Source organism: Moraxella sp. CTOTU47915 (assembly GCF_031986685.1).
Taxonomy (GTDB): Bacteria; Pseudomonadota; Gammaproteobacteria; order Pseudomonadales; family Moraxellaceae; genus Faucicola; species Faucicola tetraodonis.
Genome location: NZ_DAMAAE010000012.1, coordinates 1 through 57,671 on the forward strand (window position 1 = coordinate 1; position 57,671 = coordinate 57,671).

The following is a 57,671-nucleotide window of genomic DNA, read 5'->3' on the forward strand; positions in this document are numbered from 1 at the left end:
CTACAGTTTGTGGCTGTAGTCGCTGCCAGTGAGTGCGTATTATACGCTTTTCTTTCCCCCTGTCAATACCACTGCGAAAAGTTTTTTCATTTATTTTGCAGTTGTTGATAACTCCCTTTATTTTGTGGGTATTTAGTGCCATTTGATATATAATTGAATATATTGTTTAAGCAATTTTTCGTTAGGCGATGTTCGGTGGTTTTGCGGTTGTCGTCTTTCATTTTTTTTATATTCATGTCAGAAAATATGTGAGGGCAAACAATGTCTGTACAACCTCCTTCCCCTGCTGGTAATGATTTTAGACTCCCTGTCCACCAAGTAGATGCCACTAAAAAACGCGTACACCCCCGTTTTGTGACGGGTTTTTATCAAAACATCCGCGTTGTAAGTATGTATTTTTTATTGTTGTTGTTTTTGGTGTTGCCATGGATTCGCTATGGCGGACACCAAGCAATATGGTTTGATTTCTCGGGTTCTAAGATTGTGCTATTTGGGCTAACTTTTTTACCCCAAGACGTTTTTATTTTTGCGTTTTTCTTTATGGTTGCTGCCTTTTTATTGTTTATGGTGACCGTTTATGCCGGTCGTGTGTGGTGTGGCTATGCCTGCCCACAGACGATTTGGACGCATATGTACCAATACACTGAGAAGCTTGTCATCGGCGATCGTAATAAACAGTTTAAATTAGATAAAGCGCCTTGGAATGGCGAAAAAATCATGAAACGCGGCTTGGTGTATCTGATTTGGTTTATCATGGCGTTGGTGACTGCATTGACGTTTAGTAGTTATGCCGTTGGGACTGATTATCTTTATCATAGTTGGCAATGGTTTGGCGGTATTCCTGTACCAGATTGGACGCCATTAACTTGGGTTTCGGTACTTATTTTTACCTTTGCGACATTTGCCAATGCAGGCTATATGCGTGAGCACTTTTGTACCCATATTTGTCCCTATGGCCGCTTCCAAAGTGTGATGTTCGATAAAGATACGTTAATTGTAACCTATGACTATAAACGTGGTGAGCCACGTGGCGCGCGTAAAAGAGGCGGTGAAGATGAGAATTTAGGTGACTGTATCAACTGTCTGATGTGTGTGCAAGTGTGTCCGACGGGTATCGATATTCGTGATGGTTTGCAAGTTGAATGTATTCAGTGCGCGGCCTGTGTCGATGCGTGTAATGACATCATGGATAAAGTCAATAAACCACGCGGTTTGATTCGGTATAGTACCGAACGCCAATTGGTAGAGAATGAGCCAAGTAAAATTTTGCGTCCACGGTTTTTTGCTTATTTGGCGGTGATTACGTTGTTGATTGGTACGGGGGTTTATTTTTTAACCAGCCGTGTACCGCTGCAGATTGATATTCGCCGTGACCGTAATCAGTTGTCGTCAATCAATGCGCAAGGTTTGGTAGAAAATAACTACATTATCAAAATCACCAATAAAACTCAGCAAGACCATGATTATGCGGTGACATTGACACCACAACCTGGCTTAAAACTTGATAGCCGCTTTAAAACCATTCCATTAGAAGCAGGCGAAAGTTATGACTTCCCTGTCAGTGTACTGGGCGATCCAAAAGTGATTACCCAAAGCAATATCCCCATCCAAATGCAAGTGGTGAGCGTGGATGATGGCGGTAAATACAAAGCGGTAAAAGATAACGTGTTTACCACGGATAAATAAGTTTGATTACCTAAAAAAGCTGATTTTGATAATCGGCTTTTTTTGTGCCAAATTATTGGCGCACGTTATTGGGGCATGGGTTTTTCTGCTATACTAGCTTTTTGATTGTTATCTGCTGAGTGGTCTATGGCAACACCAACAAATTCTCCTGCTTCATCAACTTCTAATCAGTCGATATCCAAACTTTGGTATAAAAATTATATGGTTTGGATTTTTGTTATTGGTTTGCCGCTATTTGTGGTAGTCGCCTGTATCTGGTTCGTGTTTTACTCGGTGAGAATCCAAGACTCCACCGTGCGTGATGACTGGTACATGGATGGTAAGACCTTATATGCGGATGTGTCCAAAGACAAACTGGCGCATGATTTGGGGCTAACCGGTCAAATGCTGATTAGTCATCAGGCAGTCAATTTTAAACTTGAGGCGCCCGCCAGTGACAAGTTTAAAGCACCTGAGCAATTGGCAGTGGAGATTTCCCATGCCACCCAAAAGCAAAAAGACCGTGACATTATTGTCAAACGGTTAAGTGATGGCAGTTATGCGGGCAATGTGCAGCTAGATCCGTCTAAAGGCAAATACTATATTGTGGTGCATGACCCAGCCAATAGCTGGCGGCTGCGTGCGATTGAGGAATTGCCGATGGCGAAGTCGATTGCCTTTAAGCCACTAACTGCGTTTGATAAAAAATCTTAGTTTCAGTCAACTAATTAGAGGTACTGGGTTACAGGTACTAGGTTACAGCTACTTGGCTTCCTTGTACCTTTCATAAATATCCTCATCAGTAAAATGCTAAAAAATCTTGCTGGATATTTAGAAGCCCCTGCTTGTTAGTTAAAAAAATGGTAACTGAGGGTAAATTTTTAACAACTCTCCCAAATCCCCACTTGTCCTTCGTGCAATTTTGGCACACCGCCAAGCACGCGCCACGGCATGGTCGTGCCATGAAAATCACTACCGATAGACACCTTTAACTCATGCTCTTTAATCACTCTATCGACCATATGGCGGGTTGAAGTCGGCTCATTGCTGGCGGGCAATTCCACCGCATCGCCACCGCTACTGGCAAAATCTGCAATCAGTTTACGCACTTTGTTGGCGGTTAAATTATAACGGGTCGCATGAGCCAAAGAGGCTTTGCCACCACACTCATGAATCAAATTGATGCAATCTTTAAGCGATAAGCCATCGAGTGCCACATAGCAAGGTTTATGGTCAGCCAAATAGCCGGTAAAGGCTTTTTGTACATCACTCACCAAGCCTTGATCCGCCATCACTTTGGCGATATGGGTACGACCGACCGCTTGCGGATTACCTTTGGCTTGCACTAACACCGCCTGCCAAATCTCATCCATCGGGCGTTTAAAGGTATTTGCCACACGCTCGCACATCGCATAGCCGCGCGTTTCTCGATTGGCTTGGATGGCAGCCAGTTTGCTATGCATTGTTTCGATATCACTAAAGCCGTACCCCAATACATGAATCACCTTTTCATTTTGGGCAGGTTTTTTGGAGTAGCCGCCCATGACACGATGACGGCAGCTGATTTCAACACCGTGAATCAGCGTCATACCAAGGCTATCAGCGGTTTGGCGCGCCTCAAGGATACCAAGTACCGTATCATGGTCGCTTAAGGATAATACTTTCACCCCTTTATCATGCGCTTTTTGCACCACTTCGCTTGGGCTAAAAGTGCCATCTGAGCGGGTACTGTGGCAGTGCATATCAATCGGAAGTTGGGTATAAATAGGACTGCTAGACAAGATATCGAGATTTAAAGAATTCACAAATACGCCTTAATTACAAAAGCTGGTTGCCAACAATAGGACAAAAAGAGGTTAAGACAAAGAGGGGTTAACTCTGCGCTGGCTCGCTCACAAGGGCACGTGATTAATGAAGCAAGGAAAATCGCAAAGTTACTTTTCGATTTTAGCATATCCGTGTAAACTAGCGGCTAAGATTTTTGTTAGAGATGACTATGAGCGGTTTATTGGATTTGCTACCTTTACTGGCATTTTTTTACTTTTCCAAACAGCAAGGGGTATTGGCAGGTGCGGCGGCGTTATTGATTACCACACTGGTGGTATATGTCGTGCATTTTGCCCGGCAAAAAGGCAAGCTCAATAAACAGCAGTGGGTCACGCTGATTTTAACCGTGGGATTTTGTGGGTTAAGCTTAATTTTCCATGACGAAGCATTTTTAAAATGGAAATCAACCGTCATCAATAGCGTATTTGCGGTTGCCCTCATTATCAGTGTTGCGATAGGTAAACCGCTATTAGAACTGGCAATGAAAAATGTGTTTCGATTGACCCAATCGGGCTGGAATAGACTCACCCTTGCTTGGGCAGGGTATTTCTTGCTGATGGCAGGTTTGCAATATTATTTTGCGTTTTTTACCAACAACGATACCTGGATTAATTTTAAAAGCTGGGGATGGATACCGGTGATGCTCGTGTTTTTAATCGGGCAATTTGTGTTCTTAAAAAACCATCTAAATCCAGATATACAGCAACAAATCAATGATAAAGGAAAAAACTAAAGGAGAATATGGATGGCACTTTATATTATTATTGGTCATGACGTCCCTGATAGCCTTGAGCTACGCAAACAATTCCGTTCTGCTCATCTTGAGCGTCTTACGCAGTTAGATGAGCAGCGCCGTCTCATCATCGCAGGCCCTACGCCAATTGCGCATGGAGAGCCTGAAATGAGTGGCAGTGTATTGGTCGTGGATTTTGACAGCGATGAAGCAGTGCAAGCTTGGGCAAGTGAAGAGCCTTACTTATTAAATGGTGTGTATAGTCATGTGGATATCAAACCCTTTATCCAAGTTTTTCCTAAATCAGTGAGTTAATGTTGGGTTTAACAGTTGTTTGTAGTACAAAATTGGTAAAGTCTGGGTGGTGATAGGTGGTAAGCATGAAAAAATTAGTGGGCACGTTGGCAAGCGGCGCAGTGTTATTGACGGTATTACAGGTGACAAGCCTGACCCATGCAGCACCGCAAGTTGTCGTCACTGACCCAAAAACAGGACAACCACTCGCCAAACAGCCAGAGATTGCCTCAAGCGTTGCCAGTAGCACCTCACCCATGCAAAACCCCAAACAACCTACCCTTGCCCAGCTCAACCAGCCCACTGACAGCCAGTTGTCCAACGCCAACCAACAACTATTGGCAAAAAATGCTGAATTACAAAACCAAGTCGATAGTTTAAATACGCAGGTCAAAGTGCTTGTCAATGAGCGCAGTGGACAAATTTTTATCTACGGGGCGGTCACTGCACTGCTCAGTGGGATACTTGGTATCGCACTGGGCTGGATGGTCGCGGGACGTAAAGGTCGTTGGTAATCGACTTTATAAGACTGACATTGACTTGCTATGATGCCAAATAACCAAACCGACTTGCCAAAAAAGCCCACCGTCGCCATCATTGGCGCGGGTCCTGCTGGCCTGATGGCAGCAGATTATCTGCGCCAGTTTGATGTTACAATCCACGTATTTGAACAAAAACCTTCCCCTGCCCGCAAACTGTTGATGGCCGGTAAATCTGGACTCAATATCTCGCACGCTGAGCCCGTTGATACCTTTGTCACACGCTATCAGCCCAACGACTGGCTAACGCCGCATATTGAAGATTTTAATGCGGCGCATATCCGTGATTTTATGACCCGCTTAGGAGTTGAATCTTTTGTTGGCTCGACAGGTCGCATCTTTCCTACCATGATGAAAGCCTCGCCACTGCTGCGGGCGTGGTTGCAAGCGCTGCAGCAGGATGGTGTAACGTTTTTTTATCGGCATAGCTGTGACAACATTGAGGGCAAGCAAGCGACTTTTTCGGTAGTGCATGAAAGCGGTAACCTGACTGTTAGCAAAAGCTTTGATGCGATTGTGTTGGCAACGGGCGCGATGTCATGGTCGCGGCTCGGTAGTGATGGCAAATGGCAGGCATGGCTCAGCGATACAGAATTGACGCCGTTCTATGCCAGCAATGTCGGTATCTGTCGCCCACTGTCACAGCCTTGGTCAGCGCATTTGCACCGCGATTTTGGCAAAGCGTTAAAACGCGTGAAAGCTCAGGTGACGTTGCCCGATGGCAAAATTGAGCAGGGTTTTGGTGATATTATTCTCACCCATTATGGTATGGAAAGCGGGCTGATATATCGGCTCAATCGTGCCATGCGCGAGCAATTAAATCATACGGGCAAGGTATCACTACAACTTGATTTGCTGCCTGATGTGTCTGACGAAAAATTATTGAGTAGTTTAAAAACCCCCAAAAAACAATCGCTAGCTAACCTTTGGCGAAAGGCAGGACTTGATCCGGTCAAAATCGCCTTACTCAGAGAAATCGTCGCAAAAACGCACTGGCATGATGCCGATAAAATGACAAAGGCAATCAAACAGTTAACGGTAGAATTCGATAACTTTCGACCGATTGAAGAGGCGATTAGCTGTGGCGGCGGGGTAAAACGCACAGCATTAACCGAGGATTTTGCGCTAAAATCCAATCCTTATGTATTTTGCTGTGGCGAGATGCTTGATTGGGATGCGCCAACGGGTGGCTATCTGCTAACGGCTTGTTTTGCCACGGGTCGAGCCGCCGGACAAGGCGTGGCGCAGTTTTTAGCGTTATCCAAAAAATTGATGCAATGCACTTGATATAAAGCACTTGGCGTAATGTATTTATCGACTGTGTAGATAGCGACTGTAAAAGTAGGCAAGCAGGAGGACAAGCGCACAAATCGGTAAGCAGACAGGCAAAAACAGCGGATTTTGCATCCCTCCGAACACTACCATCAGCGAGCCCAATGCCGCCAAAATCGGCGATATCACACCCAATAACATACTTTTGATATGACCTTGTTGCCATAATCGAAACACCGCAAAGTAAAATACTAAATACAGCAAGTAACTCACCACAATCGCGATTTCTGAAATATCCATATCGCCAAGCAGCTGACTTTTCATTACCGCATAATGCACAGCTGCCCAAAACATAGATAAGACAAAACCTAGCAGCGCTGAACCAACCGATAGCTGATAGATAGGCGAGACCTGACGCAATTGCGCGCTAAACGGAATCAATGATTTGAGCGCTAAAGAATGCGGCAGACGAATCAGCCCTAATACCAAGCCATTCACCGTACCCATCACCGAAATCACCACAAATACCAAAAAGGCTTTGGCAGCGGTTTCGCCAAATAACTGGGTCGCCACCACATACACACTTTCATCACCCAATGCCATCACTTTTGCGGCACCTAGATACGCGGTGAGTCCAACAAAATACAGCAAATAGCCCAATAAAATCAACATAGGCGCGACAACTAAGGCAATCGGTAAATTACGTTTGGCATGTTTGATTTCCCCTGAAATGCTGGTAGAGACCACCCAGCCATCAAACGAAAACGCAATCGGACCAATGGCACCGAGCCATGCCAAAGACTGGGTCGCTTGACGCGCAGATTCACTTGGATGGGTTAACGCAGCCACAGGGTCGCCATATAAAAACGCCATCAACCCTAGCACAAATAACGGAATTAATTTAACGACAGTGGCAAAGACTTGAAAACGCCCTGCAAACACCGCTGCCATCACATTAAACAGATAACAAATGACAAACCACGTAAGCCCGATGCCCATTTGTAATTCAAGCGATGCCTCTTTTACCCCAAATAACAGGGCGGTGTAAATACCCACTACCCACGTCACCACCACGCCAAGCGTCGGGTAATACAAAAACAATTGAAACCAGCCAATCATGGTAGAAAAATGTGGACTGACAAATTCATCGGCATAGCCAATCAAGCCGCCGTGGGCATCGGTACGTTTTGCCAGCTCAGCAATCGATAGCGAACCAAAAATAATCGCCACCGCTGCCAATACAAAAACCACCACGCCCAATGCCACATTGCCATTGGTATATTTTAAAACATTGTCTGCCTTAAAAAATATCCCTGAGCCAATCACAATCCCCACAATCATTGCCAATGCGGTGATTAGGTTATAACGCCCGTTACTTGATTGATTCATGTTGTTACCACACCCAAAAAAAGCTGCATGCCATGTTGCAACGATAAAAAATCAGTTATGCTATACCCCCTAATCGCTGTTTTCAAGTCTTGTATTAGTAATATTTTACTTAGCACTAACTTTTAGTTATTTATTATGGATCACTGATGCCACAATCTAGCCAACCTCCTGTCTCAAGCACTACCCCAGCATCAACCATTCAAACCGCCAAACTGCACTGGCAGTTAGACGATAACGGCGTGACTGTCCCCCTCTCTAGCGAATTTGATGATGTTTATTTTTCCAAAACGGATGGCTTGGCAGAATCTCGCTATGTTTTTATTGATGGCAACGACTTAGCCACTCGCCTCGCTAATTTGCGGAACTTTGAACGATTTGTCATCGGTGAAATTGGTTTTGGTACAGGGCTTAATATCTTGGCTATTTGGCAACTGTGGCAACAAATCAGACCTGACAATCACAGCCATTTACATATCATTACCACCGAAAAATTCCCCTTAAGCAAAACTGACCTTGAACAAGCGCTGAGCGTCTGGACAGCGCTTGCTGGGTTATCACAACAGCTCATTGACAACTATCCACCGCCACTGGCTGGCTGCCATCGTTTGAACTGGTTTGATGAACGATTGACGATTGATTTATGGCTTGGCGATGCGACGAGTAGTTTGTCGCAAGTGACTGGGCAAGGTAAAGTCGATGCGTGGCTGCTTGATGGGTTTGCGCCGAGCTGTAACCAAGAGCTTTGGTCAAAGGATTTATTGGCTCAAATCGCAAGATTATCCAAACCTCACACGACTTTGGCGACATTTAGCGTGGCAAGCGCAGTCAAACAGGGGCTAAAACATCAGGGTTTTACCTTAGCCAAACGTAAAGGCTTTGGCAAAAAGCGAGAAATGCTCACCGCAAGCTTTCAACCTAAGTTAACATCCACCAATTTTTGCGAAATTTATTTTCGCTATAACAAAAAAATTAAACCATTCTTTGTCACCCTACCCTTTACTGACACGTTTGAATCCCGACGTCGTCAGCGTCGAAAAGCCAATAACGTTAAAGGCTTTAAACTACCCAATTTTTCTGCTATTACAAAACCGCTGTCTGTGGCGGTGATTGGCGCGGGTGTGGCGGGGTTAAGCAGTGCGTATGCCTTAGCCGCCCGTGGACACAAGGTCACCATTTTTGATAAAGCGCAACCATTGGCAGGGGCATCGGGCAACATCCGCGGTTTTCTTGCGCCAAAACTTACCAGCCTAAAACGCCTTGAAACCAATCTACATGCGATTGGTTATTTGGCAAGCTGTCGATTTTACCCTTATTTGACCGCACAAACCGGTATTAAAATCCTACAGACCACCGGCTGTTTGGATTTACTCTCACACAATCGCTTACATCTTGATGAAGTCAAAGATTTTCCCATTGAATTTGCCCGTTTATTGACCGCCGAACAAGCCAAAGCAAAGGTCGGTTATGAGATTGGGCAAGCAATATTTTTGCCCAATGCCGGATTAATCACTACCGCAAACTTTGCCAACGCTGTTTTATGCCACCCCAATATCAGCTTTCAAACCGAGGAATTAACCTATTTTCAGCAAGATTGCGACCAAGTGCTATTAACATTCACTGAGCATCAACAGTTTTTTGACCATGTGATTTTGTGCATGGCGTTAGACAGCTGCGATTTTTTACCCACCATCAAACGCTTTAATCACAGCCGTGGGCAAGTGACTTGGTTTGCTGTCGATGCGCATGATAAAGCACAGTTGCCAAAACTGCCGCTAAAGTATGGCAGTTATTACGCCAGTTTTAACGAAAACAGTAAGCTTCATGTCATGCTTGGGGCAAGTTTTGTCAGGGATACCTTGGATACCACGCCAGCCGTTGCTGACCATAAGATGAATGTGGCAGATTTGGCGGATGCGGTGCCCGATTTGGTCAATAACACCGATATATTTACCGTCGAAAAAAACATCCCCCATTGGCAGGGTCGCGCCAGCATCCGCAGCCAAACCGTGGATTATCTACCCCTAGTTGGGCAGGTGTGGCAAGCGGGTTATGAAAGCAAAAGCCGAGTCTGGAGCTTTTCGGCATTGGGGTCAAAGGGCTATGCTTATGCGCCGATTTGTAGTGAGCTGTTGGCGGGACTGATGTGTGGAGAAGTTTTGCCATTGTCTGAAAAGATGGTAAAAAACTTAAGTCCCAATCGCAAGGTCATTCGACGCTAAGTTATTTTCTCAGCAGTTTTTGATAAACCAAACTGCGTAAACTATTTGGCAATAATCGCACAGGCAAACGAATGGCGAGGTTTTTAAGCAGTTGCGCAATAGGCAAAAACCCTTGTTGATAAAAGCTTTGCTGAATTGCCCACTCGTATCGGGCATACGCCAAGCCCCCGCGCCGTTCATACATCGCATCGCCTGCCCGTGCATACACCAGCACCTCTGGCAAATTGGCAAACTGATAGCCAGCGACCAACAACCGTACCCACAAGTCATAATCTTCAAACAGCGGCGCATGGCGATAGCTACCGGCCGCTTGTACCGCTGATTTTTTGAAGGCAACCGTCATGTGGTTGATGGGATTGCGCGACTTGGCTGAGGCAAAAATCGCCTCGTGTGAGGTTGGCACCATGCGAGATTTTTTCCCCTGTGACAGCTGCTTTTCAAATTCAATGATTTGCCCGCCCAACACGTCAATGTCGGGATGGTTTTGGATAAAGTTAATTTGCTGCTCAAAGCGGTTAGCCACACAGATATCATCCGTATCCATGCGCATCACCCAGTCATGTTGACAAGCGTTTAGACCTGCATTCAAGGCTTGTCCAAGCCCGACATTTTTTGTTAAAGCGATAATCATTAACGGCAGTTGCGGCTTAAACTCTTGTACCACTTCTTGCAATGCCAAATTGATTGGACCATCAAACACCAACACAATCTCATCGGCTTGGCGTGTTTGACTGACCAAGCTGGCTAAACATTCGGTCAGAAATTCGGGGTTTTCTTTGTCATACAGCGACATCAGTACAGAAAATTTCATGTTAACTCACCCAGCCAAGTCAATGCCACATCCTTTTTTACTTTACGGGCAAACCAATAGCCATCAAATTTTGCCCGCTCCAGCTTTAATAAATCCAAATAAATCGGGCTATTGCCATTATTTACATTTTTGTCAAAAATAATCTGTCGGCGGTTATCATTACTTAGGCGAATTTGATTGGTTAATTTTTCAGTAATTAGGGTTTGAAAAAAATGCTCATCAGGCACCAGTTTTTGACGGAAAAAATCACTGTATTCATCGGTAAAAGGCACAATTTTTTCCCAGTCTGCACGCGTCACTGAAAACCATTGTGAGCCAAAATAAATGGGCGAGTAATAAGTTTTTATTTTTGCCACACCTTGTTGCAGTTTGGTGATGATTTTGCCTGTCAATTGCCGTTGCCAGTCGCTGTCGGCATGGGGACTGTCCATAATAAAACGATACGCATACTGTGGCGCCCTCTCGCAGGTCATCATCGCCTGAAAATCAAACCGCTGTTGCCACTGTTTTTCTATCACTTCAAATGGTTGTAACACCACATCTTCACCGCTTACCAGATGAAAATAAGCATTGTCCTCATTGGCAAACGCTGTTTCAAATAGTTTTAATGTTGCTTCAATTTGGCTAAACCCGCCCCAACGCACCGATACCCTGTCGCTGAGCAAAACGACATTGGCTAGCTGTGCAGTCTCAGCCTCAGGAAAATAATTAGATTTAGCATCCATATGCACATAAAAATTGACGTTTGGCTGACTTTTCGCCAGCTTAATAAAATAACTGATATCTTGGTGGGCTTGGATAAGTAAGGCGTGTTTTTTCATGCAGTTACCCTTTGAACCCATTTAGATTATTTGTGTCATCTAAATTAATGAGGGTAAAACCACGACTGGCAAGAAACTGATACGCATCAGGGAATTTATCCCACAGCGCTTGGGTATATACCATAAATACTTGGGTGCGGGGAAATTCTTTGAGCGAAAACACGGCAGTGCTGATAAAGGTATAAATTTCAAAGCGTTGGTGGGGGTTTTGTTGCAATGCCTCGCTTAGATAATCTTCAATGATTTTATCGCTATCAATCACCGGCAAAAGATGGCTAAAATCCAAGTTTTCTCGCGGGTGTGGACAAAATGCGTCAAGGTGAAATGCCTTGACCATTGTTTCTACAATATCAGCATAAGCTTTGTCACCGATAAAATTGTCGAGGGCTTGCCCCAATAACAGCCGTTTTACCGGCAAATTCTCATTAGGCTGATTGTCTACTTTATCAAACAAATAAACGGGATGGGTAGCGTCTATGATATTTTTTTCCTGAGGAAAAATGGTGAAATGTTTTTTGGAGATCGCCAAAATACTAGGGATACTGGGATAAGTAATGCCCACGACGCGTTTAAACAGTTGTAATGGTAATGATTTTGGTAACGGTTGAAAATAGCTAGAATTGGGGAAAATATTAGCGGTGCCGTCATCAAAGGTATACAGCTGTTGGAATTTTACTTTAGAAATAACATATTGCAAAAATAACACGTCAATACTGGCAAGATAGACGTTTTCGATAGGTTTTTGCCAAACATCAAGCGTGTTAAGCGTGGTCTTGATGTGGTTTAGGGTGGCAAAACGTTCGCCCCAGGTTTTATTGTTCAGTTCGATAAAGGCGGATTTTTGGCAGACCTGCTCAAGTTGGTCAAAATAATAGCGATGTTTGGGCTCGCTTTTTGAATGGACGCCATACGGCAAATACAGCCCAATAAAGGGGGTACTGTGCTGCTTAATAATTTGCTTGGCAATCAACACTTGCAAGGGGGTGATACAAATAATGAGATTCATGGCGTTTTTTTGACCTTTTCCACCTGCAGCGTATAATAATATAACAACGGCAAAATCACCACGCTACTAATAATAGTCGCATACGGCACCACCGCCAGTGATACGCCACTTAACACCCACAAGGCAAGCAAATACACCACCGTTGAGATAAGCGAACACAGCGAGATTTGCGCGCTTTTGGCATGATAAAACAAAAAATTCACCAACAATAAATACGGAATTATCAGCGAAAACGCCAGTACAAACATCACCACATAATACTGGCTTTGGGCAAAATCTGCCCCCAATAACCACGCCATCAATGACGACGGCATCGCCCAAGCCATGGCAGTCAACATAACAGGCACCATCAAACTCAGCCAAAACAGTCGATGCAATTGTATCACTGTCATGCGCTGCGATTTTAGCCGTTCATATAAGTGAGGCACCAGCGCAGAATTGACCGCCATAATCACAATGGTCAAGCTACTGGCGACTTGCACGCCTGCCGAGTATACGCCTAGCTCATGACTGCTAAACCGCTCGTGAATCAACACTCGGTCAAGTTGCCCTTTGATGGTATAGCTTAACCCGTGTAACAGCAGCGGCAAGCCTAGCGTTAAAATATAGCCAAGTCCCAGTTTGAGCCGTTTTGGGGTAAAGCGAAATTTGATAGCAAATTGGTATTTTGCCCACGCCAACGCTGCCACAAAAGTAACCCCATGCGCCAAGATAATCGCGATAAGACGCTGGGCAACTTTATCCGTGGTATCGCCAGCAAAAAACTGAAAAATCAGCACCGTCCATAGTAAATTTCCCAAGGCTAAGCCCAATTGGATGGTCAGATAGCTAAACGGGCGTTTTTGGCATTGCCGCAGTGCCAGTTGGTTTTGCACCAAGGTTTGCAAAAAGGCAGTAAAAAAGCAGTAAAATAACAATTCGCTATGTAACAGCCAACTAATCACCGTCCCAATCAGCAGCACGCCCACGCTATATAGCCCACCCGCCAGTAAAATATTGCCCAGCCCATGCCTGCCATACACATAAAAATAACGGGTCAAAGCGCCATTTTGCGACAGACTCATGGCGATTACAATAAATGCCGTGAGCGATAAATAATAAGACAAATCACCAAAGCCCGTGGTGCCTAAGACCCGTGTCAAATAGGGCAATAGCAAAAATGGCACAGCTTTGGCGGTCATCTCGCCCACCACATAAATCAGGCTGTCTTTGAGCAAGGCAGAGTGTGTTAAACGTTTGATTTTATTTAACATTACCTTTCAAGGACATCCCACGAGGTAGCGGTATTGGCGTGGATATCCGTTAGCACTTTTTTGCCCATTAATTCATCATAAAACTTCGGGGCAAGCCCAAAGCCAGGGCGAACGCTACGGATACAGCTTTCATCAATCACATCCCCTGCCGTCATGTCTTTGACAAAATACAGTGAACGGCGAAATTGCGCATTGCCGATTTCGCTTGATTTTCGCCCATAGTCCACTTGTCCGAGCGACTGCCAAGCGGTTTTGCTATCACGGCAGAGCGCGGTGAGTTCGTCTTTTTCCAGTGAAAAGCTGTCATCCGCCCCGCCGCCATTGCGATCTAGGGTGACGTGTTTTTCAATGATACACGCCCCCAATGCCACGCTTGTCACGGCGGTGGTGTTGTCAAGCGTATGGTCGGATAAGCCAATCGGCACGCCAAAACGGCGCTGCATATCGGTGATGGTACGCAGGTTATAGTCCTGTGCGGGAGCTGGGTAGCCACTCACGCAGTGCAATAACGCAAGCTGCTTGCAGCCGCCATCACGAGCGGCGGCAATCGCCTCGGCAATTTCGGTTTGGTCCGCCATCCCTGTGGAGATAATCATTGGCTTGCCGGTACTTGCTACATATTTGATAAGCGGTAAATCAATGGCTTCAAACGAAGCGATTTTGTACGCTGGCGCGTTCAAATCCTCGAGCAAATCCACCGCAGTAAAGTCAAACGGTGAGCTAAACATGGTGATACCGACTTTGTGGGCGTGCTCAAACAATGGTTTATGCCAGTCCCACGGCGTGTAAGCTTCTTGGTACAAGTCATATAAGGTACGCCCGTCCCACAGTCCCCCATGAATTTGGAAGTCAGCGGCGCTGCTGTTGAGGGTGATGGTATCTGCGGTGTAAGTTTGCATTTTGACCGCATCAGCACCGCACGCCTTTGCCATGTCAATGATACGGTAAGCGTTATTGATGTCGCCGTTGTGGTTGGCGGACATTTCAGCAATGATATATGGCGCATGGTCAATGCCGATTGGGCGATTGTTAATGCTGAAATTTTGATTCATATTTTGATTCATAGACACCCCGTTTTTTTCATATATACCCCACTCAGACCCACCCCTAAAATAAAAAATCTTGCGATTTTAATTCAAACTCAACCACATCATACACTTTGTCACCCATACCAAAATGCTGTTTTAACACCCCTGTTTCGCTAAATCCCAATTTACGATGCAACGCCAATGACGCGGTATTATATGCCAGCACTTGCGCGGTGATTTTGCCAATGCCTGTGGTGTTGAAAATCTGTGCCATCGCCAAAACCCCCAACGCAAAGCCAAGCCCCTGTCCTTTTGCGCTATTAGGGGATAAATAAAACCCCCAGCTGGCAGTTTTTTCATTCGGGCTTGATGAATTAGGGTTTGGCGTATGGGTGTTTGCCAACTGCAGCGTCTGGTATTTATCTACCGTCATTTGGGTAACATTGACTAGCCCCATTGGCTCACCAGCGACTTCAAAAATCAGCAAATGCACATTGGCATGGTCAAGCTGTTTGCCATACCACTTTTCATGGTCAGCAAGGGCAATTTCATCTTGCCCAAACATCCACCGGCGCACGTCGATGTGATTACGCCATTGCCAAATCATCTGGGTATCGGTTTGGGTCGCTTGCCTCACTTGACAATGTTGAAATTTTTGCGCAAATTCAATCCAGTGCGTAACCCGTTTTGCCCCTTGCCCATCGACCAACTTGGCAGATTGGCGGCTGAATTTTTTATAATTGTCGGCCAGTTCGCTCAACAAGCGGGGCAGTTGCTCATCCAATGTCGCCCTGTCAGTTACTACTTTGACCAGGTTTTTATCTGCCAACGCTTTGGCAATCACCTGCTGGTTATCGGCAAGCACGATCAGCACCATCGGCAAGCCCAAGCAACAGCGCTCCCAGGTGGTGCTGCCTGCAGCCCCAATCGCAAGGTCAGCATTTGCCATCAATTGCGCCATATTAGTCACATTGACAAGTACCGCACACGCAAAACTTGCGCGCTTGGCAAACCTTTGTACACTTTCGATATGCGGTGCGGTTTTGCCCATGACGACAGTCACGTTAAATGATTGCGTAGATTGTTGGAAAAAGGTATTGAGACTTTGCAAAATCTTGAGCGTGACATTATCATTATCGACACCGCCAAGATTGACCAATATATTGTTGGGCGGCTGCACGCTTTTACGTCTGCTTAGGCTCATCGTTCGCCAGTTGGCAAACTCATCACGTAATAGTGTATAGCGTGTACCTAGTAGTCGCTGGCAATCACTTGGCACAAGCGGTTGATAATCTTCGTTTTTTCGCCCAAAATTTTGGTCGAGCAAAATCTCACAGTCGTGCGTTCGGTCGGCTAAATCGTCAATGGCTAAAATTTTAAGGTTTGGCAAAAGTCGTTTAGCTTGTTGCTCCCATTTTTCGCCAATCGCATAATGGTCGATAATCAGCCAATCTGGCTTTAACGCTTGCAAGATGGGTTTACACTCAGCAAAATCATCGCTTTCACTGGCGCCTAGCCACTCGCTATGGGCATGCTGTTTGATAAAATCTGCAATCCCACTTTTGGCTAACAGATGCACAGCAAAACCTTTTTGCCCAATCAAATCCGCCAAATGCCCGTCATGCTTCCGACAAATAAACGAGATATCATGCCCTTGCTGTTTTAACCGGTCAGCGAGCGTGAGACAACGCATGATATGACCGCTACCCATCGTTAAACTTGCGTCTGCTCGGACCACGATCTTCATGCTAGCGCCTATCTTCATGCTAGCTCCAGTTGCGCTTGGTACAGGCGCTCAGCAAATCGCCAATCGTTATCATCATCAATATCGACCACGCTGTATTTTGGCAACACATAGCCTAGCGCATGATTATGGATTTTATCCTCACAGAGCCATGCCTCACGACTGCCCCAATAAAACTGACCTGCGTCAAAATACGCCTGCGGCAAATCTTGGGTTCTGGTGAGTTCATGTTGGCTAAACATGCTCGACACTTCACTGGTATCGCTTAACTTCAGTGAGCGTAACACATTGGATTCAAATTCTAAAACCGGAAAACAATACAAACTGTTGGATGACTGCCAACGCTCAAAACTGTCGGTTAAATACTGCGGTTTTAATAACGGCGTACAGGGGTATAGACAGCAGATATGGCTAGCTTTTGGCATGCTCTGCAGCGTATGCCGAATCACCGCAGCGGTCGTGGCGTAATCATCGGCAAGCTCGGCCGGTCTTTGGCTCACAGTAGCACCATGGTGTTGAGCGATATCGGCAATAGCGCCATCATCAGTGGAGACGATAATCTGCTCAAACAATTGGCTGTTTTTTGCCGTTTCAATGGCACGAGCCAGCATGGGTTTGCCACAAAAATCTTTGATGTTTTTGCGCGGAATGCGTTTACTACCGCCACGCGCAGGGATAATACAGACATTCATTATGCTAATGCCTGAGCCAACGCTATCTTTAAGGCATCCACCACTTGCGCTTGCGAGGCTTCGCTTAAGTCATAATACAATGGCAAACTAATGGCTTGTGCATAGTAGCGCTCGGCATGCGGAAAATCGCCTTGTCTAAAGCCCAACTTGGCATAATACGGCTGGGTATGCACTGGAATATAATGTACATTCACCCCGATATTTTGCGCCCGCAAACTGTCAAACACTTGCTTACGTGTTTTGCCACTGTCTGCTGTTAGTTGAATGGGATATAAATGAAACCCCGAATAATGAGCAGGATTGCGATAAGGCAACATAATCGGTAAGTCTTTGAGTAAGTCATCATAACGCTTGCCAAGCTGATGACGGCGAGTGACAAAGTCATCCAAATAGTTCATTTGACTCACCCCCAATGCCCCTTGCAATTCGGTCATGCGATAGTTAAAGCCCAAATCAATTTGCTGATAATACCAATCACCGTCAGGTTCGTGGGTCATTAGATTGGCATCACGGGTGATACCATGACTACGGAGTAACTGCATTTTTTCCGCCAACACTGGATCATTCGTTGTTGCCAGTCCACCTTCTGCGGTGGTAATGATTTTGACAGGGTGAAAGCTAAACACGGTAATGTCGCTAAACTCACAATTGCCGATTGGTTGATTGTGGTATTTGCCACCAATGGCATGGGAGGCGTCCTCAATAACCTTAAAGCCATATTGCTGTGATAGCGTATGAATGGCCGCCATATCACAGGGCTCACCGGTGAAATGTACGGGAATGACTATTTTTGGCAAGCGGTTTTCAGCATCGGCAAGCTGTAATTTTTCTTCCAAGGCGTTGATCGACATATTGAGCGTTAGCGGATCAATATCCACAAAATCAATGTTAGCACCACAGTACAATCCACAGTTGGCAGATGCGGTAAAGGTAATCGGCGTCGTCCACAGCCAGTCGTCTTTACCCTTTTCACCTTGACCAAGCCCCAATGCCAAACAGGCAATATGCAGTGCTGACGTGGCGCTATTCACCGCCACGCCAAACTTTGCCCCCGTATAGGTAGCGACGCGTTCTTCAAACGCTGGTACTTGACTACCTTGGGTCAAAAAATCAGACTGTAGCACAGCGACCACGGAATCAATATCAGTTTGGGTGATATGCTGACGACCATAAGGGATAAATTGATTTGCCATAATATTTGCCCAAGGGGTTCGTTATTAAGTGGGTTTGTTATCAAGGGTTAGCGTTTAAATTTTACCAATTTTTGCTTTGTTGGTTTCAATCCATTCTTGGAGCTGCCCAGTTGTCATCCACTCACTGTTATTATCACTGGCGTACACAAAGCCTTCTGGCACCTTAACACCATCTTTGATACGCTCAGGCGTTTCATCCCAGCCATTAATCGCAGGCAAGATTTTAAAATGCTCGGGATATTCGTAGGTGTGAAAAGAATCTTCGGCACTAATCATTTGCTCATGCAATTTCTCGCCAGGACGAATACCAATGATTTTTTGCTCAGCAGTGGCAGAAACGGCAGTTGCCACATCTGGCATGGTCATGGATGGAATTTTTTTGACATAAATTTCGCCGCCCACCATGTCTTCAAACGCATGCCAAACCAGCTCCACACCTTGTTCAAGTGAAATCATAAAACGGGTCATACGCGGGTCTGTGATGGTCAGTACGCCACTGTCTTTAATTGATAAAAAATACGGAATCACCGAGCCACGACTCCCCATGACATTGCCATAACGTACCACCGAAAAGCGTGTACCATGCTCCCCTGAATAGGCATTGCCTGCGACAAACAGTTTGTCCGACGCCAATTTGGTCGCGCCATACAGATTCACGGGGCTAGATGCTTTGTCAGTCGATAAGGCAACGACTTTTTTCACCCCTTTATCAATACAGGCATCAATTAGATTCATTGCGCCGTTGATATTGGTTTTGACACATTCAAATGGATTATATTCGGCAGTGGGCACGATTTTGGTTGCTGCGGCATGCACCACATAATCCACCCCATCAAGCGCTCGATATAGACGGTCTTTATCACGCACATCACCGATAAAAAAACGTACACGCGGGTCGCCTTGATACAGTTTTGCCATTTCCCACTGTTTCATCTCATCACGCGAGAGGATAATCAATTTTTTGGGATTGTATTTTTCAAGCGTCATCGGCACAAAGGTATGCCCAAATGAGCCTGTCCCGCCTGTCACTAAAATGGTTGAATTGGTTAACATAGTGCACTACCTATTATGGCTAAAGTTATTTGTCGCAGTTTATCTAGCCCCAAAACCTGTCAGCATGGTTTGAATGGTTTTGAGCACAATCAAGATATCTAATGCAAAAGAAATATGTTTAATATAATAAAAATCGTACTGTACCTTAAGCGCTGTCTCATCGGTATCACTGGCATAGCCTTGTGTGACCTGCGCCCATCCAGAAATACCGGGTTTGACGATATGTCGATAATTATAAAAAGGGATGGTTTTTTCAAAAGTTTTGACAAAACTTAGCTGTTCAGGTCTCGGTCCAATCAGGCTCATATCGCCTTTGAGCACATTCAAAAATTGCGGCAGTTCATCGATACGGGTTTTACGAATAAACTTACCGACTTTAGTCACTCGAGGGTCATTTTGTTGCGCCAGTTTTGCCCCGTTTTTTTCTGAGTCAAAGCGCATACTGCGAAATTTATAGATTTTAAACAATTTGCCGCCTTGCCCGACCCGCTCTTGGACAAATATGGCCCTGCCCGGACTTTCCAAGCGTATCGCAATGACAGTTATCAGCGCAATTAGCAATACAAAAGGCGAGACCAATAAAATCGCTATAATATCAAGCAGTTGTTTAAACCATAAATAGGTTTGAGAAGGCAACAGCGAGCCCAATTCGTTTTCATACAAATGATGAATCGGCAGACGCCCAGTCAAAGACTCATACACTTGGCGGTTATTATACACCGGTCTGCCCTGTAACGTTTGCTCGGTTAAAAATCGCTGCCAGTCTTCATCGAGTGCAGGCGATGACAGGTCTGCTACTATCGCTTGCACTTTTTTGGATTGTATGGCATCCAAATGCGGTTTCTCAAGGCGCAGCCAACGGATTTGAAAAATCGCTTCAAAGTTTTGACAATGCCCCAGTGGAATATACGCCATATAAGGTTGGTGGGCTTTTTGCTCAAGTAAAAATGATAAAAAGAAAAACACTGCCCCAATCGCACCCGATAAGCCAAAATAATATAGCGAATACGGCAACCGAAAAACGATAATCACCATGCCTAACAGCAGCATCACCAATAATAAGGTTGGCAACACAAAGCTGATGGAGCGTTGACCTGGAAACTGGGTGAGTTTGCGCAGACCCAGGGTGACTAGCAAGACACCCAACGTGGCTAACACAATACTATTAAACTCAGTAATGAGCCAGCGCCCCTGCAAAAAGCGCATTCGCCACATCAGCAAGGCGGGCAACACCACCACAACCAACCAGCCCACGATGAGGCGGAACGCGATATTTTGCCATACTAAAAAAATTACCCGCTGCATTATGGTTTAAGTCCTGTTTTTTCAGGATTGGCGTCACGCCATTGTTGAAACTCACGGTATAAAGCTGCAAATGTCGCAGGATCTTGTTTGGCAAGGTTACCCAAATCGGTCTCGACATTGTCACAATCGGATAAATCTTTGACCATCACACAAGCCGCTTCGATATGTTTTAATGCCGCTTGTTGGTCACCTTTATAGGCTAAGAACTGTGCATAAGCTAATATATTATACTGGGAAGAATCGGTATTTAGCACCTCTTCAAAGATTTCTTCTTTGACGCTTGCCTGATGGCGATTAATCGGCACTTGCATGGCAAGGATACGGTCATGATACGCGCTAAAGCCAAACACCTCATTTTGGTAGTCAATTGCTTTGTCTTGGTTTAGATGATTGGTATGCTTGATAAAGCGGTTATAATCCAAATAATTAAGATGAAAATATTGCCAAATATAGTAGCCTGATAGCATCGCCAAACCAATCATGACCACCGACATGGCTTTTGTTAGTTTGGGTTGCCACACAAGTTGCCAGTTGCGCTGTTCAATCAATGCCAAAAATAAGGCAAAAACCGCGAGATAACGAAAATACCATAACGGGTATTCGACACTGGCATACAAGATACTGGCGATGACAAACGCCAGTGCAATCGCGCTTTCGCTACTATGGCGCAGATGAATCGCCTGCACCAGTAGCCAAACAATCGGCACAAAGCACAGTGCGCCTAATACACCTAGCTCCGCCAAAATCATGGTGGCAAAATTGTGGGAATGGTCGGCAATCTCTGGCCATTTAAAATATTGGGCATAATCAACGCTTGCGCCCATGTAGTTATTCCAGCCGACCCCGGTGAGCACATGGTCATGAAATATCATCATGGCGCGTTCGCTCATCGCTGAGCGGTTCCCCTGCCCGCCCGCCATACGGCTCACCGCCCCAAGCTGATTAGCGCTGCTATAATTACTAAGCCAGCTTGCGCCAATATAGTACAGCACAAAAACAACTAACCCCAAAACGGTGGCGGAAAGTTTGCTTTTCCACGCTATCGGCTGGGTCAAAAAGAAAATAGGTATCACCGCCAGCATCATCACCAGACCCGCCCGACTTTGTGTCAAGGCAAGCCCAATGGTAAATATCACAAACAATACCATCAAGCCAAACCGCGCATATTGTCGGTATCGACCCATCAGCCACTGCGGCGCATTCAACTTTTCTTGAAACGACTGCTGCAGTTGATAAATCACCCCACACAGCGCCAACACAAACGCATAGCCTGCGTGATTGGCTTGCCCAAAGTTGCCGTCATAGCGCCCGCCATTGGCGTTACCACGGGCTATCACCCAGCCTTTATAATCAATCTGATAGCCTTGGGTTTGCATCATTTGAATCATAAAGGTGACGATTGCCATGAGATATACTGCAATAAACAAGCGGTTTAATAAATTCGCTTTATTTTCAATATTGGTGCCTATCAAAGCAGTCAAGGCAACCACCAGCAAGCTTATCACCGGAAAAATTAAGGCATCGGGGTAAGCGATATGGTTGAATAATGGCTGACATACAATCAATAGCGCTAGCAGCAACCAAGTGAGCACAGATTTGCTCAACTTTGTAATCGGGTTTTGCCAAAAAAAAGCCGCAATTGCCAAGCTCACAAACCCAAACGCGGTGGCATTGACGACAAAATCTCGACCCAAGGGCGAATGCCAAGGCATCAGATAGGTCAAAATGGCTAACCCCATGAATAGGGTAAATAGACGGATATCTTGGGTGAGCGTTTGGTTTGATGTCGATAGTAGCATGGTGTTTTTCGTGGGCTTTAAACGCAAAAATGCTAAACGGGGTAGTTTAGCATTTTTTGTATTGAATAATGACGTAAATTTTTATTTCCAAGGTCTTAAATCGACGATTTTGACAATCTTTCCGCCTGATTTCTTGTCAATTAATACAGTCATGTCAACTGCATTGGCTTTGAGTGGCAAAAAGCTATCGGCTTGCGGATATTTTAGCAATATATTTTCAATATCTGTTGCTAAATTATATTTATGAAGTTCCGATAATGGTTTTGCAACTTGTTGTATGGTTTTTTTTTGATTATCTAAAGGCTCATACAAATTTGGTCTCATACTTGGTGCTAGACCTGTCCTCATCTCCAAAAAAGTTCTGCTGTTTTTTTCATCATCATTATTCGCAATTTTTACAGTTACCCATCTTGGAGATAAAAAACTCAGTTTATTGTAAGGTGGATGTGCTTTCTCTCTATCTGCTTTTGGAATAGTATTGGCTTGGACAAGCTCAAAGCGGATCGCATCAAATGCAATATAAGTAGGTCTAGTAATGGCAATGTTATATAGTCCATAGCTAAGTGCTGCCAACTGCAACAATGCTATCACGGACAAGTCAAGTTTTAGTGCGCTTTTATCTTTTTTTGCCACTATCAACGTCAGTAATGGACCTAGCACTACATCAATTGCTAACATCATCAAAAATATATTAGTCACACCTACTGCTTTTGCCAAGGGAGCAGGATACCAAACAAAAAACACAACAGCGATGGAGATGCTAGCTATCAAGAGTGAAATGGCTAAGTGAGTTAAAAAAGCCTGTACTCTAAATGGCAGATTTGACATTATATTTATTCCGACTATCTCTTACTTATTCCTGACACGAACTAGGCAACCAACTACGGTTACCATCAGTTGAACACACCCATTTAATGACTTGTTCATTCATACCCAAATTTGAATTAATACTAGGCGTTATGATGAGCTTTTTACCTGCTATACTGCCTTTGTCATACTTAACGGTAATAACACCCGTATCAGCTGTAATATTAACACCTTTATTTTGGATATATTTTCCCTGTATAGCATCGGCTTGTTTGCCAATATAGCCAGTATCTGCGTCCACTGCCCTAGCATCTGGGAACTGCTTATAGTTGGCAATCCAAAGTGCAATCTCATTTCTTAAACCTTGTGTAGCAACTAGCCCCTCTGTCATTTGGGCTCTTGCCACATAGGTTTGATAAGCAGGTAATGCTATAGCAGCCAGTATGCCAATGATGGCAATCACTATCATCAATTCTATAAGTGTGAAGCCACTGTTTGGCAGACGCTTTGATATCATATTATTACTCGGTTTATAAATAATATAAAAATTACCTATTGGCATACTTAGTCTCATAAAAAAACCCCACGAGTGTAGGGTTCTTTGAAATAATAACACAGGACGAATAGATTATTGACAGCTAGTTGGTAAACGTTTTTTATCAATGCCATTTTGTGCTGCAGGAGCACAAGTCCATTTAGAAATTTGTCCGCCGGCCGCACTTAAAGTAGGTGTTAAAATCATTGCTTTACCATTATTTGCTCCTGAGTTAAAAGGAACGGTAATAACCCCCCCATTAGTCACAGTTACAGAATTTGCAGCAAAATATTTGCCTTCTAAGGCTGCCGCCTGAGTTACAAGAGTCTCTGCTTCTTTACCCGCTGCTAAGTCTGCAGTGGCTGGTAAGCGTCCTTTATCGGCAGCAAAAGTACCAATATCAGTCTGCAGACCTGCAGTCGCTTTAAAACCTTCAGTGGCTTGGGCACGTGCGGTATAATCTTGATAAGCTGGCAATGCAATCGCCGCTAAAATACCGATAATCGCGATAACAATCATTAATTCAATCAGGGTAAAACCTTTTTGAGCGTTCATAATGAACTCCTATTTTTGAGTGTATAAAATGGATAACCTAATATCATATAGTTAATTATATAGCCAGTCATCCAAGTAATTAAGTCAATCTGCAAAGTTTTGATGAGCGTAACTTTGCGTTTCTAATAGAATTACTGCAGTTTGTGTGCCAATTTCTTTTTTTAACCAAATTAACACTAATATATCTTCTATTTCGCTACTAATTTAAAAATTATTTAGGGTTTTAAGGATTATCTAAGCACAAAGTTTTTTTAAACATCACATCTTATTGTCAAAGATATGACAATATTTGTCACTATTTTATACCACCCAACCTAAGTATTGTCCATACTGCTAAAAATTGTTCAATGCTTAGTTTAATAAGCTAGTTATTCCATTCTTTACCTGTACCGCATAAGGAACCTCGGCATTTCAACCCTTGAGCGTTTAGCGTGAGGGTACCATCAGTTGCCATCTGCGATGAACTAACTGGGGTGGCTGTAATTGTCCAACGGTCAGTGAGGGGGGTGGGTGCTAGGGTGATAGTATATAATGCTGTACCACTTCTAGGAAAGCTCCCATTTAATCCCGTGCCTGCGTTAGTGTAACTGCCTTGTGCCAGTTTACGCGATTCAATTTGCGAGGCGATATTTTGCATTTCTGTCATCATATCGGTGCGTTTGGTCTTGATGACATAGCGTTGATAGCTGGGATAAGCAATCGCCGCCAATATACCAATGATAGCAACCACTATCATAAGCTCGATTAGGGTAAACCCTTGCTGGCTATATCGATTTTTCATTACCAAGTCTCCGAATAAGTACCACAGTTGGTTGATGCGATGGTAACGCTAGTGTCACTATTTTTAGTTTTGCATTGTGTTCCACTACTAGTGAGCAAAATCTTATGCGCATCGTTAAATTTTGTGGGATTAGGGGTGGCAAACATCACCCATGCTCTACCTGCCGTCAAGCTATTAGCGAGCGTCGAAGATGCCGTTGGCACCAGACTATTGGCAGTATTGTCGCCATCCACCAACAGTATCTTGTATTGATAATTATCTGCTGTGCTGTTAGCGGGCACATAAATCACCGTTTTTGCCACATCATCCCTTGCGCCAGTATCATAACTGTAACTAACCGTACCGTCATTGGCAATTTTTTTGGGTAAAAAGCCTTTATAAGTCAGTGCAGTCGCCCGCCAGCGATTGAGCTCAATCTCTAGCTGCTTCATTTTGGCTTGCGCTTGCGATTCGGCATTGCGGATAGCATGTTGCCGATATGATGGGATAGCAATACTGGCGAGTATCGCAACCATCGCTACCGTTACCATCAGTTCAATCAGCGTAAAGCCCTTGTGACGATTCATCATTGCCTCGGTTATTTATTGACTTCAAACCAAGTATTTGGCTTCAAGGTATATCGGTCATTATAGATATTCTCTATAGCTGAGCCATCACCCGTGGTTTTACTTAGACCAGATAATGGCTGGCTAGTTTTATCAAGTCCGATATTGTTAGACCCCGTATCACCTGCTTGCAGCTTACCGCTGTCATCACCAAAGCCCACTCGGTTGGAGGCTCTATCGGTGATAGTTTGCGTACCAATCAGTAAGCGTTGATTAGATAATGTAGAACTACGCGGTCCTAGCGTCAACTCTTGGATACCTTGTCCTGCCCGCGCAAACCCTGCCGTGCCATTTGTTGATGTCGCATACTCATCGATAGCCGCCCCTGCTGAATTTGTGGTTTCTTTTAAGCAGATGCCGTAAGGTAGACAGTACAATTGACGCTCTGAGCCGCCTGTGATTTTTGCGACACAGGGATTGACTGTACCATACGTCATATCGGGATTATAGACAGTGGTGTATAAGAAACTATCAATGACCTCAGACTTACCCACGCCTTTGGTATATTTGACCTTATCAAAGCCATCGAAGCGCGTTAATGGATAATACCAACCACGTTTGGCTTTTACAGAAGTGATAGCCGAGCGTTTGGTAGTTAAAGTATAATCTGCAGTGACCGTAGGTAACGCCAATAAGTCGCTAGACGCTGTGGTATTGGCGGTCAAGTCTACCACTTTTTGTACTTTAGGCGCATCTGTGGCGGTAGATTCTTTGCGGGTGGTAAAATCACTGGCATATAAGATACTATCTGCCAACGTGACATCAGTGTCCATGATGCCATACAGCCTATCGGCATAAGCATCGCTAGTACGTAGTTTTGATAACGGCGAACTGCGGTCACCTGAGATGACATTAACCACAGCAAATAACCGACCATTATTAAAGCTACTATCACCCCGATAAAAACTGACCACAGGCCGCTCATAAAAACGGTGATTATATTTGATATCTGTACCACTAAAGGCAGGTTGCAGCAGACGCACTACGCGCGTATTGGCAAAACTTGTGGTTAGGATAGGTTTTTTGTCCTTATCCATTTTGATACTGCCATCTGTGTTGTACTGCGTAGCACCTGCGTTGGTGAAATCAGCACGGAATACTTGCCCACCCATGTCAGCAAAGTATAACTGATCCATATAGCCATCATTGTTGCGGTCAAGGACAGTAATCCCGCCTACGATACTATTATTGAGGGTAGAGACTGTTGTATTGGTAGCACCTGATACCGTATTGGCTGCTTTGGTGGCTGACCAAATAAGCGCACCCGTTTTGGCATCCACCATATAGACAGCGTTGCCTAGAGATTCTGCAGCGGTTGTGCGGTTACACGCCTGTGATTTTTGATTGCTTAAGGTCGAAGTTGTGGTGCCAACTTGATAGTTTTCATCTTCATAGCAGGTATCATAACCGCCACCAAAGACTAAGACATCTTTATAAGCATTGACTTTTTTGGTTGTTGAATCTATGCCTGTGGCAATTTTTGCCTTGGTAGGTTTTGACCATATCTGTCCCATACGGTCGAAGCCTGTCGTAGCAGAATCGATTCTAAATAACATCTTAGGATTATCTTTATCCGTTAAATCCAAGCCATACATACCTTCTCCGCCCATCCGTAGTCCGCCATAAGCACGGACGTAGGTATTACGGCAGTCACGGGTATTATTTGGGTCGATAGTTTTATTTGCTGCACAAGGCGTTACAGTGACTCTGTTGTTATCAAGGTCATAAAAATAATTAGCACTCACTAGCCAAGGGGCGTCCACACCAAAGTAAGGTTTGCCAACATCTGTACCTGTACCATTGATAAGCGCCTGTGGTTGGCTGATGAGCATTTGTTTAGGGATAAAGGCAAGCTGCTCTCTTCCCCCATTGCTTGTAGCGGTGTAATCATCGGCATTTACCATGTGTAATGACCCATCGCTCGAACCAAATAACGCATAATCATCACGGGTACTGCTGACTTTACCATCGGTATCAAGATCGGCTGAGTAGGACACCATGCTTGGTGTTGAATGAATGGTGGCTCCAAGGACTTTGACAGGTGACGCTGGTGCAGTGAGTACCAAATCCGCTAAGGCTTGGGTTTTTTGCGCATCCGTCAATGTAAAACCTAAAAATTGTAGTAATAAATTGACATTGGTACGCGAATACGTGGTGGTATCCACAAAGGTATTTGAGGTACTGATGATACTTCCATCCAAGGTGACTTTACCTGAGGCATTGACGCCCAATTTTCGTAGGCGAGGACTTCTATCATTTGAGGAAGTGTTATCTTCAATGTACAAGGTTCTTACATTATTCACAGCGGCGTTCGGGGTAAGCAAGTTACTATAAAATCCGCCTGAGGTGACATTATTATTTTTGCCATTGATATCCGCTATTGCACTCCAAAGATCTTCGGTGGCAGGATTCAGATTGCCTGCGACATCCAAAAATAATGCACTATTATTTTTGCCATATAGCGTACCTTCATTTAGATTGTATTTTTTAAGGTTACCTGCCCAGATCGCTTGGTTTTTACCAACTTCGGCTTGTAAGATGGGATAGTAAGCCACCGCTAGTTGGCTATCGGCTCTGTAAGGGTCATCAGGGACAATGATAGTGCCTGATGGGGTAGCAGGTAATGTATTATTAAGGTTTTGAATAAAGCTTAATACACTATTAGCGATATCTTCAGAACTTTGAGCATAAAAGAATCCGCCTTCACCGTAGCCTGCACCCTGTTGACCCCATTTACAAGCGTTTTTTGCGTCGTTATTAGCCGTGGCAGTGTCACAATTATATAGCTTGGTATCACTATTATAATCTAAACCCGCAAAGGAGGAACCAAATCCTGCAACGGCGGTTTTGATTGAGATACCTGAAGGATTTTGAGAAGCATTACGAAGGCGTTTGGCATATTCCCCTATCCATTCCCAACCGCCTGTCTCACCAGAAAATAGCCCTGACTGTAGCGTTGGTGAGATCAGACCTGTAGGCTTGGTGGTAATGGTGTATCTGGTATCATCGTTGAGTGACTTGTTGAGAATAGTCTTCGCCATGTCATCTTTGGTTGAGTTAGGCGCACCGTCGGTCAAGAAATAGATGCCATTAGAATCACACTGTGCCGTGGTGCTAGTCACTGGGGTCGCCCCTCGGTAGTAGTTCGTACCATTGTTAGTATCGGCTGCTGAATAGGCAATACCGCCATACATATTTTCTATTGGCTCACCAATTCCATTTGTTGACGTAGTAGTATTTTTGATGGAAAAAGGACTATTACGATAAGACACGATACCAATAGTACCACCTGCATAGCCTGTCCACACCGTGCCGACAATTGGTTCAATATCCATCGGCTCATTGGCAACTTTCATCCAGCCCCCATACCGCCAACCAACAGGAAGCTTGGTAAAGGTTTCCCAGCCACTATCCATAGTCGTGACGCCGCTTTTGGTTTTAAAGTCATCAAGGCTAGTGATTTGTGTCCAGCCACCATTACCATTAGGCATATAGACACCCCTATTAATGGTTGCAGTTGTTATTATTTTATTACTACTATCGTATCCTGGCCAGTTATTGACACACTGTTTGACCTTGGCATTACCATTAAAAATACTCGTTTCACCACCACCTAAGCTAACACAAGTGAAATATACTTGTTCTTTGGTAGTTGGGTTTTGCATGGTCATTGAGCCATCATACACGATACTAACAGATGATGGAGGATTTGGGTCTTTACCCGTCGTGGTACCCATCATATACGCCCCTGCTTCTGCATACGCATGAGCGGCTGGCGTACCACTGGAAGCCTTGGTTACGTTTGGATAGTTGTTACTAGAGAATTTAAGTGCATCATTGGCACTGCCATCTTGGTTGGTTGTAGTATCTAATGATTGAATACCAGCAATTGCTTGAATAAGTTTTATCCGTTGATTTTGATCCAAGGCTGCTGCCTTTACCAATATTCTACCTGAGTGACCATCAACAATTTTGTTAGTAGCGCCACTGATATTAATCTCTGTCTTGGAAGAGAATTGGCCTAAGCCCATAACAATACTGTCTTTGATATCAGTACCTGCCAACAAAGTAATTAACGCATCTTTTAGCCGAGACAATCTATCAAAAGCCCCAAGTTGTCGACCTGTAGAATCTACGGGTTCAACAAGCTTACCAGCCGTATCAATGCTTGCTGTACCGCACCCTCTCAAATAATAGGGTATCGTAGTTCCATTGATAGTGACTGATTTCTTAAAAGAAGTTTTACCTTTAGTCTCGCCATCACGGGTATCTCTAGCATTATAAGCCCATTCAGCAAATGGATAAGTACTTGAACGATTATTGTTATACTCGTACACAATGACACGGTCACATAGACCTGTGTCGACATCCCCCGGGCTACCATAAGGATTGTTTTTAGGTAATACTAGCGAGCTGATCCCCATCGATCCTGACGTATCGAGCATCATCATCAGATTAATCTGACCATCAGTTGCTGCCTTATAGATCTCCAAATCACCGATTTTCTTTTGGCTCACATCCGCCTGTGAAGTACTCACCGCCACCATCATCGACATAGCAATAACTACATATTTGATTGAAGTCGTTATTTTACCTTGATACGATTGATTCATTGCTTTAGACCTCTTAACACCAAATTTGGGTTTCATCGTTATCACCACATTATCTTTATCTTAACAAACCTTATCTACCTGATGAGGTTAAAGTACATTTTGACGATAATGTCCCTGTGCCTTTGCCAAACGGAATACAGTTGGTTGAGCTTGACATATTCTCGACATCCGCTTGCTCGTAAAGCATCTTGCTTGGGGTGTTGGCTTTACGCATACACTCAATAAGAGAATATTTTCCTGAACTAACATTATCTTGGATCGCGGTTTGTTCAAAGCACTTATCAGAACCTACCTTAGGCTCTGCATACGCAGGTAAGGCTGCAGTGGCGCGAATGTCAAACTTGAACTTTTTACTGGTGCGGTTTTCTACTTCTTTCCCAATCACCATTTGTGAAAATGGTTCAGCATCGGTTTCAGGTGGGGTGACCGCAATATTCATCTGAGTCATTGAGGTTTGTCTATCACTATTATAGCTATCGGCACTGGTATAGTCACAGTAGCCACTGTTACGCCCACTCCAGTAGCCCCCGCCTTTTTTTAGGATGGTAGCGTTTTTGGCAAGGTATTTTTTTTCACGTGGATTATAGCAGTAGATGAATTCGTTGGTAGCATTGTCTGAATTGAGTAAAAAATGCCCGATAGCCCCTGACACGCTCGTGATATCTTTATATGCCTGTGAACTAGGATTGGCATTCACCATCGCCTCTAACTTTTGATTGCCACTATCGGCTGATTGTAGCAACAAGGTGTTGATTTGGTCAGCGGTGGCAGTTCTGAGATCCGTGGTACTTTGACGTACTGCTATCGCGCCTGCCAACAAGATCAGTACCAAAAACAACAATACTACAATGAGCGCTGCGCCGCGTTGATGAGATGGCAAGTTATAGCCGTTGTTTGTTGGACGACTAAGCGCGGATTGCGTGCTGATCAATAGGATTGGATTGCGCATTGGCTAACTCCCCGCAGTTAATGTCGTACTGGTGTCAATATTGATAACTCGCGCGTTTCTCAATAAGGTCGTAGATTCATAGGTAGTACGTACCAGCTTAGGCTGTCCTGATTTTAATGGCTGAGTTGCACCTAATAACTTAAAACTGGTCGCAACATCGCTACCGATGACAGGTGAACTGCCTCGGACAATTAGCCCAATTTTGACTGCAGTAATGGGCGGCTTGGTACCAGACAATGCTAAATACTCACTGGCGGTCAGGTAACGCATCAACCCAGCATCACTAGGTGCGTCAGTTTGGATACCCAACAAGATTTTGAATTGGTCTACCCCTAAGATTACCTCGCTGCCACCGCTTTGATAGTTCGCACTCAAACCAGTAATGCCTGCAGTTGTAATCCTACCCGCATCGCAAGCTAGCAACAGCCCTTGCCCTGTGGTACTTGAACTTCTAATAAAATACCGTTCAATTACAGTAGCTTTTGGATCAATATCAGCACTTTCACAATCCGCAATTTTTACACCCGTGGTATTTTTAAATTGAATCGTTAACTGGTCGCTATTGATCCCTGTGATATTAGAATCGCCGCCAGTGCGTGTAAAATAAAGATTTTTGGATGTGTCTGAGCTTGCCAAACCAATATTTTCAGGTGAAATGACGATGCCACCACCCACCGTTTTATCGGTAATAGAGGTTACTGAATTTCCCAAGTTTGCCAATCGCAAATGGCTCTCTAGCTGCTGCAAACCAAAAACGCTCGCGTCTTGTAGCTCACTGCCGCTTTTTTGGGTTGAGGCGGTTTTGGTATTCGTTAGGTATACTTGTATTACCGCAGCAGAAATCAGCAGCCCCAATACCAATGAAATCATGAGCTCTATTAACGTAAAGCCTGAAGTAGAACGATAACTTGATATCATCAGTATGCCTCCATAATGAAGCATTGTGCACCAAAATTATAGACCGCATCTTCATTAGCGCAGGGTTTGTCTTTAGTCGTATCGGACGCAACGGGGGTATCCAAAAAAATCGGGTCGGTATCGCCCCAAGCAGCAATCAGGCATTGGCGGTCTTGTCCAACCGTACTAATCGTTGTGGCAACACCACTAGCGCTAGTGGTTGTCGTGCGTTTGGTAGGGCAAGTTGCCATACCCACCTTCAAGCCATTGTCTGTGGCATATTGCTTGACGGTTAAGGCGTCTTTTACTGCCAGTTGCTTAATGGTACAGGACACAGGCGTACCCCCTGTCATACAACTATCTTTGGTTATAGGCACATTGCTAGTATCTGTATTGGTGAGTGTGGTAGCGGTGCCGTTAATCGCGGTTTTGAATGCGGGTATGCCATCTATATTTGCTCGCATCATCTCGGCAGCGCCTCGCATCACAGTTAAGGCTCGGGTACGCATCAAACTCTCATCGGTGGCTTTGACTGCGGTCATCTGCATGGCAGTGAATCCAAGCACTGCGATTGCTAACAACATCAATGCTACCAGCACTTCTATTAAGCCAATGCCTTTTTGTGAATTCATGAACACGTCCCATTTTTGCTAGTGACAATATTACTGCTTGCATCGACCGTAATGGTATATTTATCAGACCCAGCGCCATAACACACTGAAAAATTGGTCGAGCTATCTGTAAGAGTCCCTGTTCCCGTGTCCCCTTGGTAAGCTTTTTTGTAAGGGGTAAAACTAACTGCAGTTAAGGCACTCGGGCTAGCGGTAATCGTCAAATTTTTGTCTAGCGTATAGTCAGACAGCATTTCATCAGCATCTGTTGCCGACCTTTTTACATATAATACAGTGATTTTTTTGCTTGATGAGCTATTGGTTAGCACTACCCTAGTAGATCGCTGAGCAATCATTGCTTGGGTTCTTGCATCTTTTAGCGCAGCTTCAATGATGTTTGCCCCATCTTTGATTCTGGCTTGCTGAATCTGTCGTTGCATACTAGGTGCTGCCATCGCGGCAATGATAGCTATAATTGCAATGGTGATGACAAGCTCAATCAGCGTAAAACCTTGGTCTCGGTCACGATGATACTGTCTTTTCAAAACTTTCATCACGATACCCACCCATACCCCTTGATAAACGACCTATCATACCATGTTTACTAGCACAAACCATTCTAACATTAAAGCAAAAAACATACCTATTATCTCAGTATTTTTGTTAATTGTCATACCTAAAGCTTACTACCCATAGTTTACCTTAGCCACTTATCATTGCTAAGCGAATTAGGACGAAAGGGCGCTCACGTATTATCAAATCATTTTTAGCTTAGTATTTTAAAGAATCCTTCCAATAACCCACTGGTAGCCCGCCTTTATCTGCGAGCTTTAACGGTATGGCGTTGCAACTTTGGTCGCAAAACAGTCACAAGCAGGACCTAATGCAAAACCTTACCATGCAAGACTGAATACGCATGAATATGGGAAGATGGGTGATAATTCGTGAGTAGATTAGCCAATTCAGACAAGGTGGCGCCTGTCGTCACCACATCATCAAACAAAATCAAATTTTTGCTAGGAGGCATATCTGTTAGAGAAAACGCATCTTTGATATTATCCAAACGCTCTTCTCGGCTTAGACCCTGCTGGTGAGTTCGGTCGAGTCGCTGCACACCCGTAAAAACAGGGATTTGCCAGTGAAAGCTTAGATAAGCGGTTAACATGGCAAGCGGATCGAAGCCGCGTTGCCTAATGCGCTGTAGACTTGTTGGCACTTTAACGATTAACGAATTTTTGGCATGGCATCCTTGAGGCGGCTTAAGCTGGCGGATGGCGTGTACCAAAACGGGCAGATGATGTAACTGCTGCCCATTTTTATACCCAAGCATGATTTGATTGAGGGGATATTGATAGTAGCCGCTAGCTACGCCACGCAGTGACGTTTGCTTTAGTTGCAAAGTAAAAAATGACGTGGACCATGCAAACTGGCTATGGCATGGCTGACAAAGAAATTGCTGTCGATTGAACCAATGGTCATGGTGACGCGGTGCTAAGTTATCAAAGCCTGCTGCAGCGCAATCATTGATGCCACATAATTGGCAACGGTGATGAACTTTCGCTTGATATACCAACGCCATGGCAAAGGGCAATCGCCACCAAGGCAAGGGGGCTACGATTGCCATAAACGCAGTTAAAGCCCTTTAAAATCATTGAACATGATACCAATACCGACATTAGTGCTCTTATGATTATAGTCTTGGATGTTTTCACCATAGCCATGGAATACTTGTAAAATCGCTTTCATACCGCCTGTCAATGGATAAGCATAATCCACCTGTATAGCGCCTTTATTGGTACTTGGATTATAACGCATCACACCACCCACTGTGCTTTGGTCATTGAGCGGATACAACCAACGCACATCGCCATAGCCCATGTAGTCCCCGATATCTGGGTTATCCGAGTCTTTACTGTTTTCATATGCGATGAGCCACAGTCTTGGAATCACGGTGAGCTTACCCCACTCTGTCCCTGCCATCGCATAGATACGATTCCAAGAACGGGATAACGGGTCTGATTGTCCATTTGATTCATGCACGAGCCCTGCGCCTAACATTCTTAATGACCCATTCCCAGGCAGATTACCCTTGATAGGCTGTGTCAAAAATATCTCTGGCTGATAATCTGAGCTGCGAAAAGGTCTTGAATACTTACCATTGTACACTTGCCAATAAGACTGCTGGGTATAGCCAAGCCAAACATCGGCATTGGTATCGAACACATCTTGGGCAAGCTTGGTTTTCATTGAAATTTGCAGCTTGCTATCTAGATGCTGCAAAGAATCTTTCGATGCGCGAACATGATCTTGGGTGGGTGAATGAATATCATAGTTTGGCGTCGCGTTGTACCAAAGCGGCATGACATACATGGGCAAATGTGGACGTATCGTCAGTATCCCTTTGGGATCATTTTTATCCAAGTCATATAACACACTCAGTGGCGTATATTTTTCAACATCTGTTGCCGTCACCCCCACTTGTTTTAAGATGGTTTTGTCAAGCTTGTTGGGTACCAAATGATCCAGTTTTTTTTGCTCGTTTTTAGTGGGAGTCGTGACGGTTGTCGTTTGATCCACGGCTAACACGGGCACTGCTTTACCTTCTTTGATACTCACTTTCAAGGTTTTGGCAATATCAAGGGGCGCCTTGGCTTCGGGTTCGATTTTACCAACGCTTATCTTGTCAAAACAAGCCAACCGCGCGATATTGTCAGTGATTTTTGAACAGGTTAGCAGCGTTTGCTCGTCGACAGGAATAACGGTTGTTTTTATTAAAGTTTTTGTTGAATCTTGTGTTGAGGGTTTTGTTGCATTTTTTGCTGAGGATTTTGTTGAAGCTTTTGTTGAAGTTTTTGCCTGCGCCGTTGCTGTAACTGTTAGTGTGGCTAGTATAGCAAGCGATAAAGCGGTACGGTAAAGCGTAAGTTGTGACATAGGTTGACCTTCTTACAAAAATATCGTTCATGATAGCAAAAATTGATGACAAATAGTTAACAAATGCATAATAATTTTTAACAGTAAAGTAAAGTTTCAATCAACTATTGGCTCGTCAATTATTGGTATTTCTATGGGTGCTTGTATGGGTAATTCTAATGATACTGCTGACCTTGATACTCAAGCCAACCGTCTTGATGACGGCTAGCGGGGTCACGGTGTGTCCAATGTACAACGCCACCTTTGTCGTTATAAATATATTCACCTTGACTTCCTCCCCTTGCTAAAGCAAGGGGATTCCTTCTACAAGACGGTCAAGCCCGACCGCAAGAATGTTCTTACTGGCATTGATATCTCTATCATGCCATGTGCCACACGAAGCACATATCCATTCTCTTATTCCAAGCGATTTTCTACCTTTCGGACTATTGGCGGTGATTTCACCGCAACACGAACATCGCTGGGTCGTGTATCTCTCATTCACGATTTCAAAACGGCAACCTGCGTTCTCGCATTTGTAGGTCAGTTGCCTTTTGAGTTCAAACCAACCTGCATCGTAAACCGATTTGGCGAGTTTGCCTTTTTTACTGTTAAATTGGGTGGTTTTCACATCACCGACCACGATTAGGGCATTGTCCTTGACTAATTGGGTGGTGAATTTATGGATGAGGTCTTGGCGTGTATTTTTGATTTTGGCATGGATAGCCTTGATACGTTGTTTGTTTTTAGCTCTTTGAGCAATGGCTAACGCTTTAGCATATTTGAGCGTTTGTTTGATTTGTAATTTATTGCCATTTGAGGCGGTGGCACTGTCTTTAAGTCCTAAGTCAATGCCTACACTGCCTGTACCGCATTGTGTCTTGGGGTAGTCTTTGACGGTGATACAGGCATACCAACGGTTACGGCTGTCTTGTACCAATTCGCATGTGTTGATTTGGTATAGGCTAAGGTTGTAGCTGTCCCATAGGTCAATGACTAGTTTTTGTCCTTTGGCTAGGCTTAGTTGCAAGGTGGATTTTAAGCCCTTTTTGCCTGTTTGGTGCGTGGCAATATGCTTAATGGCAGATTGTTTAAATGGTAGCCAACCTAATGATTTACGTTTTGAATTTGGGTTGTTGGTTCGCCATGATAGTTTAGCTTTTTTGAATTGTTTTCTAGCTTTGGCGTGGGTTTCATTGATGGCTTGAATGGTTTGCGAGTGTAACCCCAGTAATTCACCGCTACCTTTGGTGTATTCGTTCAAATCATAAGCTGAAAAGAATTTACCAGTTTTTTGTAGGTGCTTGTAACTCAAGTCATTGACGTAGTTCCATACGAAATTCACCGAACCGCTTAGGCGGTTAAGCTTTGCTGTGTGTTTATCTCGTATGCGTAGCTTGAGTGTTTTCATGCAAATTATTTTAGCAAAATTTATGCAAGCGTTATAGTGTATGAGTTGCCTTATATCCACCGCCTAAAGTCGGTGGTTTTACGGCAACGGAGGATAAAAACGAATGGGATTGTTGGCTTGAATACCCTCGATGCGCGGTGCCAAATCAATATTATGGGCAATTAACACCGTGATGTTTGGGTAGTTATCAATTTTGACCAAAAATTTTTGATGCCGGCTACCCTCATTATCGTCTTTTAGCACTTTAATCACCGTACCACACCCTAATACCTGTCGTTTAACGCTGGGATTTTTGGCTTGATAAGCTTGATTAATGACGGCGTTGTTGCATTGAATATTTGTTGCCTGACGTTTTTTGTCAGTATAACCTGCTGAATTTTTAGCCGTCTGTTGATTGGACTTTGAGTCCACTAACGGTGAATTTGGGCTTGCTAACTGGCTATTTCCGCTTTGGTTTTGGCTTTTATTTTGCCTTGGCTGTTGGTCGGCATTGCCTGCATGGGAACACCCAGTGACAAAAATTAGCACCCCGAAAGTTAACGGGATGGCTATAGACTTTGCTAAGTGATAGTTCAATTTTTATTTAACCTTTATGGTTGAATGGGTCAATGAATCATTTGACTGAGTTTTCTTGAACTGAGTTTTCTTGAACTGAATTTTCTTTAACTGAGTTTAGAGTTAATTTAATTGGGACAAAAGTTGCTCAAAATCAGAGCGTTTGACTGCACCGTTTTGTCTTGCTACCAGTTGACCGTTTTGGTAAAACAACAATACAGGCGGACCGAACACGGCTAGTTTTTTATAGATTGCTTGGCTATCCGGCGTATTGTCAGTCACATCGAGTTTGACAACTTGCCAGCTGGCTAAACTTTGCGGCGGGTTGGCAAAAAGTGTTTTATCCATAATACGACATTCAATGCACCACTCTGCGGTGACATCGACGACTAGCTTTGGATATTGCGAAAGCAAGGGCTCAAGCTGTGACAGTTTGGTGATTGTAATCGTTTGAGTGGTCTTCGTTGCCGTGAATGCCGATTGCTCTGAGGTATTCAACAGCTTGTTAAGCGGCTGCCAACTATCTTGACTACCTGAGGCAGTGCCTATCACCAGACACGCTGACCAGATGCATGCTAGCAATGCTAGTGCTTGAGTGAGTAGTTGACCTTTTTTGCTTTGCCAGCGCCACAGCCATAAGCCAATCACAGCAAACCAAAGCGCCCATAGCATCAGCATCCAGCTTGATAGCCATATACGCTCTATCATCAATAAAGCGACGCCAAATAACAGCAAACCAAAGCTGGTTTTGACCCAGTTCATCCACTCGCCTGCTTTTGGCATAAAATTACCTTGAGTGGCGCCCAGTAAAATGAGCGGCGTGGATAGCCCAAGCCCCAATAAAAACAATGCGGCAAACCCCATCACAGGATCACCCAGTGCTGCCACACCTGCCAACGCGCCTGCAAGGGGTGCCGACACACAAGGGGAGACAACCAGCGCAGAGAACAAGCCCGTCAAATAACTACCACTTAAGCTACCCAGTCGATTTGCCCCAATTTGGCTGATTTTTTGGAACTTAACACGAAGCGCATGCGGCAGTTGCCAGCGAATGACATCCAACATGTACAGTCCAAGCACGATAAATAGCCCTGCAAAAATTAGCAAAATAACAGGGTTTTGTAGCCAGTTTAATATACCCAAAGATTGCCCAAATAACGCAATCACTGCGCCCAAAATGCCATAACTGGTGGCAACACCCAAACCATAACTGCCCGTGAGTAATAACCCTTTTTTGGCAGATGGACGATGTTGACGGGCAACGATATTGGCTACAATCGGCAGCATGGGTAGCACACAAGGGGTAAAAGCTAACCCCAATCCCGCTAAAAACAACAGCAATAACGCAACACCGCTATGCTTGGTCAATCCAAAAATATCTTGATTGCTAGCGCTAGCTGTCAAACTCGTTGCCGCCGCCGATGCAGCCGCGGGTTTAGTCATGACAGTTGTTTGGACAGGTTGAGACGATGCCATAGATACGACAGGGGCGGATGCCGTTAACTGCGCTGTGGTTAAGACATCGGTGGCTGAAGCATCGGTCACTGGGGTCAATGCGACTTGCTGCCCCGCTGCGGCTGTACTGCCACCGGAAATCGCTGGTTTGGCAGACGGTGGGCTAGTTGCCTCATCGACGGTTTTAGCAGGGGTCAAGCTAGCAGATTGCTGAGTCGTTGTCGGGGCGGCATCGCTGGTCGTCGCCACAGTATTGGTGACTTTTGCTTGGGCGGTTTTTGACGACATTGCGTCTGATTTTTTTGCGCCATTTTTGGTGGAAGCGGCCAATTGGGTGATGACAAATTTGGTCTTTTCAGGGGGATAGCAAAGTCCTACTTTGGCACAGCCCTGCCATTTGACCGTAGCAGGTTGTGAGGTGATTGCCTTATCCGCGCTCAAGGTGGTTGTGGCAGTAAAGGGGTGTTCAAACACAGGCACCCGACCAAAATCTGGGTCATCCACATAGGTCGGTGCTGCACTAAATTGTAGCGGCGTCGCTGTTACCCCGTCAGGCAATTGTAAGGTTAATTTATCCCGATACGCATAATAGCCTGCTTTGACATCCACATGAATGGTCACTACTTGCCCTTTTTGCTCCGTGTAGACTTTAAAAGCCTCATGCACCGGTAGCGGCTTGTCTTTGGCGCTCAAGCTGGGATTGTCACTGCCGCCAAAAACCTCGCTTAAACTAATCGCTTGGGCGCTTGGCATAGTAAGGCTAGTGACAGCCAGTAGCGTGCCAAGCAAAGAGACATGACGACTCACGGTTCGAAAACAAAACAAGGCCGTAGGCATAGGGGATATATTTTTCAAAGACAACTTCTCATATGTTTTAAATTCACAGGTTTTAAATTTATACGTTTCAGATTTATACGTTTCAGACTTTATACGTTTTAAGCCACGTAATTATACTATGACGGCTAATTTTAGCCAATCCCCGCCCAAAAACCTAGCAAAAAAAATCAGAGTGCGTGACTCTGATTTCGTTAACCCAGTAACAGCACTAAACTATAGCTTAGCAAAAATGTCTGCGTCTTGTCCTTCGCCGCCTTCTTTGCCATCAGCCCCCAATGAGAATAAATCATAGGTTCTGCCTTCGGTACCTGGGATAACGTATTGTAGCTCATTATCCCAGCCATCTTTCGGGAAACCGCCTTTAATATACCCGCCCTCTGGCCAGTTTTTGGCGCCTTGTGGTGGCTTGTTTAAGGCTTCTAATCCTTCTTGGGTGGTGGGATAGCGACCATTGTCCACTTTAAACATATCAATGGCATTTGAGGTGTTGGATAAAGCCGTTTCGGTGGTTTTGACGCGGGCTTTGTCACTTTGACCCACCACTTTGGGTACCACCAGACCGGCCAAAATTGCCAAAATGACAATCACTACCATGACTTCAATTAAGGTAAAACCTGCTTGACGATTTTTTGATACATGAGCACAACACATACGAATTTCCATTTTTTAGATTTTTAGCGCTTTTGATAAGGTGTTAGGATTTTACACGGCTTTTTTGACAATTTGCATACCGATTTGGTTAATTTTGTCGGATTATTTAGCCATTAATTATTTGGCGGTTTTAGGGTTTAGCCTGCCAAATCATTCATATTGATAATCGGCAGCATCACTGCCATCACAATGGTCATGACAATCACGCCCATCAGCACCAACATCAGCGGCTCAAGTAGCGACAATAGCGTGCTAATCATATTGGTGGCTTCATTTTGCTGCATCGCTGCTGCACGCGTCAGCATGTCTTCAAGCTCGCCTGAGTTCTCGCCGCTTTTAATCATCTGTACCATCATCGGCGGAAAATAATTACTGCGCTCAAGCTGGCTTGATAGGCTTGCGCCTTCGGTGACTTTTTCTGTGGCGTTCACGATGGTATGTTTGATATGGGTATTGGTGGTGACTGCCGCGCCGATGGCTAGTGCTTCCACCAATGGCACCCCTGAGCGTACCAAAATCGCTAACGTACTGGCAAAACGTGAGGCATTCAGATTTCGCGATAATTTACCAAACACCGGCAACCGCAAGATAAATTGGTCAAAAGTGGCTTTGCCTGCCGCCGTTTTAATAAACTTCACAAATAAAAAAACCGCACCGATTAGCCCGCCCAATATCATCCACCACCATTGGGTTAAGAGATTAGACAGTGCCAACACCACTTGGGTAATCCAGGGCAGCGCTTGCTCGGATTGTTCAAACACTTTGACAATTTTTGGCACGACAAAGCTCATCAAGCCCACCACCACTGCCACTGCCATCATTAGCAAAATTATCGGATACACCATCGCGCCTTGTACCTTTTTTTGCATGGCAAAACGATTTTCGGTGTAATCGGCTAACTGGTTTAAAATCAAATCCAAATGCCCTGAGCGCTCACCTGCGGCAATGGTGGCGATATAAATCGCTGGAAAATTACCAGAGTCTTGTAGCGCGCTCGCTAGGCTATAGCCTTCCAATACTTTGGCACGCACCCCATGCATCAACGCTTTGACATGCGGTTTCTCGCTTTGTTTGGCAATCGCTTGCAACGCTTGTTCAATCGGTATCGACGCTGCCAGCAACACCGACAATTGGCGGGTAATTAATGCCAAATCATACGCACCCACCCCTTTTTGCCACAATCGGTTGCGATTGACATCGGTTTTTTGTACAGGTGAGACTTCGACAGGCAGTAAATTTTTATCACGCAATTGTTGGCGGATTAGCCTAGCAGAATCGGCTTCAAGAATACCTTGGTGTGACTTGCCTTGGGTATCCATGGCTTTGTACTGAAATGCGGGCATGTGAGTTCCCAACGGGTAAGATTAGCGTTATTTTAAAGGCTTAATAGGCTGAAATAAAGACTCGTTTTCATTGCAATCATATTGTACCAACACCGATAGCTCATCGCGCAAGTCTTGTTTGTTAAAGCTATTGACCTCAGTAATCAGCATTTTCTCGATTCGTTTGTCAACGGCGTATTCACTGATTTGCGCACAATAGATGGCTAATTGATACACTTGCGCTTTGAGCGACTCATCGAGTGATTGCAATAGTCTCACCAATTCTGCCACATTGATGACTTGGTAAGGGTAATTGGGAATCGCCGCCTCTTTTAATGGGGTGACTGAATAGTTGACACCGAGATGGGCAAAATAATAACAACTAAATAAATAACCTAAAATATGCCCGACAAAATAACCCCGGTCATTGTGATAGCATGCCACGCCCAAAAACTGAATCACGGTCGCCGCCAAACTATGCTCAAGACCGCGAAATTCAGCGGATGATGGCAGCAAGCCTACGGTCGGCAGGTTCATTAAATTTTTGTTTTGGCTGACAAGCTGCCAACCAATCGGTCGCTGCGGCGGTAAATGATGGCTAATGGACATCACCAAATCATCGACGATATGTAAATTATTGAACAAATGCTGCAGTTGCATCAGCCCAACATTATCACGCATGTTTAAATATTTGGCGACTTGCAGTTTTTTAGTTTCAATAAACTGGGATTTTTTACTGGAGATATAAAATAACAGTTGGTGGGGTTGGGAGTGCTCAAAATACTGGGTCACCGCATTTTCTTGTGCATGAAACACGGCGGTGTATTGACTGGTAACATCCATTGGGTTAACACCACGATGGTCTATCGCAGGGTGTTCTGGATTGGGCTTGATGTGCAAGCCATGTGCTTCGACAGGTTGACCTTTGGTAGTTGAAGTTTCCATGTTGGCAATCGCAGCTGATAAAATATGGGACAGTGCTTGTCACTATATCATACCCCTGTCGACATAACCTAACAGATATTGCTATGAAAATAGACTGGTCATTCTTAGTTGCCATAAAACTCGCTCTAAGACATAAAGCTTGCTATAAAAGTGGCAATAACCACAAAACCGCAGCAAACCTGCTTTTTTGTGGTTAATTAGGGTTGTCCACTACAGACTTACTCCTCGCTCAAGCTGTCAGCAAAATGCACATCATCGGTTCGAAACGACTGGCGATATTTTCGTGGTGACATTTTATAGACGCGTTTGAATGCTTGGCTAAAGGTACTATCGGAGGCATAACCAACTAACTCACTGATACGGCTAATGCTATTTTCTTGTAGTCGTAAATAACGCGCGGCAAGACGAAGTCGATAGTCGGTTAAATAAGTTAACGGCGGCACCCCCACCACCTCACGAAAATGTTCGGCAAAACTACTGCGTGACATCCCGGCGACTTCAGCTAACTTATGAATGGTCCAATTGGTCTCAGGTCGATCATGCATGACTGCCAACGCCTTGGCAAGGTAAGGGTCTTTCACAGCTTTTAGCCAATTATCTGTCGCTTCGGGCAAATCCTCGATATAGTTGCGTACACACTCAATCATCAAAATACTGGCGATACGATTGATAATGGTCATTTTGCCAAGTCGGTTCTGCTCAGACTCTAATGCCAAAAATTTGACCCCCAAATCAAGCATAATCATTTTTTGCTCATCGTTTGATTCGCTTTCTGGCAAAATTTCTGGTAAAGCGCTGAGTAACGGGCGCGTAATTTCTCGATCGTAATGGCACACAATTGCGACCATTTCGGTTGTTTGCGCTGGTTCATCACCTTGGCTAGAAATCGCAGGGTTACCCAAGTTGATAGTTTCAACAGTCTGGTTGCTTAATAACGGGGCAATGTCAATTGATGGGATATCCGATTGCCCCACACCACAAACAAGGTGTTTTTTGCCGCCTGGCACCATGACCACATCGCGCGCGTGTGCGTTGCGATATACATCATCGACCTTAATACTGATCCCACCTGTGGTAATCAAATAAAACACGATACAATCTTTTTTATCTAACTCAAACGACCACTCCCCAGTGGCGTGTATATAGTGATACTGAGTTTGATACAAATGTATATCTTCAAGCAACATACTGAGTGCATCCATTAATTTTTCCTAAGTTATTAACACGGCAATTTAAAAAAAATGCAACATAAACTACAAACTAGCTAACTTACAAGTCAAACTTTGGTAATTGGACTTGAGATAAAAATTTAAAGACGTATACATAAACCGTCATCCTCGTTATCAGCAATCATATCATCTTTTACAGGCGCTGCTAGTTAAGTTTGAGTCTGTAGGTCTGCTAAAATCCAGTATCACCGCCCGAAAAAATGCTTTATTTTTCAACGATTTCAAAGGTAGTGGCATAACAGGTAATAATAATTAGTGGACACTTGTTATGGGTTATACACTAGCGGTAGGATATTTGGGTGTTTAAGCAAATAAATAAGTAAAGAAATAGCTAAGCAACTAAACCTAATCAGCCAAATCAGCCATTTGGCTTTTTTTTGATTTTGATTTATTATCATGCTTTATTATCAATGGCTTAACTATAATCTATAACCATTACATCATCGCTATGAATCTATGAATTCTCATCACTTGCGTAAACAGTTACGTCAACAACGTCTACGCTTATCCAGGCGCCACCGTAATCGCGTCGCTTATCAAGCACGACGAAGTTTAAATCGACTACAACATCCTGCTTTAACTGGCAAAAACGTCAAGATCGGGATTTTTGCAGATGCCTTTGGGGAGATGCCTACCCAACCGCTGATGGATTGGGCAAGACAGCGCGGTTATCGTATTTATTTACCTGTCGTCACTGGCAAACATCAGCCGCTGGTATTTATCCAATTTAGCCAAAAAACTTGGCGACAATCTCGCCTACCCAAACACCCACTGGGTATGCGCCAACCTGAGAAAGGAAAAATGCTTAACGTAGCGGCGCTTGATGTATTGTTTATGCCGCTAGTGGCAGCGGATAAAATTGGCAATCGTATGGGGATGGGTGGCGGTTACTATGACCGCACCTTAGCCAAAGTTAAAAGCAAACCGCTTAAAATTGGCTGGGCTTATGATTTTCAATTGGTTGAAAAATTAAATGCTAATCCTTGGGATATCAGGCTTGATGCCTTAATCACGCCTAGTAAACTATGGTTATTTAGACGCTATTTGGTGGAACTCTCCCATGCAAAAAAATGATAACTCCCTGTTTCAACATGTGGTGATGACCTCACCTGCCATAACCGACAATGACGCTGATATTGAGATTAATATTGATAGCGATACCGATACTACCCAAGTCCATCAACCCTTATACGCATCAAGCGGTGAGTTAAGCGATGCAGAAATTGCCAGTGTCATGAATCCCGATAGATTAACGCAACTTTTAACCCAAGCTGATGCCTTTACCCGAGTGAATTCTGAAGACTTGGACGACTTCTAGATATATAAATTAGACACGCATAAATTAGAGACGTATCAATTAGCCTAAAAAAATTAGATAAATATACATCACTATCACAGTGACATTAGGCTAAGTCTAGGATTGCGGTGGTTATTTTCAGCCCTCTTTTACTATTTTATCGCCCTTGGCTGGTCGTTTTTTCCCCCTTTGTGTGACCAGCCTTGCAATTTTTTGCATTGACGCCATTTATATTTTTAAGTCTATCAGCAAGCCATCATTTGCTCACAAATGGTCAGTTGCTTGCTGTGTTATTTAAGGGGACATAGTATATGCAAGATGATGTTTTAATGACAAATCCAGAATCATCTGAATCGCAAGAATTCACGACGCTACCACTGTTAGCTTTACGTGATGTGGTGGTGTATCCACAAATGCAAATTGCTTTATTTGTGGGTCGCGCACCCTCAGTCAAAGCAGTCGAGCTTGCGCAAAACGAATTTGACAATAAAGTATTGGTGGTGGCACAAAAAGACTCACTATCTGAAGACATTGATGCCAGCAATCTATTTGAATATGGTACGGTGTGCCGTGTCGTCAATACCATGCCACATGAAAATGACGAAAATTGCATCAAAGTGCTGATTGAAGGTCTGTACCGTGCCAAATTGGTCGACATCCAAGACAGCGCTGAGGAAGAAGCGGTATTACTGGCCGATTTTGAAAAAGCGCCTATCACCGTCAATATGACCGCTAAAACGCAAAAATCGCACAAAGAAGCGTTAGTTGCTTTGTTTAGCAAATATGCGGAAAATCGCCTACGTAACTCACGCGAGTTGATTCGTGTGGCTGAGCGCATCACCCAACTTGAAGAGTTGGTATATTTCATTGCGACGCGTGTCTCACTCAATTTATCGATTAAACAAAACTTTTTGGAAGTCGATGATTTGACTGCGCATATCAAAGAGTTGTCAGACTATTTGATTCAGCAAAGTGCCGAGCACAATATCGAGCAAGAATTACAAGAAGCGGTACGTCGCCAGATGGAAAACAACCAGCGTGAGTATTTCTTAAATGAAAAAATGAAAGCGATAAAATCTGAGCTTTCTGACCTTCATGAAGAACGCGGTGAAAATTATGAAGATGATGACATTGCTGAGCTAGAAAAACGTTTAGCGGAAGCTGATTTGCCAGAAGCGGTGCGTAAAAAAGCAGAAAATGAGTTTCGTAAACTCAAAACCATGCCAGCTGCCTCTTCTGAATCATCAGTCGTGCGCAACTATGTAGAGTGGATTTTAGATACCCCTTGGAACAAAACCAGTGATGTCTCAATCGACCTTAACAAAGCCCATGACGTGCTTGACACTGACCATTATGGTTTACAAGACGTGAAAGACCGCATCTTGGAGTTCTTGGCAGTGCAATCTCGCGTGGATACCTTAAAAGGTCCGATTCTTTGCTTAGTAGGTCCGCCTGGGGTGGGTAAAACTTCTTTAGGTGAATCTATTGCCCGTGCGACAGGTCGTGAGTTTATCCGTATGGCATTGGGCGGCGTGCGAGATGAAGCTGAAATCCGTGGGCACCGACGTACCTATATCGGCGCTATGCCAGGTAAAATCGTACAATCACTTTCAAAAGTGGGCGTAAAAAATCCGCTATTTTTACTCGATGAAATCGATAAAATGGCGCAAGACTTTCGTGGTGACCCTGCTTCAGCGTTGCTTGAAGTGTTAGACCCATCGCAGAATCATAGCTTTAACGATCACTACTTGGATATGGATTTAGACTTATCACAAGTGATGTTTATCTGTACCGCCAATAGTATGGATATTCCGCCTGCCCTACTTGACCGTATGGAAGTGATTCGTCTGCCAGGTTACACCGAAGATGAAAAAATCAGCATCGCGGATAAATACTTAGTACCAAAAGCGATTCAACAAAATGGCTTAAGTGATACTGAAATTGATATCACCGATGAGGCAATCAAAGCGATCGTACAGCGTTATACCCGTGAAGCAGGTGTGCGTAACCTTGAACGTGAAATCAACAAAATCGCCCGCAAAGTGGTGAAACAAAATGTTGAATCATCGGGCAAAGACAAAGCGGAAGATAAAACCGCGGCACACAAATTAACGGTCGATAGTTCAAATGTCGCTGATTACTTGGGTGTGTACCAATTCGATTATGGCTTGGCGGAGCAAGAACCTGAAGTCGGTCGTGTCACAGGTTTGGCTTGGACACAAGTCGGTGGTGAGCTATTGACCATTGAAGCGGTTGCGGTGCAAGGTAAAGGTGAACTAAGTTTTACAGGTTCACTGGGTGATGTGATGAAAGAGTCAATTCGTGCGGCGATGACGGTAGTTCGCGCCCGTGCTGATAGCTTAGGCGTCAGCTATGATAAGCTCAAAGGCACAGATATCCATGTGCATATGCCAGAAGGTGCGACCCCCAAAGACGGTCCATCCGCCGGTATTGCGTTAACGCTTGCGTTAGCCTCTGCGATGACAGGTATTGCCATTCGCCCCGATATTGCGATGACAGGCGAAGTTACTTTGCGTGGCAAAGTGCTGCGTATCGGTGGCTTGAAAGAAAAACTGCTTGCAGCGCATCGTGGCGGTATCAAACACGTGTTGATTCCAAAATCCAATGAGCGTGACTTGATTGATATTCCTGACAATGTCAAACAGGGCTTAAGCATCCAGCCAGTAGAAACGATTGATGAAGTATTTAAAGCCGCATTGGTATCACAGCCAGTGGCGTTAAAACCCAATCAATTGCCAGTCGATGCCAGTGACATTAGTTTAAAAAGCTAGTATAAAGAGCTAAGCTGTCACTGAAGTAAAAACTGAAATTAAATAATAATGAAGTAAAAAAAAGCTGAGATTGATTCTCAGCTTTTTTTATGCCGGCAAAATTATTCAACCGATTTTTCTCGTGGCAAATCACCTTCTTGAGAAGCTGATGCCATGTCTTTATCCAACTCATAGAAGTTTTGGTTATCTGCCTTATCTTTTGATGCCAAGGCAAATTTATCACGTAGGTTATTGATTAACGCCTCTTCTTCGATTTGTTCTTTGACAAACCATTGTAAGAAATTAAACGTTGCCCAATCGCGCTCTGCCATGGCTTGGTCCACAAGTGCATAGATTTTTTTTGAATTTTCTAACTCATGTTGCCAAACGTCTTCGATACAGGTTTCAAGACTGACAGGGTTATCACGCGGTGCGGGAATCGCTTCAATTTTAGCTTCGCCACCACGCTCATTGATGTAAGCTAAAAATTTGAACATATGGTTACGTTCTTCAGCCGAATGCTTGTAGAAAAAATCTGCAATACCTTGGTAATTGTTCACTTCCGCCCAGCTGCCTAGCGCAATATATGCCTGTGCTTGTGTGGCTTCTTCCATCATTTGCTTGTTTAGCGCTTGTTCCATTGCGTCTGAAATACGTTTATCGTTTGACATGTTATTTTCCTCGGATGATTTTTTTGTGGCTAATTTTATAAGATGGCTAATCTTGACTAGACAACGTTATCGCCTGATTGGCTACCAAGATTGGCTATATAATTGTTAAGGATAAAACAGAGCATTATCAATACTATTGCCGTTAGTTACCGTTAATTGCATTGGTAATGACGCTCACAGTATAGATAAAAAGCGGGCAATAAACAGGATTTTTTACTCAATTTAGCTGAAAGATACACAAGCCTTTAACATAAAAACACCGGGTAAAACGTGCAAGGTTATGCTGAGTTTTCTCTCGCTATTCAATCGCTTTGTTTTGCGTTGCCAACCAACTAAACACACAATTAATCGCCATCAAAACCGTTAAAAACCCCATCGATAGCGTCCAAGTATAACTCAAGTCTTTAAGCCAACCTGTCACAATAGGACCAGTTATGGCGATGCTATAACCCACGGTTTGTGCCATCCCTGAAAGTTCAGCGGCTTGCTGACTATCCTTTGATTTTAAGGTAAAAATCATCATACATAAGGTAAAAATCACCCCACATCCAAAGCCTGATGCGATACTCCAAACCCATACCCAGCCTTGCAGGGGCAGAAACCCAAAACCAAATACGCCTACCAAGTTTCCCACTGCGGCAAGCAACGCTAACGTGCGTAAATTCCACTGACTAGAGACCCATTTGGTCAACAGTAAAATCGAAGGAAAAGCCACCAATTGAAACACCATGCCCACGTTGCCTGCTTGCGCTTTGCTCAGCCCTTTATCAATGAGTAACGAGGGTAAAAAACTGGCGAGCGTATAATAAAGTAGTGATTGCAAACCCATAAACGCACTAATCCACCACGCCATCGGGATTTTCCAGACTGATTTTCGGCTTGGTTGTCCTACTTCGGCAACCGCTTGATTAATGACTTGAGCATCATGGCTGCTAATTTTTTGCCGTAACCGCAAATGAGCAACCATTAGCCAAGCTGCTACCGCTGCCACAGAGACCCAGCCCCATACCCCCAGTGCAAATTGCCAGTTGGACAAGCTAACAAGCCACATCGCAATGCCTGACGCAAAGCCAGCAAACACCGACAAAAACATCGAATAGCTTCCCATCACAAGCCCAATTTGATTGGGAGTGTATTTCTTGATGACGGCAGGGATTAATACATTGCCGAGTGAAATCGCCAACGATAGCAGCACCGTGCCCGCTAGCAAAAACCCTAATTGCGGATGCGCCACTCGCACAAAAATACCGATGGCAAGCAAACTGGTTGCCAAAATCATGGTGTTTTCTAAGCCAATCCGCCGTGACAACATAGGCGCAATAAACGAACTCGATGCAAATGCCATGACAGGAATCGTACCAATCAAACCAATGGTTTTGGTCGTTAACCCCAAATCTTGCTGAACCAGTTTTGCTACCGCACCAAACCCAATAATGGGCGCGCGCATATTGATAGCGAGCAGTAAAATGGCAATGACTACCGTGATAATTAATGCCTTGGTCGGGGCAGTCGCTACCGAAATCTGAGACGCGTTAGCAGCAGGGTGAATATTCGACTCGCTCGATTGCGACGCTGAGAATTTCATACATCTTCCAAAATTTTAACTAGGTAATCTATTAGCACGGGTGATTTAGTAAGCTTATTTTCATGGGCTTAATTTAACGGGCTTGATTAAAAAGGTTATCTTTTAACACATTCGTCAAGCCAGCGCACGGTTTATTCACATAACGGCTAAAAATTCACTGTCTATCAGCCTTGCTCAACCGTTAGCCCAAATTTTATAATATCAGTGGACTACGATGGATAAATTTTCAACCAATTTATGCTACTATGTATTGTTTGTGCCAGCCTTTGGCGCATTGGTTTGGTAAATTGATTTGGTAAATTGATTTGGTAAATTGACTTAGCAAATTGACTGACCACATTGATTTAACACATTGATTATCTTGTAAGGATTTGTCATGGTGGATACGCTTACTTCAAACGCAGATGCAACACCCGAAATTAACACTCGACTGTGGAGCACCTTGATTCGCAACCTAACGCCCTACACACCGGGTGAACAGCCCAAGCATGACAATCTGTGTAAGCTTAATACCAATGAAAACCCTTTTCCCCCCTCTCCCAAAGTCGCTGAAGCCATCGCACAAGTTTTGCTCAATCAAGCCGATCATTTAAAGCGCTACCCCGCCCCAGAATCTGACGAACTACGTGCGGTAATGGCACAAGTTTATCAGGTAGCCCCCAATCAAATTTTTGTCGGTAATGGCTCTGATGAAGTTTTGGCGCATATTTTTGCTTGTTTTTTTGTCAAAGACCGTTCGGTATTAACCCCTGATATTGGTTATAGTTTTTATCCTGTGTATGCCGATACTTTCCACGTGGATTTGGTGACCATTGCGCTCAAAGCCGATTTTAGCATTGATGTCGATGACTATCGCCGCCCTTGCAGTGGCATTATTATTGCCAACCCGAATGCGCCAACTGGGGTACTTTTGCCGCTGGCGGATATTGAAAAACTTCTACAAGAACATCGCAATGCGGTCATTGTGATTGATGAAGCGTATATTGATTTTGCAGACACACCCAATGCCTCTGCGGTCAGTTTGATTGATAAATATGATAACTTAGTGGTGACCCAAACCTTTTCAAAGTCTCGCTCATTAGCAGGGCTGCGTGTCGGCATGGCGTTTGCCAATCACTCACTCATTGAAGCATTAAATCGCTATAAAAATAGTTTTAACAGCTATCCCCTAGATCGCCTTGCCCAAGCAGGCGCAGTTGCCAGCTTGCAAGATAACGACTATTTTGTTGCCTGCAACCAAAAAGTCATCGCACTACGCCATGATGTCACTCAAGCTTTGACCCAATTAGGCTTTACTGTCTTACCTTCACAAGCCAACTTTGTGTTTGCCAAACCACCTGCTTCAATGGGAGAAACCATACAGGTATTTGAGAAACTGCGGGCGCAAGGGGTGATTGTTCGTCATTTTAACAAACCAAAAATTAGCAGTTATTTGCGTATTACCATCGGTACGGCAGAACAAAACCAACGCTTACTAGATACCTTAACAAATCTGGTTTGACCGTCATGAGTGACCCTAGCATGCAGTTTTTTATCAAATGCCAAAATATCGAAACAGGCGAGGTGGTGACTTATCGCTTCGCTCGTCAAGCACAGTTATTGGCATTTAGCCAGCAACTGGGTCGCAAAAAATTGGCGATTGTGGATACCCATATCGCCTTTTATGATATCGAGCCAGTGTTTAATCCATTTGAGGACGAAAGCGTGCCCATCAATGCAGGCGAACTCAATACCGCACTTGATGGCAGGTTGTTGTAACTTTACTGGTGCAATATTTTTAGTAAATTTCCTACTTTATCAAAACATTCTTGGTACTCTGCATCACAGTCTGACGCAATCGTGATGCCGCCGCCTGCCCACAGACTGACATTATTATCTGAAGCTTGTAGCGTACGAATCAGCACATTCCATTGCCCTGTGCCATCAAAATTGAGATACCCCATCGTGCCACAGTAAGCCCCGCGCGGTTTGGCTTCCAATTCATTGATGATTTCTACCGCGCGCTTTTTGGGGGTACCGGTAATCGAGCCAGCGGGCAGACTTTCAAGCAATACCGTCCAAGGGCTGATGTTATCTTTGAGGGTGGCGGTGATGGTGCTCACCATATGGTGCACATTGCTAAAACTTTCGATATCAAACAGTTTTGGGACTTTTACCGTCCCAGTCTTGGCATATTTGCCCAAATCATTGCGCAGCAAATCGACAATCATGACATTTTCGGCGATGTCTTTTTCGCTGCTAGCAAGTTCATTTTTATTGGCTTGGTCAGCAGCTACGTTTTGTCCGCGTGGGCGCGTGCCTTTTATCGGTTTGGTAATGATGCAATTTTCGCCTTGGGCATTGTTGGCAAAAGTAAAAAATAACTCGGGCGAGCAGCTTAGTAGTTCAAAATTGTTTAACCCAAGATAGCCTGCAAACGGGGCGTTAGTCGAGTAATGCAAGCTTGGTAGATAATCCACCAACTGCTGATTGGACAACTGACCTTGCCAGCACTGAGTAAGATTAATTTGGTAGCAATCGCCTGCTGTTAGGTAGTCTTGGACTTTGTAAAAGGCTTGCTTATACGCAGATTTTTGCCATAAAGGTAACAAGCTAAGCGGCTTTGGTGTAGGAAGCTGGGCGTCACTGACTAAATCATTTAGCCAGTTTTCGATATTGACGGCTTGCGCCATGGCTTCCTCAGTGGTGGTATGTAAATGCCACTTCTGGTGCTGATAGGTCAAATAAATATCATAATGTCCCAAAAATAGCTGCGGCTGATTGGGCGTTAAGTAACTGGCTTCCCCGTGAGTTGCACTTGCTTGCACATGGTTTGCATTTGCTAAATGATGCGCTGATAAATCGTAGCTAATAAATCCCATCAAGCCATCTTGGTAGCCCACATTAGCCGTATGTTGGATAGCAGACTGTTTAAGTGATAGCTGTTGATAAGCCTCAAGCGCAGCAGTTAATTCGCCAATATCAATAGCCTTAGCTGCCCTATTAGTGGCAGTATCAGCCCCAGTATTAATCACGGTATCACAGTACCCAAAATCGTCGAATGAGCAATTTTGACGATTTTGGGTAAGCTGATATAGCTGATTTTGAGAATGTATTTCAAATATTGTTTTGGGCAATAAACCAATAACATTTTGACCCTCGTTATTGAGCCAAAGCGGATAGATTGCTTGATTATTTGTCGTATTAAACTGCTGTAACAGAGTGATGAGTTGAGAGGGCACAAGATGTTGTAAACTTGGCATTGGGTACATGCTTTACCTTTATGATTATATTTAGCGTCAAAAAAGCGATAACAATCGGGTAACTGTCATCGCCTATTTTTATCAATTATGATCGTCCATCAGTATTTATTCAACAAACTTTTTGATGATTAAACTTGCATTGGTACCACCAAAGCCAAAGCTATTGGTCATTATAGTGTTTAAATTGACTTGACGCGTTTCACGGACGATATCAAAATCTGTGGCTTTCTCATCCAAGGTTTCAATATTGATATTGGGCGCAATAAAGCCTTGATTGAGCATCAATAAACAATAAATCAATTCTTGCACCCCTACCGCACCCAAGCTATGACCTGTCATTGATTTGGTCGAGCTAATCGGTGGCAACTCACTTCCAAACACTTGGCGAATCGCTTCAAGCTCAGTGATATCCCCAATGGGGGTACTAGTGCCATGAGTATTGATATAGTCAACGGAGTTTAAGCCTGCTTGTTTAAGCGCTTGTTTCATACAGTTGACCGCACCTACCCCACTGGGTGCCACCATATCCGCCCCATCAGAGCTTGCGCCATAGCCAACAATCTCTGCCAAAATAGTCGCGCCGCGTTGTTTCGCAGAGTCTAGGCTCTCAATCACCACCATGCCACCACCGCCGGCAATCACAAAGCCGTCTCGATCTGCATCGTAAGGGCGACTGGCGAGTTGCGGCTTGTCATTATATTGTGTGCTCATCGCACCCATACCATCAAACATACAAGATTGTGTCCAGTCTTCTTGCTCGCCGCCCCCTGCAATCACAAGGTCTTGCTTACCCAATTGAATCAGCTCCATGGCATGACCCACACAATGCGTTGAGGTCGCACAAGCTGAGGCAATAGAGTAGCTAACCCCGCCAATCTTTAACCCCGTTGCGACACTGGCTGATACCGTACTTGCCATGGTTTTTGGCACTGCCATGGCGCCGACACCGCGCAAGCCTTTTTCACGCATTGCATCGACCGCTGCCGCCACATCGGCACTCGATGCCCCACCCGAACCTGCTACCACGCCAATATTGGTATTGTGAGCAATATCTGCTAATGACAATCCTGCTTGCTCGATTGCTTGTAGCGCACTTAGATAGGCGTATAAACTGGCTTTTGACAAAAAGCGTTTAAGTTTGCGATCGATATGCGAGGTATCTAGGTTATCGTCATCAATACTACCTGAGACACAGGCTTTAAAGCCTTTTTCTTGATAAATCGGATTGAATACCAAGCCCGATTTGCCTTGCTGTAGCGACTCGCTGACTGTGGCTAAGTCATTACCAATACACGAGATAAGTCCTGCCCCTGTGATTACAACGCGCTGCATATACCATTCCTTTTGGTTTAATCAATTGATGATAAATATCACGCTATTGTACCCCTCTGAATTTCACCTGCCTAGTTTTTCCCCAAAAATGTTACAAAATATTTCTTAGACCACGACTATGGTTAGTTATGTTGTCTTAATCCAATATAGCTACACGCACAACATTCAACTAAATCGACAAAAGATATCATTGTGTAACGTCTCTTTACGCATTAAAGTTGAAAAGTGCGGTCACTTTCTTTACGCTGTTTTACTACGACAGTATTTTCCAATAAAAAAGCATAATCTTAAGGATAACTCTCATGTCAGCCTCTACTTCTATTAGCCGCCGTGTCTTTGAAGCGTTGGGTCACAAATTAGCACAACTGAGCGCAAAAGATACGATACAAACCAAACCCTTAGCGGATATTGATTTTGATAGCCTTCAACAAGCGTTATCAAATGATAAAAACGCGTTTCATGAGCATATTCCCAAACTATCAAAAAAACTACTTGGTAAAACCCCATTTGGCAGCTATACCAAAATGGCCACCTCACTAATCCCCAAGACAAGTTTTGATAAAGCAACGGATGCGGTTTTTTCCCAAGTCGGCAAACTGTCGCAAAATTGGGCGAATTTTGATTTGGCGCGTGATGCGCGTTTTAAAGACACTTTGGTTGCTAGTGAACGACAAGCCCTAGCCCGTAGTATTGGCGATCAAAACCGTGCTTTAGCTACCTTGGGTGGACTTAGTAACTTGGCGGGTTTACCCGGTATTTTGGTAGATACAATGTGGTTGTTGGCGGTGTGTTTGCGGACGATTTTCCAAATCAGTGCAATTTATAACCGTCCGTTGACGGGACAACAAGGTATCGCCATCGCTTATGAAATTTTAGCTAAAGTGGATCTCAATAAATTGCAAGAGAAGCAAACTTTGCTCGCAGGTTTGGGTATATTTGAAGCGATGACCGACCAGTCAATTGAAGAGTATAGAGCGGCAGTACTTGCCGAAGAAGACAGCCAATCAGCGATGGGGATATTAACCAAACTAGAAGAACTATCGACGCAGTTTAATATCAACATTGAGCAGTTTAATTTCGGTTTTTTACATAAAGTCATTCCACTCACTGCGGTTGGCTTGGGTACGGCTTATAACAATATTATTATCAATGAAGTGATTGAAATTGCGATGTCGGTATTTGCCCCCGCGCCAAAGTTGACCCATATGACTGAAGAATAACCATAAATAATAACTGCGCTAGAACCAATGCGTTGATTTTTAACCGATAAGTTTCTTAAGGTTTTTAAAGTTAGCGCATTGGTTCTTTTAGTTTTATTCTTTTTTATTTTAGTCTTTTCTGATGTGATTCACAGTGTGTTTGATACCTGTATGCTTGATAAGCACGATGTTTGATAACTTCCCTTCCCCCACTTTTTTCAAATTTTTCTAACAATCAGCATCTGCATCATCCATTTGCCTTATTTGGGTAATTTTTTAGTTGATAAAGCCAACAAAAATCTCTATAATACGCTGTCCTAAAAATAGCTTATTAGCAGTTTTTAGAGATTTTTTGACAACAAACGGGAGAGAGTGCCTTATGGCAACTACAAATCAATTAATTCGTAAAGGTCGCAATACCATTACTGAAAAATCAAAAGTGCCAGCATTAAAAGCTTGCCCACAACGCCGTGGCGTGTGTACCCGTGTATACACTACCACACCAAAAAAACCAAACTCAGCGATGCGTAAAGTATGCCGTGTACGTTTGACGTCAGGTTTTGAAGTGTCAAGCTACATCGGTGGTGAAGGTCACAACCTACAAGAGCACAGTGTTGTACTTATCCGTGGTGGTCGTGTAAAAGACTTACCAGGTGTTCGTTACCATACAGTTCGTGGCGCACTTGACTGTGCCGGCGTAAAAGATCGTAAACAAGGCCGTTCAAAATACGGCGCAAAACGTCCTAAAGCATAATTTTAGCCGTTTTTTACCCCATTTTTTAACATTGTTTGCATAGTTGATTATAGTTTTACCATACTATGCAGTAAGGCTGGTGAAAAGCAACCGCTTAGCTACCAGACTACCCTGAATACACAAGGAAATTATCATGCCTAGACGTCGCGTCATCGCTGCCCGTGAAATCCTACCAGATCCTAAGTTTGGTAGCAAAACACTTGCTAAATTCATCAATCATGTAATGGTTGACGGTAAAAAATCAGTTGCAGAATCAATCGTATACGGTGCGTTAGACCGTGTTGTAGAAAAAAACTCGGGCATTGACCCTGTACAGTTTTTTGAAGATACGTTAGAAAGAGTTCGCCCAATGGTGGAAGTAAAAGCTCGCCGTGTGGGTGGTGCTACCTACCAAGTTCCTATGGAAGTACGTCCCTCCCGTCGTACTGCATTAGCAATGCGTTGGTTAGTTGATGCAGCTGCAAAACGTTCTGAAAAATCTATGGCTTTACGCTTAGCAGGTGAAT

The 57,671-nt window shown here is 44.2% G+C and carries 51 protein-coding genes and 1 pseudogene (1 of these 52 running past the window's edge); 15 read left to right on the forward strand and 37 right to left on the reverse strand.

Translation table 11 applies throughout. The features are described from left to right. Positions 1–261: 261 nt before the first annotated feature. Together ccoG and RTL34_RS09465 are read left to right on the forward strand one after the other, a co-directional pair. Positions 262–1,686, forward strand: a complete 1,425-nt coding sequence (gene ccoG, locus RTL34_RS09460; protein ID WP_007115184.1) for a cytochrome c oxidase accessory protein CcoG — start codon at positions 262–264, stop codon at positions 1,684–1,686. Positions 1,687–1,812: 126 nt separating this feature from the next. Beyond that, positions 1,813–2,379, forward strand: a complete 567-nt coding sequence (locus tag RTL34_RS09465) for a FixH family protein (protein ID WP_040403153.1) — start codon at positions 1,813–1,815, stop codon at positions 2,377–2,379. A gap of 167 nt (positions 2,380–2,546) precedes the next feature. Here RTL34_RS09465 and RTL34_RS09470 read toward each other — a convergent pair whose 3' ends face one another. Next, a complete protein-coding gene (locus RTL34_RS09470; protein ID WP_312116472.1) occupies positions 2,547–3,470 on the reverse strand; it encodes a PHP domain-containing protein in 924 nt (307 codons plus the stop codon). 191 nt (positions 3,471–3,661) lie between these two features. Between RTL34_RS09470 and RTL34_RS09475 the strand changes: the two genes are divergently transcribed. From RTL34_RS09475 to RTL34_RS09490, 4 genes are all read left to right on the forward strand, one after another. Then, positions 3,662–4,225: an inner membrane-spanning protein YciB gene (locus tag RTL34_RS09475; RefSeq protein WP_007115181.1), complete on the forward strand. Its 564-nt coding sequence runs from the start codon at positions 3,662–3,664 to the stop codon at positions 4,223–4,225. A gap of 12 nt (positions 4,226–4,237) precedes the next feature. After that, a complete protein-coding gene (locus RTL34_RS09480; protein WP_007115180.1) occupies positions 4,238–4,540 on the forward strand; it encodes a YciI family protein in 303 nt (100 codons plus the stop codon). A 65-nt stretch (positions 4,541–4,605) separates the two neighbouring features. Then, complete coding sequence (locus tag RTL34_RS09485; RefSeq protein WP_312116474.1) at positions 4,606–5,034, forward strand: SH3 domain-containing protein; 429 nt, start codon at positions 4,606–4,608, stop codon at positions 5,032–5,034. 30 nt (positions 5,035–5,064) lie between these two features. Further along, positions 5,065–6,345, forward strand: coding sequence for a TIGR03862 family flavoprotein (locus tag RTL34_RS09490; protein ID WP_312116476.1), 1,281 nt, complete (start codon positions 5,065–5,067; stop codon positions 6,343–6,345). A 24-nt stretch (positions 6,346–6,369) separates the two neighbouring features. Here RTL34_RS09490 and RTL34_RS09495 read toward each other — a convergent pair whose 3' ends face one another. After that, positions 6,370–7,719, reverse strand: a complete 1,350-nt coding sequence (locus RTL34_RS09495; RefSeq protein ID WP_312116478.1) for an APC family permease — start codon at positions 7,717–7,719, stop codon at positions 6,370–6,372. 146 nt (positions 7,720–7,865) lie between these two features. Between RTL34_RS09495 and mnmC1 the strand changes: the two genes are divergently transcribed. Beyond that, positions 7,866–9,938: an FAD-dependent 5-carboxymethylaminomethyl-2-thiouridine(34) oxidoreductase MnmC1 gene (gene mnmC1, locus RTL34_RS09500; RefSeq protein WP_312116480.1), complete on the forward strand. Its 2,073-nt coding sequence runs from the start codon at positions 7,866–7,868 to the stop codon at positions 9,936–9,938. Position 9,939: 1 nt separating this feature from the next. On the opposite strand, the gene RTL34_RS09505 is transcribed toward mnmC1, so the two are convergent. From RTL34_RS09505 to RTL34_RS09655, 31 genes and pseudogenes are all read right to left on the reverse strand, one after another. Then, the gene (locus tag RTL34_RS09505) at positions 9,940–10,749 is read right to left on the reverse strand and encodes a glycosyltransferase family 2 protein (protein WP_312116482.1); all 810 of its coding nucleotides are present in this window, start codon (positions 10,747–10,749) and stop codon (positions 9,940–9,942) included. Continuing rightward, on the reverse strand, positions 10,746–11,570 hold the full coding sequence (locus RTL34_RS09510; protein WP_312116484.1) for a beta-1,6-N-acetylglucosaminyltransferase: 825 nt from the start codon (positions 11,568–11,570) through the stop codon (positions 10,746–10,748). Before RTL34_RS09510 ends, RTL34_RS09505 begins: the two co-directional genes overlap by 4 nt. Before the next feature lie 4 nt (positions 11,571–11,574). Then, positions 11,575–12,576, reverse strand: a complete 1,002-nt coding sequence (locus RTL34_RS09515; protein WP_312116486.1) for a glycosyltransferase family 52 — start codon at positions 12,574–12,576, stop codon at positions 11,575–11,577. Further along, complete coding sequence (locus tag RTL34_RS09520) at positions 12,573–13,829, reverse strand: oligosaccharide flippase family protein (RefSeq protein WP_312116488.1); 1,257 nt, start codon at positions 13,827–13,829, stop codon at positions 12,573–12,575. The genes RTL34_RS09515 and RTL34_RS09520 overlap by 4 nt, the downstream gene beginning before the upstream one ends. Beyond that, positions 13,829–14,881 (reverse strand): pseudaminic acid synthase, encoded by a 1,053-nt coding sequence (gene pseI, locus RTL34_RS09525; RefSeq protein WP_312116490.1) that lies wholly within the window; start codon positions 14,879–14,881, stop codon positions 13,829–13,831. The genes RTL34_RS09520 and pseI overlap by 1 nt, the downstream gene beginning before the upstream one ends. Positions 14,882–14,936: 55 nt before the next feature. Beyond that, on the reverse strand, positions 14,937–16,604 hold the full coding sequence (gene pseG / locus RTL34_RS09530; RefSeq protein ID WP_312116492.1) for a UDP-2,4-diacetamido-2,4,6-trideoxy-beta-L-altropyranose hydrolase: 1,668 nt from the start codon (positions 16,602–16,604) through the stop codon (positions 14,937–14,939). Between the two features lie 14 nt (positions 16,605–16,618). Next, the gene (gene pseF, locus RTL34_RS09535; protein WP_312116493.1) at positions 16,619–17,293 is read right to left on the reverse strand and encodes a pseudaminic acid cytidylyltransferase; all 675 of its coding nucleotides are present in this window, start codon (positions 17,291–17,293) and stop codon (positions 16,619–16,621) included. Next, positions 17,293–18,486 carry a UDP-4-amino-4,6-dideoxy-N-acetyl-beta-L-altrosamine transaminase gene (pseC, locus tag RTL34_RS09540; RefSeq protein WP_312116494.1) on the reverse strand — a complete coding sequence of 398 codons (1,194 nt, stop codon included), beginning with the start codon at positions 18,484–18,486 and terminating at the stop codon, positions 17,293–17,295. Before pseC ends, pseF begins: the two co-directional genes overlap by 1 nt. A 54-nt stretch (positions 18,487–18,540) precedes the next feature. Then, positions 18,541–19,539, reverse strand: a complete 999-nt coding sequence (gene pseB / locus RTL34_RS09545) for a UDP-N-acetylglucosamine 4,6-dehydratase (inverting) (RefSeq protein WP_060994597.1) — start codon at positions 19,537–19,539, stop codon at positions 18,541–18,543. A gap of 39 nt (positions 19,540–19,578) precedes the next feature. Next, positions 19,579–20,844, reverse strand: coding sequence for an exopolysaccharide biosynthesis polyprenyl glycosylphosphotransferase (locus tag RTL34_RS09550; RefSeq protein WP_312116497.1), 1,266 nt, complete (start codon positions 20,842–20,844; stop codon positions 19,579–19,581). Further along, positions 20,844–22,643, reverse strand: a complete 1,800-nt coding sequence (locus tag RTL34_RS09555) for a PglL family O-oligosaccharyltransferase (RefSeq protein WP_312116499.1) — start codon at positions 22,641–22,643, stop codon at positions 20,844–20,846. Before RTL34_RS09555 ends, RTL34_RS09550 begins: the two co-directional genes overlap by 1 nt. Before the next feature lie 81 nt (positions 22,644–22,724). Beyond that, positions 22,725–23,471, reverse strand: a complete 747-nt coding sequence (gene tfpZ, locus RTL34_RS09560; protein ID WP_312116501.1) for a TfpX/TfpZ family type IV pilin accessory protein — start codon at positions 23,469–23,471, stop codon at positions 22,725–22,727. A 25-nt stretch (positions 23,472–23,496) separates the two neighbouring features. After that, positions 23,497–24,024: a pilin gene (locus RTL34_RS09565; RefSeq protein ID WP_312116503.1), complete on the reverse strand. Its 528-nt coding sequence runs from the start codon at positions 24,022–24,024 to the stop codon at positions 23,497–23,499. A 54-nt stretch (positions 24,025–24,078) separates the two neighbouring features. Then, the gene (locus tag RTL34_RS09570) at positions 24,079–24,540 is read right to left on the reverse strand and encodes a pilin (protein WP_312116505.1); all 462 of its coding nucleotides are present in this window, start codon (positions 24,538–24,540) and stop codon (positions 24,079–24,081) included. Between the two features lie 364 nt (positions 24,541–24,904). Then, on the reverse strand, positions 24,905–25,321 hold the full coding sequence (locus tag RTL34_RS09575; RefSeq protein WP_312116507.1) for a type IV pilin protein: 417 nt from the start codon (positions 25,319–25,321) through the stop codon (positions 24,905–24,907). Next, positions 25,321–25,887: a type IV pilin protein gene (locus RTL34_RS09580; RefSeq protein WP_312116509.1), complete on the reverse strand. Its 567-nt coding sequence runs from the start codon at positions 25,885–25,887 to the stop codon at positions 25,321–25,323. Before RTL34_RS09580 ends, RTL34_RS09575 begins: the two co-directional genes overlap by 1 nt. An 11-nt stretch (positions 25,888–25,898) precedes the next feature. After that, positions 25,899–30,539, reverse strand: a complete 4,641-nt coding sequence (locus RTL34_RS09585) for a pilus assembly protein (protein WP_312116511.1) — start codon at positions 30,537–30,539, stop codon at positions 25,899–25,901. A 70-nt stretch (positions 30,540–30,609) separates the two neighbouring features. Beyond that, on the reverse strand, positions 30,610–31,488 hold the full coding sequence (locus RTL34_RS09590; protein ID WP_312116513.1) for a PilX N-terminal domain-containing pilus assembly protein: 879 nt from the start codon (positions 31,486–31,488) through the stop codon (positions 30,610–30,612). A 3-nt stretch (positions 31,489–31,491) separates the two neighbouring features. Next, on the reverse strand, positions 31,492–32,406 hold the full coding sequence (locus RTL34_RS09595) for a PilW family protein (RefSeq protein ID WP_065253647.1): 915 nt from the start codon (positions 32,404–32,406) through the stop codon (positions 31,492–31,494). After that, on the reverse strand, positions 32,406–33,017 hold the full coding sequence (gene pilV / locus RTL34_RS09600) for a type IV pilus modification protein PilV (RefSeq protein WP_065253646.1): 612 nt from the start codon (positions 33,015–33,017) through the stop codon (positions 32,406–32,408). Before pilV ends, RTL34_RS09595 begins: the two co-directional genes overlap by 1 nt. Further along, complete coding sequence (locus tag RTL34_RS09605) at positions 33,014–33,550, reverse strand: GspH/FimT family pseudopilin (RefSeq protein WP_312116518.1); 537 nt, start codon at positions 33,548–33,550, stop codon at positions 33,014–33,016. Before RTL34_RS09605 ends, pilV begins: the two co-directional genes overlap by 4 nt. A 326-nt stretch (positions 33,551–33,876) precedes the next feature. After that, positions 33,877–34,620, reverse strand: a complete 744-nt coding sequence (locus tag RTL34_RS09610; protein ID WP_312116520.1) for a ComF family protein — start codon at positions 34,618–34,620, stop codon at positions 33,877–33,879. Positions 34,621–34,628: 8 nt separating this feature from the next. Next, entirely contained in the window at positions 34,629–35,930 is a 1,302-nt protein-coding gene (locus RTL34_RS09615) for a phospholipase A (protein WP_312116522.1), read from the reverse strand. Between the two features lie 155 nt (positions 35,931–36,085). Then, positions 36,086–36,196 (reverse strand): annotated as a pseudogene (locus tag RTL34_RS09620) (DUF3465 domain-containing protein); the annotation flags it as partial. A 17-nt stretch (positions 36,197–36,213) separates the two neighbouring features. Further along, positions 36,214–37,320, reverse strand: coding sequence for an RNA-guided endonuclease InsQ/TnpB family protein (locus RTL34_RS09625; protein ID WP_312116524.1), 1,107 nt, complete (start codon positions 37,318–37,320; stop codon positions 36,214–36,216). A gap of 78 nt (positions 37,321–37,398) precedes the next feature. Beyond that, the gene (locus tag RTL34_RS09630; protein ID WP_312116526.1) at positions 37,399–37,896 is read right to left on the reverse strand and encodes a DUF3465 domain-containing protein; all 498 of its coding nucleotides are present in this window, start codon (positions 37,894–37,896) and stop codon (positions 37,399–37,401) included. 102 nt (positions 37,897–37,998) lie between these two features. Then, positions 37,999–40,167 carry a cytochrome c biogenesis protein CcdA gene (locus RTL34_RS09635; protein WP_472796837.1) on the reverse strand — a complete coding sequence of 723 codons (2,169 nt, stop codon included), beginning with the start codon at positions 40,165–40,167 and terminating at the stop codon, positions 37,999–38,001. 213 nt (positions 40,168–40,380) lie between these two features. Beyond that, the gene (gene gspG, locus RTL34_RS09640; protein WP_203172166.1) at positions 40,381–40,830 is read right to left on the reverse strand and encodes a type II secretion system major pseudopilin GspG; all 450 of its coding nucleotides are present in this window, start codon (positions 40,828–40,830) and stop codon (positions 40,381–40,383) included. 125 nt (positions 40,831–40,955) lie between these two features. Further along, positions 40,956–42,161 carry a type II secretion system inner membrane protein GspF gene (gspF, locus tag RTL34_RS09645; protein WP_312116530.1) on the reverse strand — a complete coding sequence of 402 codons (1,206 nt, stop codon included), beginning with the start codon at positions 42,159–42,161 and terminating at the stop codon, positions 40,956–40,958. A 27-nt stretch (positions 42,162–42,188) separates the two neighbouring features. Further along, the gene (locus tag RTL34_RS09650; protein WP_312116532.1) at positions 42,189–43,085 is read right to left on the reverse strand and encodes a hypothetical protein; all 897 of its coding nucleotides are present in this window, start codon (positions 43,083–43,085) and stop codon (positions 42,189–42,191) included. A 218-nt stretch (positions 43,086–43,303) separates the two neighbouring features. Next, positions 43,304–44,287, reverse strand: a complete 984-nt coding sequence (locus tag RTL34_RS09655; RefSeq protein WP_312116534.1) for an AraC family transcriptional regulator — start codon at positions 44,285–44,287, stop codon at positions 43,304–43,306. Between the two features lie 483 nt (positions 44,288–44,770). Here RTL34_RS09655 and RTL34_RS09660 point away from each other — a divergent pair, with 483 nt between their 5' ends. From RTL34_RS09660 to lon, 3 genes are all read left to right on the forward strand, one after another. Then, the gene (locus tag RTL34_RS09660; RefSeq protein ID WP_312116536.1) at positions 44,771–45,388 is read left to right on the forward strand and encodes a 5-formyltetrahydrofolate cyclo-ligase; all 618 of its coding nucleotides are present in this window, start codon (positions 44,771–44,773) and stop codon (positions 45,386–45,388) included. Continuing rightward, positions 45,375–45,632, forward strand: a complete 258-nt coding sequence (locus RTL34_RS09665; protein WP_312116538.1) for a hypothetical protein — start codon at positions 45,375–45,377, stop codon at positions 45,630–45,632. The genes RTL34_RS09660 and RTL34_RS09665 overlap by 14 nt, the downstream gene beginning before the upstream one ends. Before the next feature lie 290 nt (positions 45,633–45,922). Continuing rightward, positions 45,923–48,403, forward strand: a complete 2,481-nt coding sequence (lon, locus tag RTL34_RS09670) for an endopeptidase La (protein WP_409455456.1) — start codon at positions 45,923–45,925, stop codon at positions 48,401–48,403. A 101-nt stretch (positions 48,404–48,504) separates the two neighbouring features. Here lon and RTL34_RS09675 read toward each other — a convergent pair whose 3' ends face one another. After that, the gene (locus RTL34_RS09675) at positions 48,505–49,053 is read right to left on the reverse strand and encodes a ferritin (RefSeq protein ID WP_309593422.1); all 549 of its coding nucleotides are present in this window, start codon (positions 49,051–49,053) and stop codon (positions 48,505–48,507) included. Between the two features lie 298 nt (positions 49,054–49,351). After that, entirely contained in the window at positions 49,352–50,638 is a 1,287-nt protein-coding gene (locus tag RTL34_RS09680) for an MFS transporter (RefSeq protein ID WP_099834295.1), read from the reverse strand. Between the two features lie 376 nt (positions 50,639–51,014). Between RTL34_RS09680 and hisC the strand changes: the two genes are divergently transcribed. Together hisC and RTL34_RS09690 are read left to right on the forward strand one after the other, a co-directional pair. Next, positions 51,015–52,139 carry a histidinol-phosphate transaminase gene (hisC, locus tag RTL34_RS09685; protein ID WP_312116543.1) on the forward strand — a complete coding sequence of 375 codons (1,125 nt, stop codon included), beginning with the start codon at positions 51,015–51,017 and terminating at the stop codon, positions 52,137–52,139. Between the two features lie 5 nt (positions 52,140–52,144). Beyond that, a complete protein-coding gene (locus RTL34_RS09690) occupies positions 52,145–52,396 on the forward strand; it encodes a hypothetical protein (RefSeq protein ID WP_312116545.1) in 252 nt (83 codons plus the stop codon). Between the two features lie 2 nt (positions 52,397–52,398). On the opposite strand, the gene RTL34_RS09695 is transcribed toward RTL34_RS09690, so the two are convergent. Then, positions 52,399–53,880 carry an anthranilate synthase component I family protein gene (locus RTL34_RS09695; RefSeq protein ID WP_312116547.1) on the reverse strand — a complete coding sequence of 494 codons (1,482 nt, stop codon included), beginning with the start codon at positions 53,878–53,880 and terminating at the stop codon, positions 52,399–52,401. Between the two features lie 105 nt (positions 53,881–53,985). Next, on the reverse strand, positions 53,986–55,212 hold the full coding sequence (locus RTL34_RS09700; protein ID WP_312116549.1) for a beta-ketoacyl synthase N-terminal-like domain-containing protein: 1,227 nt from the start codon (positions 55,210–55,212) through the stop codon (positions 53,986–53,988). A gap of 302 nt (positions 55,213–55,514) precedes the next feature. On the opposite strand from RTL34_RS09700, the gene RTL34_RS09705 reads away from it, so the two are divergent. The 3 genes from RTL34_RS09705 to rpsG form a co-directional block, all read left to right on the forward strand. Beyond that, entirely contained in the window at positions 55,515–56,432 is a 918-nt protein-coding gene (locus RTL34_RS09705) for an EcsC family protein (RefSeq protein WP_312116551.1), read from the forward strand. 358 nt (positions 56,433–56,790) lie between these two features. Beyond that, complete coding sequence (gene rpsL, locus RTL34_RS09710) at positions 56,791–57,165, forward strand: 30S ribosomal protein S12 (protein ID WP_007116468.1); 375 nt, start codon at positions 56,791–56,793, stop codon at positions 57,163–57,165. 133 nt (positions 57,166–57,298) lie between these two features. Continuing rightward, on the forward strand, positions 57,299–57,671 hold the 5' portion of the coding sequence (gene rpsG / locus RTL34_RS09715; RefSeq protein ID WP_203172178.1) for a 30S ribosomal protein S7. 101 nt of this gene lie beyond the right edge of the window; only the first 373 of its 474 coding nucleotides appear in the window; it begins with the start codon at positions 57,299–57,301; its stop codon lies off the right edge, out of view.

What these genes read in the sequence shown, in the direction of transcription:
- ccoG (WP_007115184.1), top strand. Translation starts at nt 262, where the DNA reads ATGTCTGTACAACCTCCTTCCCCTGCTGGTAATGATTTTAGACTCCCT.
- RTL34_RS09465 (WP_040403153.1), top strand. Translation starts at nt 1,813, where the DNA reads ATGGCAACACCAACAAATTCTCCTGCTTCATCAACTTCTAATCAGTCG.
- RTL34_RS09475 (WP_007115181.1), top strand. Translation starts at nt 3,662, where the DNA reads ATGAGCGGTTTATTGGATTTGCTACCTTTACTGGCATTTTTTTACTTT.
- RTL34_RS09480 (WP_007115180.1), top strand. Translation starts at nt 4,238, where the DNA reads ATGGCACTTTATATTATTATTGGTCATGACGTCCCTGATAGCCTTGAG.
- RTL34_RS09485 (WP_312116474.1), top strand. Translation starts at nt 4,606, where the DNA reads ATGAAAAAATTAGTGGGCACGTTGGCAAGCGGCGCAGTGTTATTGACG.
- RTL34_RS09490 (WP_312116476.1), top strand. Translation starts at nt 5,065, where the DNA reads ATGATGCCAAATAACCAAACCGACTTGCCAAAAAAGCCCACCGTCGCC.
- RTL34_RS09495 (WP_312116478.1), bottom strand. Translation starts at nt 7,719, where the DNA reads ATGAATCAATCAAGTAACGGGCGTTATAACCTAATCACCGCATTGGCA.
- mnmC1 (WP_312116480.1), top strand. Translation starts at nt 7,866, where the DNA reads ATGCCACAATCTAGCCAACCTCCTGTCTCAAGCACTACCCCAGCATCA.
- RTL34_RS09505 (WP_312116482.1), bottom strand. Translation starts at nt 10,749, where the DNA reads ATGAAATTTTCTGTACTGATGTCGCTGTATGACAAAGAAAACCCCGAA.
- RTL34_RS09510 (WP_312116484.1), bottom strand. Translation starts at nt 11,570, where the DNA reads ATGAAAAAACACGCCTTACTTATCCAAGCCCACCAAGATATCAGTTAT.
- RTL34_RS09515 (WP_312116486.1), bottom strand. Translation starts at nt 12,576, where the DNA reads ATGAATCTCATTATTTGTATCACCCCCTTGCAAGTGTTGATTGCCAAG.
- RTL34_RS09520 (WP_312116488.1), bottom strand. Translation starts at nt 13,829, where the DNA reads ATGTTAAATAAAATCAAACGTTTAACACACTCTGCCTTGCTCAAAGAC.
- pseI (WP_312116490.1), bottom strand. Translation starts at nt 14,881, where the DNA reads ATGAATCAAAATTTCAGCATTAACAATCGCCCAATCGGCATTGACCAT.
- pseG (WP_312116492.1), bottom strand. Translation starts at nt 16,604, where the DNA reads ATGAAGATCGTGGTCCGAGCAGACGCAAGTTTAACGATGGGTAGCGGT.
- pseF (WP_312116493.1), bottom strand. Translation starts at nt 17,293, where the DNA reads ATGAATGTCTGTATTATCCCTGCGCGTGGCGGTAGTAAACGCATTCCG.
- pseC (WP_312116494.1), bottom strand. Translation starts at nt 18,486, where the DNA reads ATGGCAAATCAATTTATCCCTTATGGTCGTCAGCATATCACCCAAACT.
- pseB (WP_060994597.1), bottom strand. Translation starts at nt 19,539, where the DNA reads ATGTTAACCAATTCAACCATTTTAGTGACAGGCGGGACAGGCTCATTT.
- RTL34_RS09550 (WP_312116497.1), bottom strand. Translation starts at nt 20,844, where the DNA reads ATGCAGCGGGTAATTTTTTTAGTATGGCAAAATATCGCGTTCCGCCTC.
- RTL34_RS09555 (WP_312116499.1), bottom strand. Translation starts at nt 22,643, where the DNA reads ATGCTACTATCGACATCAAACCAAACGCTCACCCAAGATATCCGTCTA.
- tfpZ (WP_312116501.1), bottom strand. Translation starts at nt 23,471, where the DNA reads ATGTCAAATCTGCCATTTAGAGTACAGGCTTTTTTAACTCACTTAGCC.
- RTL34_RS09565 (WP_312116503.1), bottom strand. Translation starts at nt 24,024, where the DNA reads ATGAGACTAAGTATGCCAATAGGTAATTTTTATATTATTTATAAACCG.
- RTL34_RS09570 (WP_312116505.1), bottom strand. Translation starts at nt 24,540, where the DNA reads ATGAACGCTCAAAAAGGTTTTACCCTGATTGAATTAATGATTGTTATC.
- RTL34_RS09575 (WP_312116507.1), bottom strand. Translation starts at nt 25,321, where the DNA reads ATGAAAAATCGATATAGCCAGCAAGGGTTTACCCTAATCGAGCTTATG.
- RTL34_RS09580 (WP_312116509.1), bottom strand. Translation starts at nt 25,887, where the DNA reads ATGAATCGTCACAAGGGCTTTACGCTGATTGAACTGATGGTAACGGTA.
- RTL34_RS09585 (WP_312116511.1), bottom strand. Translation starts at nt 30,539, where the DNA reads ATGAATCAATCGTATCAAGGTAAAATAACGACTTCAATCAAATATGTA.
- RTL34_RS09590 (WP_312116513.1), bottom strand. Translation starts at nt 31,488, where the DNA reads ATGCGCAATCCAATCCTATTGATCAGCACGCAATCCGCGCTTAGTCGT.
- RTL34_RS09595 (WP_065253647.1), bottom strand. Translation starts at nt 32,406, where the DNA reads ATGATATCAAGTTATCGTTCTACTTCAGGCTTTACGTTAATAGAGCTC.
- pilV (WP_065253646.1), bottom strand. Translation starts at nt 33,017, where the DNA reads ATGAATTCACAAAAAGGCATTGGCTTAATAGAAGTGCTGGTAGCATTG.
- RTL34_RS09605 (WP_312116518.1), bottom strand. Translation starts at nt 33,550, where the DNA reads ATGAAAGTTTTGAAAAGACAGTATCATCGTGACCGAGACCAAGGTTTT.
- RTL34_RS09610 (WP_312116520.1), bottom strand. Translation starts at nt 34,620, where the DNA reads ATGGCAATCGTAGCCCCCTTGCCTTGGTGGCGATTGCCCTTTGCCATG.
- RTL34_RS09615 (WP_312116522.1), bottom strand. Translation starts at nt 35,930, where the DNA reads ATGTCACAACTTACGCTTTACCGTACCGCTTTATCGCTTGCTATACTA.
- RTL34_RS09625 (WP_312116524.1), bottom strand. Translation starts at nt 37,320, where the DNA reads ATGAAAACACTCAAGCTACGCATACGAGATAAACACACAGCAAAGCTT.
- RTL34_RS09635 (WP_472796837.1), bottom strand. Translation starts at nt 40,167, where the DNA reads ATGCCTACGGCCTTGTTTTGTTTTCGAACCGTGAGTCGTCATGTCTCT.
- gspG (WP_203172166.1), bottom strand. Translation starts at nt 40,830, where the DNA reads ATGGAAATTCGTATGTGTTGTGCTCATGTATCAAAAAATCGTCAAGCA.
- gspF (WP_312116530.1), bottom strand. Translation starts at nt 42,161, where the DNA reads ATGCCCGCATTTCAGTACAAAGCCATGGATACCCAAGGCAAGTCACAC.
- RTL34_RS09650 (WP_312116532.1), bottom strand. Translation starts at nt 43,085, where the DNA reads ATGGAAACTTCAACTACCAAAGGTCAACCTGTCGAAGCACATGGCTTG.
- RTL34_RS09655 (WP_312116534.1), bottom strand. Translation starts at nt 44,287, where the DNA reads ATGGATGCACTCAGTATGTTGCTTGAAGATATACATTTGTATCAAACT.
- RTL34_RS09660 (WP_312116536.1), top strand. Translation starts at nt 44,771, where the DNA reads ATGAATTCTCATCACTTGCGTAAACAGTTACGTCAACAACGTCTACGC.
- RTL34_RS09665 (WP_312116538.1), top strand. Translation starts at nt 45,375, where the DNA reads ATGCAAAAAAATGATAACTCCCTGTTTCAACATGTGGTGATGACCTCA.
- lon (WP_409455456.1), top strand. Translation starts at nt 45,923, where the DNA reads ATGCAAGATGATGTTTTAATGACAAATCCAGAATCATCTGAATCGCAA.
- RTL34_RS09675 (WP_309593422.1), bottom strand. Translation starts at nt 49,053, where the DNA reads ATGTCAAACGATAAACGTATTTCAGACGCAATGGAACAAGCGCTAAAC.
- RTL34_RS09680 (WP_099834295.1), bottom strand. Translation starts at nt 50,638, where the DNA reads ATGAAATTCTCAGCGTCGCAATCGAGCGAGTCGAATATTCACCCTGCT.
- hisC (WP_312116543.1), top strand. Translation starts at nt 51,015, where the DNA reads ATGGTGGATACGCTTACTTCAAACGCAGATGCAACACCCGAAATTAAC.
- RTL34_RS09690 (WP_312116545.1), top strand. Translation starts at nt 52,145, where the DNA reads ATGAGTGACCCTAGCATGCAGTTTTTTATCAAATGCCAAAATATCGAA.
- RTL34_RS09695 (WP_312116547.1), bottom strand. Translation starts at nt 53,880, where the DNA reads ATGCCAAGTTTACAACATCTTGTGCCCTCTCAACTCATCACTCTGTTA.
- RTL34_RS09700 (WP_312116549.1), bottom strand. Translation starts at nt 55,212, where the DNA reads ATGCAGCGCGTTGTAATCACAGGGGCAGGACTTATCTCGTGTATTGGT.
- RTL34_RS09705 (WP_312116551.1), top strand. Translation starts at nt 55,515, where the DNA reads ATGTCAGCCTCTACTTCTATTAGCCGCCGTGTCTTTGAAGCGTTGGGT.
- rpsL (WP_007116468.1), top strand. Translation starts at nt 56,791, where the DNA reads ATGGCAACTACAAATCAATTAATTCGTAAAGGTCGCAATACCATTACT.